Genomic DNA, 57,671 nt, shown 5'->3' with positions numbered 1-57,671 from the left:
CCGCCCTGGCCGCGATCGACCCAGACCTCGCCCGCGACCCCGGCCGCGCGCTGGTCCAGGCCCGCGCGGTCTGCGCCGCGATCGAGAATCAGACCGCCAATCAGGCCGCGGCCGAGGCCCGCAAGCGCTTCAGCACCGGCTCGGTGAAGGTCGACGAGGCCACCGCGAAGGACATCGTCCGGACGCTGCGCAAGGACCTCTGCCCGCGGCTCTGAGCCTGACCCGCGGCCGGGCCTGAGCCGGGCCGCGGATCACCAGCGCATCATCGGCAACGGCCGGCTCAGGTGACCGGCCGCGTACTTCGCGATTGCCGGCATCGCGACCGCCTTGTAGGCCTCGTTCATCGGGAACGTCGCGCGGACCTCGACCACGAACCGGCGCGGGATGCCGAAGCGGACCTTGGTGAAGGTGACGTCGATCCAGTCCGCCTTGCGGCAGGCCTCGACGAGGGTCGCGTACGGGCCGTGATAGGTCCGCATCTTGTGGTGGTTGTTGATCATCAGGTGGATCTCCTCGGTCCACTCCACCCGGTCGATCGAGGCCAGGTAGTCGGTGGCGAGGTCGCACGCGGCCGGCAGGTAGTCGAGGTCCTGGGTCAGGAAGAACGGGACGTCGTGCAGCACGGTCATGATCGCGAGCTTCTCCTCGCGGTACGGCTCGGGCCGGGTGACGAAGCGGGCCCAGTTGACCATCCGGTAGCAGTGCGCCCGGTAGCCCCAGTAGCCCATGCCGAGACCCTCCCGGTAGGGGTCGAGGATCTCGTCGAGCAACGGCAGGTCGTGAACGACGCCGGTGCGGGTCTCGCTGATCTTGCCGAACGTCGCCGGTTCCATCCCAGCCTCCGGATTTGGTCTCAATGAGAGTAGTGTGAGGGTGATGAGCCGCCCGGTCAACGCCATGACGTACGCCCTGCTCGGCCTGCTCTCCGTGCGGTCCTGGACGGGCTACGAACTCACCCAGCAGGTCCAGCACAGCCTGTCCCACGTGTGGCCCGCGTCGGCCGCGAACCTCTACCGCGAGCAGCAGCGCCTGGTCCGCCTCGGCTGGGCCGACGTCACCGCCGAACCGGCCGGGCCCCAGCGCACGCGCAACCGCTACACGATCACCGCCGACGGCCGGGCTGCCCTGCGCGCCTGGCTCGACCAGCCGCCCGGGGCGACCAACCTCGAGTCCGAGGCGCTGCTGCGGGTCTGGTTCGCCGACGCCGGCACCCCCGAGCAGCTGACGCGGACGCTGCGCACCGCCGCCGACGAGGCCCGCGCCGCGGTCGACCGGGTCGTCGAGGTCTTCGCGCACTACCTCGACGACACCGGCGCCTTCCCCGAGCGCGCCCACCTCAACGCGATGGTCGGGGAACTGCTCGCCGACCTGTTCGGCCTGCTCGACGAGCGCTGCACCGCCCTGGCCGCGGAGGTCGAGGACTGGAAGTCCACGACCCGAATCGGGGTCGACGACGCCACCCGCGCGCGGATGGAACGCGTCGTGCGGACCTACGGCCGCTAGAACAGCCCCGACTCCGACCCGCCGCGGTACACCCGCAGCCGCCCCGCCTTGCCCAGCCGGAACGTCCGGGCGGGGTCGCCGACCTCGCCGTCGCGGGCCAGCCGCAGGGGTCCGGACCGGGCCTCGACGTCGAGGGACTCGGCCGTCCACGCCTCGAACGCCGGGCACCGCTCGAGCCGGCCGGTGAGGACGGCGGTCACGAGCCGGGTGCGCGCCATCGGCTGGGTCGCGTCGACCAACCGGACGTCGAGCAGCCCGTCGTCGAGCCGGTCCCGCCACGACGGCGCCGACCCGGGCGGGGAGTAGACGCAGTTGCCGGCGAACAGCAGCCACACCCGCCGGTCCCGGCCGTCGATCCGGAGCTCGACGGGATCGGAGCGCCGCAGCACGCGGCCGAGCGCCACGACCATCGCCGGCCACTTCCCGAGCCGCTGCTCCATCCGCTCGCGGGCGCGCACCATCTCCGAGTAGCCACCGAGGCTTGCGGTGTTGAGGAAGACCTGACACTGCCCGTCGACCTCGACTCCCCCGACGTCGACCCAGCCGGCCTCCCCGGTGCGGAGCGCCTCCAGCGCGTCCTCCACCGAACTCAGGCCGAGGTCACGTGCGAAGTGGTTGAGCGTCCCGCCCGGGATCACCAGCAGGGGCAGGTCGGCCTCGAGCGCCACCGCGGCCGCAGCGTTGATCGTCCCGTCCCCGCCGGCGACGCCGAGGACCCGCGCCTTCCGCGCCTCCTCGGCGAGCACGGCCGGGACGTCCTCGTCCGGCCCGAGCTCGCGCACGGTCGCCGACGGCAGCGCCTTCCGGATCTCGGCCGCGATCTCCCCCTCGCCGTCGCCCGCCGAGGCGTTGACGACGAACGCGACGCCGGACCCGTCCGGCGCCGCCGGCACATCCGCGGCCGGGGCCCGCTCGACCGGGTCGGCCGGGGACCGCGGCGGCCAGACACGCGCCAGCCCGTAGGTTGCGAGCGCACCGACGGCCAGGCCGGCGAGGACGTCACCGGGGTAGTGCGCCCCGGTGTGGACGCGGGAGGCCGCCACGCCGGCGGCAAGGACCCCGACCCCGACCGCGACTCCGGGCTGCTCCAGCGCGACGCCGGTCGCGAAGGCGGCCGCCGAGGCCGAGTGCCCGGACGGGAACGACGAGGTCCGGGGCGGCCGCACCAGCCGCCGGGCGACGGTGACGACGTCCCCGGCCGGCCGCGGCCGCGCCGTCAGCCACTTGCCGGGGCCGTTGGTCGCGGCGCTCGCGAGCGCCAGCCCGCCGAGCCCGCGCAGCGCGGCCCGCCGCAGCTCGGGCCGCCCCGACGCCCACAGGACACCGGCGACGCCGAGCCAGAGCACCCCGTGGTCGGCCGCCCGGGACAGGGGCGGCAGGACCCGGTCGAGACGCGGCGTCTCGGTCCGGTGCCAGCGGGCGAAAAGGGCGTCGTCCAGACGCGGCCAGGGCACCTGCGAGGCCGAGGGCTAGCGCCGGTAGCCGGCCATGCCCTCCAGCCGGCGGACCCGCTCGGCCATCGGCGGGTGGGTGGAGAACAGGCTGGAGATGCCGCCGCCCCGGAACGGGTTGGCGATCATCAGCGAACTCGTCGTCTGCAGCGACGGCTGCGGCGGGAGCGGCGCGGCCTGGGTGCCGTGCTCCAGCTTGCGCAGGGCGCTCGCGAGGGCGAGCGGGTCACCGGTCAGCTCCGCGCCGGACGCGTCGGCCTGGTACTCGCGGGAGCGGCTGATCGCCATCTGGATGACGCCGGCCGCGAGCGGGCCGAGGAACATGATCAGCAGCGCGACGAGCGGGTTCGGACGGTCGTCGTCGCCGCCGGTCGGGAGGAAGAACGCGAGGTTGGCGATCATCACGATGCCGCCGGCGATCGTGGCCGCGACCGAGGAGATCAGGATGTCGCGGTTGTAGACGTGGGCGAGCTCGTGGCCGAGCACGCCGCGCAACTCCCGCTCGTCGAGCAGGCCGAGGATGCCCTCGGTGCAGCAGACCGCGGCGTTGCGCGGGTTGCGCCCGGTCGCGAACGCGTTCGGGGCCTGGGTCGGGGAGATGTACAGGGCGGGCATCGGCTGCTTCGCCTGCGTCGAGAGCTCGCGGACGATCCGGTACAGCGCGGGGAACTCGGCCTCGCTGACCGGACGCGCGTGCATCGAGCGGAGCGCGAGCTTCGCGCTGTTGAAGTACGCGTAGCCGTTCATCGCCAGGGCGAGCAGACCGCCCAGGACCAGACCGGTGGTGCCCGCCAGGAGCCCCCCGGCCCCGATGAACATGGCCGAGAGCAGCCCGAGGAGGGCGGCCGTCTTCAACCCGTTGTAGTGCCGGTGGCCGTGCATCGACGTTTCTCCCATCCCGTGGTGGAGCGCTGCCGCTCTACCCGAAAGCGTCTCTGCCAGGCACAACGCACAGAACCTGGCCGACGTTCCGCGAGCTGCACAGTTCTACCGCGGGAGCCCCGCCGGGGGGAGGACCGGCTCAGGCGCCGCCGGGCTGGAGCTGGTCGTTGACGGTCAGGGTGTAGGGCACGTAGCCGGAGTGGGCGCCGACCAGGTCGTCAACGCTGACCACGGCGATCACCGTCTTGAACGGAGCGAACTCCTTCAGGTCCGCGGCGCCCAGGGTCAGGTTGGTCGCGTTGTCGAAGGACCGGACCAGGACCCGCTTGCCCTTGGCGTCGATGCCGACCAGGCGGACCACCCAGTTCTCGACCGGCACGTCGCCGGGCCCCGTCGCCGGGCCGACGAAGGCCAGCGACTTGAGGTCCTTGCCGGCCAGCGCACCGTTCGGGCCGAGGAGCTCGACGTAGTCCGCGCCGTTCGGGGCGGCGCCAGGCGCCGCGTAGGCGGCCTTGTAGCGGTAGTTGAGCTGCGCCTTGAGCCGCGTCGAGGTGATCCGCGCCTTGTCGGCGCCGGTCAGTTTCACGCCCTTCGCGCTGACGATGTTGTCGAGCAGGTTCATCAGCTGGAAGTCGTGCAGGACGTCGTAGGCGTCCACGCCCTCGCCGAACTCGTTCAGCAGGTTCTGCAGGCTGACCAGACCGAACTCGGGGTCACGGTGCAGCGCCGAGATCATCTCCGGGCCGTACCGGTCGTGGAGGAAGATCATGAACGACCAGGCGTTGCCGTAGTCGGCCAGGATGTCGGAATTGCCGCCCTGGTCCTCCCACAACGTCAAGGAGTTCTCCGGACCACCGCAGTAGTTGGGGTTGGCGTTGCCCTTCCCCTTCTTCTCGCCGTAGCCCTGGAAGCAGAAGATGTGCGACTCGGCCCCGATCCGGTCGACCGTGATGCTCGGGTCCGCGTAGCCGGCGAACATCGGGGCCATGTCCGACAGGCCCTCGTTGATCCAGAGGTCCTCGCTGCGGAACGGCAGGCCGACCGGCGAGGGGTTCGGGTTCGTGTAGCTGTGCAGCAGGTGCTGGTACTCGTGGATGAAGACGCTCTCGTACGTCCGCGGGCGCGCCGGGCGCGACTTGCAGATGTCCTCGTCCGGCTCGTTCTTCGGGTTCGGCCCGGTGCGGTGCTGCCAGTCGAAGGCGTCGATCGTCATCACGTTGCGGTCGGTGATGAGGTTGAAGATCGGCGCGAAGAACCCGGCGATGTAGGTGCGGTTGTTGACGAAGTCGTAGAAGTTCGGGTCCCGCACGTTGTCGACGAGGGTGACGACCGAGTTCCCGTTGCCGGTGAAGTCCGGCCCGCCGAGGAGGCCGAGCTGGCCGACGCCCTTCGTGCCGTCCCGCGGCGGAGCGGTCGAGAAGTACTTCGACGAGATCGGTAGCTGCTTGTCCTGGAACTCGTCGGCCAGCGCCTGGGCCTGAGCCGGCGTCACGACCGTCGGGTCGGCCTGGACGGAACGGCAGTCCCCGGCCGGGAACTGGGTGCCGGTCGAGATGTCGTCGGTGCCGCTGGCGACCCAGATCTCGATGTTCTCGCGCTTGGCCTGGAGGGTGTACTCCTTCAGGTACAACCCGAACGGCGGAACCGAGCTGCTGGTCTTGCCGACCATGTCGAGCGCGGGCCACAACCGCTTGGTGCCGACCTCGGGGGTGTCCGCCGGGAGGACGCCCGGACGCGCCGCGAGGTTGCTGCTCGCGTTCCGCTGCGAGAGAAGCTTTGCCGCCTCGTCCGCGCTGACCGTCGCCTTGCCGACCAGGGCGGCGAGCTCCGGCGAGAGGCTGAAGACCGCGTCGTGCGGGAAGTGCGCAACGACGCCCGGGTCGAGGGCGTGCGAGGCCGCGGAGAACGGGTCCGCGAGCGCCTGGTCGATCAGCGGCACGTCGGCCTTCGCGGTCGCGCCCGACAGGCCGGCCGCGAGGCCCACCGCGAGGCCGAGCGCGCTCAGCGCGGCGATCGAACGAGTTCCCGGCCTGCGGGTACGAGACATCCGGACGACCCCTTCGATCTGACGCACAAGCTCGGCGCACGCCGGGTGGGGCGAAGCGCACGAGCGGGACTTTCGGCGCAGTGTAAGCATCCGACCTTGGTACGCCGTGGAGCGTTTTGCCGATTTCGGGACCGCAGCAGGTTTGCCGATCTGCTTCCGCTGGCACAGTGTCGAACAGGGGGCGGATACCCGGATTGACACCATCCGCCCCGCTGATCCCCGTTCGAACACTCCCGTCCCGGCATTCAGGGGAGCAATGACCGAGCAGATCGAGGCGGAGTACGCGCCGCCGGCCACGGTGTCGCCCGCCCCTGCTCCGGCGCCCGCCCTGGAGTCCCCCGTTCTGGAATCGGCCGCCCTCCGCGCCGAGCGGGAACGTCTCCGCCGCGCCCGGGTCGCCTACGAGGCGAAGCTGTCCCGCCTGCGCCTGTACTCGTACTGCCTGACGCTGACCTCGTGCGTCCTCGCCCTGATGTCGTTCATGTACCTCGCCCAGGGCGCCGCCGACGGCGACCCCACGTTCACCGGGCTCGGCGTCGGCTTCGTCGCCGCCACCGTGGCCACCCTCTGGTTCGCCGTCCGGATCACCCACGTCACCGAGTTCGCCGCGACCTAGCGGGGCGCGCCTCCACCCCGCCGGGGTGCCGACCTCCACCGAGTGCGCAGATCAGCCCCGGCCCAGTCGCGGGAACCCGTGCTCAACTGCGCACTCAGCGCACCTCAGCCCGATCCCTCGCCGCGGCCACATCCCGCGGGTGCTTGTCTCCCCCGAAAGCGCACTCCAGCACCCGCACGCCCGGGACCGGGTGCCGACCTCCACCGAGTGCGCAGATCAGCCCCGGCCCAGTCGCGGGAACCCGTGCTCAACTGCGCACTCAGCGCACGTCAGCCCGATCCCTCGCCGCGGCCACAGCCCCCGGGGTACTTCTCTCTCCCGAAAAGCGCACTCCAGCACCCCGACCGCCCGATCCCCGGTGCTGCCGACCCCCGAAAGCGCACTCCAGCACCGTGCACCCCGGGACCGGGTGCCCACCTCCACCGAGTGCGCAGATCAGCCCCGGCCCAGTCGCGGGAACCCGTGCTCACCTGCGCACTCAGCGCACGTCAGCCCGATCCCTCGCCGCGGCCACATCCCGCGGGTGCTTGTCTCCCCCGAAAGCGCACTCCAGCACCCCGACCGCCCGATCCCCGGTGCTGCCGACCCCCGAAAGCGCACCCCAGCACCCCGACCGCCCGATCCCCGGTGCTGCCGAGCCCCGAAAGCGCACCCCAGCACCCCGACGGCCGGGGCGGTTCAGCGTCCCCGCCAGACCGGGGGTCGGCGTTCCGCGGCAGCGGCGGCGCCCTCGGCGGCGTCCTCGGTGGCCTGGACGACCTTGCGCATGGTCTCCCCGAACCGGATCGCTTCGGTCCGCGGCAGGTCCGCGCCGCGGACGGCCATCTCCTTCGTCGCGCGGACGGCGAGCGGGGCGGCGCGGCAGAGGCGGTCGGCGAGGGCGCGGGCCTCGGTCATCAGGTCGTCGTGCGGGACGACCCGGCCGGCGAGGCCGATCTGAAGGGCACGCTCAGCGTCGATCCGCTCCCCCGTCAGCAGCAGCTCCATCGCGTCGTGCCAGCGCATCCGCTGCGGAAGCCGCAGGGCGCCGACGATGGTCGGGATGCCGACGGTCACCTCGGGATAGCCGAAGGTCGCACGGTCGGAGGCGAGGACGAAGTCGCACCAGGTCACCAGCGTCAGGCCGTAGCCGAGACAGTGCCCGTTCACCGCGGCGATGACGGGCTTGAAGATCTCCCAGCCACTCTCGAACGAGTTGACCGTCGGCTTCTCCCAGAACGTGCCGGGGAAGTCGCCCGCCGGGTTGCCGGTCTCCGAGCGCAGGTCCGCCCCGGCGCAGAACGCCCGGCCGGCGCCGGTGACGATCGCGACCCAGGCGTCCTCGTCGTCCCGGAACCGCGCGAAGGCGGCGTTGATCTGGGTACGCATCGCGCCGTCGATCGCGTTCAGTCGCTCGGGCCGGTCGTAGGTGATCGTCGCGACGTGGCCCTCGAGCGCGTAGCGCACGTACTGCCGGGGCCCCTCGGCTTCGCGGTGCGCAGCGTCCACGTGTGAATCCCTCACTCAAATCCGGCAAACCGCCCGTTTTTCTGACACATCGTTCTTACCGTGCCGTCATGCGCAGAATCCGGCAGAAGTTGCGGACCGGCGCCCTCGTGGCGCTGGCCTCCTCCTTGTTCGCCGGAGTGGCGATGCTGTCGCCGACGGCGACCGGGTCCACGACGGCGACCGGAGGGGAGCCGCCGCAGTTCATCGTGGTCTCGTTCGACGGCGGCGGCAGCATCCCCGCGTGGCAGCGCTGGCGCACGCTCGCGTCCAAGGTGGACGCGTCGATGACGTTCTTCCTCACCGGCACCTACCTCGTGCCGGAGCAGAAGGCGTACCTGTACCGGCCCCCGGGCAAGCGGCAGGGCTCGTCGGAGGTCGGCTTCGCCGCGGCGGAGAACGTCCGTCCGCGGATGGAGCAGATCCGGGCCGCCCGGGCCGAGGGCCACGAGATCGGCACCCACTACAACGGTCACTTCTGCGGCAGCACCGGCGTCCAGCGCTGGTCGACCGCGGACTGGCTGAGCGAGATCCGCCAGTTCAACTCCTTCGTCGACAACTGGCGGGTCAACAACAACGCGACCGACGTCCGGCCGCTCGGCTGGGACTCCGGTGTCGTTCAGGGCGGCCGCACGCCGTGCCTCGAGGGCAACCGCTCCGCGATGTACCCGGCGATGGTCGCCCACGGCTACCGCTACGACACCAGCAACTCGGGCTCGCTGCGCTGGCCGCGGAAGATGGCCAACGGCATGTGGGACATCCCCCAGCAGTCGCTGCGGATGGCCGGCACCGGCACCTCGGTGCTCTCGATGGACTACAACTTCTTCGAGCGGCAGAGCGGCGCCGCCAACGGCGCGACCTCGCGCCGGCCTGCCTGGTACTCCCAGGTGCTCAACACCTACCGCAACGCCTACAAGGCGACCTACAACGGCAACCGGGCTCCGTTGATCTTCGGCGCGCACTTCAACACCTGGAACGGCGGCATCTACGCCAACGCTCTGTACGACTTCGTCGCCGAGACCTGCACGAAGCCGAACACACGCTGCGTCTCCTTCGTCGAGCTGATCGACTGGATGGAGAGCCAGCCGGCGTCCGTGCTCGCCAAGCTCCAGGCCCGGCCGACGCAGTCGATGGGGTACTGACGCTCCCCCAGAAGAGCGCAGTGACAGACTCCGAGGGGTGTCCGACTTCGTCACCCCTGGGGTCCCCGCCGACGCGGCTGAGCTGATCGCGCTCGACCGGGCGCACGTCTGGCACCCGTACGCGTCGATGACCGACCCCGCCCCGGCGTACCCGGTCGTGGGCGCGCAGGGCGTGCGGCTGCAGTTCGCCGACGGGCGCGAGGTCGTCGACGGCATGTCGTCCTGGTGGGCCGCGATCCACGGCTACCGGCACCCGGTGCTCGACGCCGCGGCGCGGGACCAGCTCGACCGCATGTCCCACGTCATGTTCGGCGGGCTCACCCACCCCGGCGCGATCGGGCTCGCCCAGCGGCTGGTCGCGATCACCGGCGAGGGCCTGGAGCACGTCTTCTTCTCCGATTCGGGCTCGGTGAGCGTCGAGGTCGCGATCAAGATGGCGATGCAGTACTGGCAGGGCCGGGGCGAGTCCCGGACGCGGCTGTTCACGATCCGCGGCGGGTACCACGGCGACACGTTCGCGACGATGGCCGTCTGCGACCCCGTCGGCGGGATGCACTCCCTGTGGGCCGACGCCCTGCCGCAGCACGTCTTCGCGCCCCGGCCGCCCGGCGGCGAGGACCTCGACCCGGGCTGGCTCGCCGAGACCCGTCAGCTGCTGGAGCGGCACCGGGGCGAGGTCGCCGCGGTCGTCGTCGAGCCGATCGTCCAGAACGCCGGCGGCATGCGGTTCCACTCCCCGGCCTACGTCACGGCGCTGCGCAAGCTGACGACCGAGTTCGGGATCCTGCTGATCCTCGACGAGATCGGGACCGGGTTCGGCCGGACCGGGGCGATGTTCGCCCACCTCGCGGCCGATGTCGTCCCCGACATCCTCTGCGTCGGGAAGGCGATGACCGCCGGGTACCTGACGATGGCGGCGACGCTGTGCACGCCCGAGGTCGCCCGCGGCGTCTGCGGCGGCGGGGCGGGGCTGCTCATGCACGGCCCGACCTACATGGCGAACCCGCTCGCGGCCGCCGTGGCCTGCGCGAACCTCGACCTGCTCGCCACCGGCGCCTGGCGCGAGCAGGTCACCGGGATCGAGGCCGGGCTGCGCGCCGGGCTGGCCGCGGCGGAGGGTCTGCCGAAGGTCGCGGACGTCCGCGTCCTCGGCGCGATCGGCGTCATCGAGACCGTCGGACCGGTCGACGTCCGGGCCGTCACCGAGGCCGCGCTGGCCTCCGGCGTGTGGCTGCGGCCGTTCTCGAATCTCATCTACACGATGCCCCCCTACGTGACCGGGGCCGCGGACGTGACGCGCATCGCCGAGGCGATGGTGTCCGGTGCACGCGCCAACGCCCGGGTTTGAAGCCGGAGGTATCCTGCACAGCGCAGCCAGCCCTACCTACAGGCTGTAGATTTGATGACGATCAGGCGGGCAGGCACGACCGCCCGACCCTGCACAGGCCCCCACCATGGAGTCTCAGCGTGGACAAGCAAGTCCAGCAACTCGACCGCGTGATCATCCGTTTCGCCGGCGACTCCGGCGACGGCATGCAGCTCACCGGGGACCGGTTCACGGCGGAGACCGCGAACTTCGGTAACGACCTCGCCACCTGGCCCAACTTCCCGGCGGAGATCCGAGCACCAGCCGGGACACTGGCGGGCGTCTCCAGCTTCCAGCTGCATTTCGCCGATCACGACATCATGACGCCGGGCGACGCCCCGAACGTCCTCGTGGCGATGAACCCGGCGGCGCTGAAGGCGAACCTGGCCGACCTCCCCCGCGGCGCGACGGTCATCGTCGACACCGACGAGTTCACCAAGCGGAACCTGCAGAAGGTCGGCTACAAGACCAGCCCGCTCGAGGACAACAGCCTCGAGGCGTACCACGTCCACGCGCTCGCGCTGACCTCGCTGACCGTCGAGGCCCTCGCCGCCTTCGAGCTCACCCGCAAGGACGCCGAGCGCGCGAAGAACATGTTCGCGCTCGGCCTGCTCTCGTGGCTGTACGCCCGCCCCAAGGAGGGCACCGAGAAGTTCCTGCGCGACAAGTTCGCGCGCAAGCCGGAGATTCGCGACGCGAACATCGCCGCCTTCCGGGCGGGCTGGAACTACGGCGAGACGACCGAGGACTTCGCGGTCTCGTACGAGGTCAAGCCGGCCAAGATGCCCAGCGGCGAGTACCGGAACATCACCGGCAACCTCGCGCTGTCCTACGGCCTGATCGCCGGGTCGTTCCTCTCGAAGCTGCCGCTGTTCCTCGGCGCGTACCCGATCACCCCGGCCTCGGACATCCTTCACGAGCTGTCCAAGCACAAGGGCATGGGCGTGCGGACGTTCCAGGCCGAGGACGAGATCGCGGCCGTCGGCGCCGCGCTCGGCGCGTCCTTCGGCGGTGCGCTCGGCGTCACGACGACGTCGGGCCCCGGCGTGGTCCTCAAGGCCGAGACGATCGGTCTCGCGGTCAGCCTGGAGCTCCCCCTGGTCGTCGTCGACGTCCAGCGCGGTGGCCCGTCCACCGGTCTGCCGACCAAGACCGAGCAGTCCGACCTGCTGATGGCGATGTTCGGCCGCAACGGTGAGTGCCCCGTCGCGATCGTCGCGCCGCAGTCGCCGGGCGACTGCTTCGATGCCGCCGTCGAGGCCGTGCGCCTGGCGACGAAGTACCGGACGCCGGTCATGCTCCTCTCCGACGGATACATCGCCAACGGCTCCGAGCCGTGGCTGGTCCCCGACGTGACGAAGCTGCCGGACCTCACCGTCCACTTCGCGACGACGCCGAACCACGAGACCGAGTCCGGCGAGCGCGTCTTCTGGCCGTACAAGCGTGACCCGAAGACCCTCGCCCGGCCGTGGGCGATCCCGGGCACCCCGGGCCTCGAGCACCGCGTCGGTGGCATCGAGAAGGCCGACGGGCACGGGAACATCTCCTACGACCCGGTCAACCACGACCTGATGACCCGCACGCGGCAGGCCAAGATCGACGGGATGGCCTACGACATCCCGAAGCTCGCGGTCGACGACCCGACGGGCAAGGCGAAGGTCCTCATCCTCGGCTGGGGTTCGACCTACGGGCCGATCGGCGCCGCGGTGCGCCGCGTCCGGCAGTCCGGCGGCGAGGTCGCGGTCGCGCACCTGCGTCACCTGAACCCGTTCCCGGAGAACACGGGCGAGGTCCTGCGCAGCTACGAGCGCGTCATCGTCCCCGAGATGAACCTCGGCCAGCTGACGATGCTGCTCCGCGCGAAGTATCTCGTCGATGTCATGGGCTTCAACAAGGTCCAGGGCATGCCGTTCTCCGTCGGCGAGCTCGAGACGGCGATCACCGACGTCATCGCCACCGTTCACGCCCCCAAGCCCCGCACCCGTCGCAACGTTGGAGAGAACTGAGATGCCGCCCCGCGACGACACTCCGCCCCCCGGGCTCGCCTACAAGAGCCTGTCGCTGGTCCCGAAGACCGAGGTCAGCCAGAGCACCAAGGACTTCAAGTCCGACCAGGAGGTGCGCTGGTGCCCCGGTTGCGGCGACTACGCGATCCTCGCTGCGGTGCAGTCCTTCATGCCGGACCTCGGGCTCCGCAAGGAGAACATCGTCTGGGTGTCGGGCATCGGGTGCTCCTCCCGCTTCCCGTACTACATGGACACCTACGGGATGCACTCGATCCACGGCCGCGCGCCGGCGATCGCGACCGGTCTGGCTGCCTCGCGCCAGGACCTGTCGGTGTGGGTCGTCACCGGTGACGGTGACGCGCTCTCCATCGGTGGCAACCACCTGATCCACGCGCTGCGCCGCAACATCAACCTGAAGATCCTGCTGTTCAACAACCGGATCTACGGTCTGACGAAGGGTCAGTACTCGCCGACCTCCGAGGTCGGCAAGGTCACCAAGTCGACGCCGCTCGGCTCGCTGGACGCGCCGTTCAACCCGGTGTCGCTGGCCCTCGGCGCCGAGGCGACCTTCGTCGCCCGGACCATCGACTCGGACCGCAAGCACCTGCAGGAGGTGCTGCGCGCCGCGGCCGAGCACTCCGGCACCGCGCTGATCGAGATCTACCAGAACTGCAACATCTTCAACGACGGTGCGTGGGACATCCTCAAGGACCCGGAGGGCGCCAAGACGCACCTCATCCGGCTCCAGCACGGCCAGCCGATCCGCTTCGGCACCGAGGGCGAGCGCGGCGTCATGCGCATGTCGGACGGGACGATCCAGGTCGTCGACGTGACGCCGGAGAACGAGTCGCAGATCCTGGTCCACAACGCGAACGCCGAGGACCCGGGCGTCGCCTTCGCGCTCTCGCGGCTGCCCGACCTGACCCTCGACAAGACGCCGATCGGTGTCTTCCGGGACGTCGAGCGTCCGACCTACGACGCGCAGATGGCCGCCCAGCTCCGCCAGAACTCGGTCAAGGCCGGCGACCTGCAACGTCTGCTCCGCGGCACCGACACCTGGACCGTCGCATAGCTGCCACCGGCTTGATCGCCCGCCTCGGGGCCGTCGCGCTGGTCGCCAGCACGCTCGGCCCCGTGGCCCCGGCTGCGCACGCACGTGGGCCCGAGCCTGCCGGCGGGACGACCGCAGCGGCGGTGACCGCGTTCAAGCCGAGGCCGATCAGGTGGGGCCGCTGTTCGACCGGTTCGCTGCAGGCCGGCGGGGCGCAGTGCGGCTTCCTGACCGTTCCGCTGGACTACGCAAAGCCCACCGGGCGGACGATCCAGGTCGCCGTCTCCCGGGTGAAGGCGACCGCGCCGAAGCAGAAGCGCCAGGGCGTCCTCATCGCGAACCCGGGCGGGCCGGGCGGCTCGGGGCTCGGCCTCAGCTCCTACCTGGCGCAGGCGCTGCCGTCGGGTGTCGCGTCCACCTACGACCTCATCGGGTTCGACCCCCGCGGCGTCGGGCGCAGCAAGCCGGCGGTCTCGTGCCAGCCGAGCTACGCCCGCGGACCGCGGCCGGCGTACGAGCCGATGCTGGGGCAGCTGCCCCTCCAGAGCCCGAACGAGACGGCCTGGCTGGAGCGGTCGAAGCGCTACGCGGAGGCGTGCGCCGCCAAGCACGGCGGCGTCCTGCCGCACCTGTCGACCCTGAACACGGTCCGGGACATCGAGACCCTGCGCCGGGCGCTGAAGGTTCAGAAGATCAACTACTACGGCTTCTCGTACGGCACCTACCTCGGCCAGGTCTACGCGACGCTGTACCCGAAGAAGGTCCGGCGCATGGTGTGGGACGGCGTCGTCGACCCCGCCGAGGTCTGGTACCGCGGGCAGCTCAACCAGGACAGGGCGTTCGAGGGTGCGATCGCCGAGTTCTGGAAGTGGGTCGCCCGGCATCACAAGACCTACCGCCTCGGCGAGACCGCGAAGGCGGTCGAGGACCGCTTCTACTCCGAGCAGGCGAAGTTGGCGGCCAACCCGGACGGCGAGCTCGGGCCGGCGGAGTTCAACGACGTCTTCGTCGGCGCCGCGTACTACCAGGGCGGCTGGCCGGACGTGGCGTCCGCCTTCTCCTCCTACGTCGGAGGCAACGACGCGCTGATGAAGGTGCTCTACCGCGAGTCCGCGTCCGGCGGGGACAACAGCTACGCGATGTACCTCGCGGTCCAGTGCATCGACGCGCCGTGGCCGAAGGACTACGCCACCTGGCGCGAGGACGCGTTCGCCACCGCACGCTCCGCGCGATTCCTGACCTGGAACAACGTCTGGTTCAACACGCCCTGCCTGTACTGGCCGGCCGCCTCGGGCAGGCCGGTGACGGTCAACGGCAACCGCGCGCCCAAGGTCCTGTTGATCAACACCACCCTCGACGGCGCGACGCCGTACGCCGGGGCACTCGAGGCGCGGCGCCTGTTCCGCCGCGCGGTGCTCGTCGCGGAGGTCGGCAACAGCACCCACGCGAACACGCTGAACGGCAACCGGTGCGTCGACAGCAAGGTGATCCGGTACCTGCGCGACGGCAAGCTCCCGGCGCGCAAATCGGGCAACGGCGCCGATGTCACCTGCAGCCGTTCACCGCACCCCGAGCCCTGATGCAGAACAACGTTCCACATAGTGAGCTGACTGGTCGTCAGCTGAATCTTCGGGCGGCAAAGGTTTCCGATCACGACCGTTCCCGCCCGCTGCGCTGCGTGAGTGGACGTGTCAACGTTGTGCTGTCCGCTTTGGCGGTTGCGCCCATCTGAGGGGTAGTTCGTTCCGCCCGGGCCGCTTAGACGTCCCCTTCCCCCTGCCGGTTCCGGCTCTCGCAACTTTGCCCATTCCTGACGTGCATTCGTCACCACGGGTGTCGGGAGATCCGCAGCCCCAATCGGCTCTCTGGAGCCTTGCTGGACGGCAATCTCGGTGTCGAGCGGTCGAGCGAACGGCCGCCGTCACCACGAAGATCCCTGGGGGGAACTCGCTCATGCGCATCACCAAGAAGCTCGCCGGCACCGTCGCTGTCTCCGCCGTCGTCGCCCTCGGCGCGGGCACCGCCTTCGCGTACTGGACCACCGGCGGCTCCGGCGACGGCACCGCTGCGGTCGGCACCACGACGAACTTCACCATCGCGGGCGACATCACGGACGCCCTGGTGCTCGACGCGGTCGAGAGCTTCGACATCACGGTCACCAACCCCGCCACGTTCCCGCAGCGCCTGTCCGGCCTGTCGTGGGACTTCCAGCCGACCAACGCGGGCTGCAACAAGGCGTGGTTCGACGTCACGCCGGCGACGGTAACCGCCCAGGACATCGCCGGTGGCGCCTCGGTGACCTTCTCCGGCGCCTCCCTCAAGCTGCGCAACGAGGCCGCGACGAACCAGGACGCCTGCAAGAACAGCGCGATCGAGCTGACGTTCACCTCGAACTGATCACGCCGGTGGTGGCGGGTCCTGGGGTGGGACCCGCCACCACCGCCAGTTCCGGGAAGTCAGATGTTCTGCGGTGGGGGGACCACGTTGAAGGCCAGCAGTACGCGCGGCGCGCAAGCGTTGCGCACGGCGGCACTCGTCCTGGGGGCGGGGGCCGTCGTCCTCGGCGGAGCCGGGGCGGCGAACGCCGCGCCGGGCGACGCGTTCACGATCAGCGGCACGCTCGACAGCACGCTTTACCCGGGCGGGTCCGGTGCGCTGGACCTGAGCCTGACCAACATCGGGTCGACGGAACTGACGGTGGGTGAGATCACCGTGTCCGTCGTCGGCGTCACCACGCGGACCGCGGCGCCGTGCCTGACCTCCGACTTCGTCGTCGAGCAGCTCGACGCCACGCGGGAGTTCACGCTCCCCGCCGGGGCGACGCGCACGCTGACCCAGCTCGGGGTTGCGCCGGCCGATCTGCCGCGCGTCTGGATGACCAACACCGCCGTCAACCAGGACGGCTGCAAGAACTCGACGGTGAACCTCGCGTTCGCCGGCCGGGCCGCCGAGGTCGGTGGAGTCTCCGTCCCGCCGGACCCGACGCCCGCCCCGCCGGTGGAGACGCCGGTCGAGACGCCCACGGAGGAGCCGGACGACGACAACACCGTCGGCGGTGTCACCCTCCCGGGCACCGGTGGGAACCCCATGACGTTCTGGACCGCGCTCGCCGGCCTCGGCCTCGTCGTCCTCGGCGGTGGCTCGGTCGTGCTGACCCGCCGCACCACGGGGGCCGTGCGATGACGCGCATTCGCATCGGCGCGGGCCGCACCGCGGTCGTCGCCGCCGTCGCCGCCGTCACCGTCATCGCCCTGCTCTCGGGCGGCTCCGCCTTCGCGTACTGGAAGACCACCGGCTCCGGCAGCGGGACGGCGAAGGTCGGCGTCGGCCAGACCATCCGCTCGACCGCGGTCACGCCGGCGACGGGTCTGCTCTTCCCGAGCACGACGCCCAACGGCAGCCTGGCGCTGACGTTCACCACCCCGGTGAATGCGATCGTCACCGGCATCGCGAAGGACCCCGCCCGCCCGGTGGTCAGCAGCGTCGCCGGCTGCGCGGTCTTCCTCGAGATGCCGGCCATCACCGGACTCAACATCTCCGTGACGGCGCCGGGTCCGTCCCCGGTGACGACACTGCCGAACCGGGTCCGCCTGTTGATGGACACCCCGGCGAACTGCCAGGGCGCCACCTTCACGATCCCCGTCGTGCTGACCACGCAGGAGGCGCCGTGAACCGCCGCTCTCTCACCGTCGGAGGCACCGTCGCGGGCGTCGCCGCGACCGTTCTCCTCGGCACCGTCGCGCCGGCGTTCGCGTACTGGACCCTGACGTCCCACCCGGAGTCCACGGGTGGCGCCGGCGCGGGCACGCTCGCCGCGCCGGTCATCCAGGTCGACCGCACCGGCCAGGGCAACACGATCAAGGTGCACTTCCGGGTCGTGCCGACGCCGGGCCAGCTGCCGACGACGTTCAGCGTTTCCCGCCAGGGCAACAGCGGCGGGTACGCCCCGCTCGCCGGTTGCACGAACGTGCCCGTCGACCAGACCTGCACCTCCACCGACAGCGAGAACAACGGCAACCAGCACTACCGCGTCTTCGCGACGGCCGGGACGTTCTGGAAGTCCTCCGACGGCATCTGCGACTTCCAGAACTCGCAGAACGTCCTCGCCCCCACGTCGGTGAACTGCTCGATGTTCACCTCCACGCCGGCCCCGGTCGCGCCGCGGATGGCGGCACCCACCCCTTCTCCCACCCCGACCCCCACCCCGGAGCCGACCCCCACCCCGGAGCCGACCCCCACCCCGGAGCCGACCCCCACCCCGGAGCCGACGCCGACCCCGACGCCGGAGCCGACGCCCACCCCGACCCCGACCCCGACCCCGACGCCGGAGCCCTCCCCTGAGGCTCCGCCGGCGCCGGTCGTGGAGCCGGAACCCCCGGTGGCGGCCCCGGCGGAGGACTCCGTGCCCGCCACGGAGGCGGAGGTCACCCCGGAGGATCTGCCGACCGCAGACTGACTTCTCAGCTGACTGCGCGGCAGATCACACCCCGCCCGGGCGGGTGGACCGAGGAATCGGTTCGCCCGCCCGGGCGGTCGCACGTAGCCTCGGCACCGTGACCGTCGACCGCCGAGGCCTGATCTTCGGCGTGTGGGCCTACATCCTCTGGGGGCTGCTGCCCCTGTACTGGCCGCATCTGGAGCCGTCCGGGGCGCTCGAGGTCCTGGCCCACCGGGTGGTCTGGTCGGTCGTGTTCTCGGCCTTGCTGATCTGGATCCTGGCCCGCCGCGGGGGCGCGGCCTGGCGGAACCTGCGCGGGCTGATGCGGAACGGCCGCCGCCTGCGCCTGCTCGCGATCGCGGGGATCCTGATCGGCGGGAACTGGCTCGTCTACATCTGGGCCGTCAACTCCGACCACGTCGTCGAGACCGCGCTCGGGTACTACATCAACCCGCTGATGACGATCACGCTCGCGGTCCTCATCCTCGGCGAGCGGCTACGGCCGCCGCAGTGGGTGGCGATCGGCATCGCCGCGGCGGGCCTCGTCGTCCTGACCGTCGGCTACGGCCGGCTGCCGTGGATCGGGCTGATCCTGGCCTCGTCCTTCGCCGCGTACTCGCTGATCAAGAAGACGGTCTCGGTCGGGGCCGTCGAGGGACTCACCGTCGAGACCGTCGTGCTGCTCCCGCCGGCGCTGGTGTTCCTCGCGGTGATCACCTCCACCGGCGACGCCGAGTTCGGGCACGCCGGGTCCGGCCACGCCCTGCTGATGGCCTGCGCCGGCATCGCGACGCTCGCGCCGCTGCTGCTCTTCGCCGGCGCCGCGAGCCGTGTCCCGCTCACGACGCTCGGGATGCTCCAGTACCTCGCGCCGACGCTGCAGTTCGGGATCGGCGTCCTGATCAACGGCGAACCGCTGCCGCCCGAGCGCCTCGCCGGGTTCGTGCTGGTGTGGGTCGCGCTCGTCGTGCTCACCGTCGACGGCGTGCACAACCAGCGTCGGCGGATGCTCCGGCTGACCACCGAGCCCGCCGTCTGAGGCCGGCGCACTGGGGCGCAGCGGCTCCGTCTGCGAGACTCCGGACGCATGAGCCGCCGCGCCGCGTTCGTCGCCGTCCCGCTGCTCGCGCTGGTCGCCACCGGGTTGGCGGTGCCGGGCCCGGCCGACGCGGGACCCACGCCGGAGTCGGACGCCGCGGTGGCCGCGGCGCCGTCGATCTCCTGGAAGCGGTGCGGCCAGGCCCGGCTGCGGGCGGTCGGGGCGCAGTGCGGGATGCTCGCCGTCCCGCTGAACCACGCGGACCCGGGCGGCCGGCAGATCAAGATCGCCGTCTCTCGCATCCGTGCCACTGCGCCGTCGTCGAAGCGGCAGGGCCCGCTGCTGGTGAACCCGGGCGGGCCGGGCGGGCGCGGACTGCACTGGTCGGCCTCCCTCTACCGCGACCTGCCGCGCTCGGTGCGCAGCACCTACGACATCGTCGGCTTCGACCCGCGCGGGGTCGGCGCGAGCTCGCCGTCGCTGCGGTGCAAGGCGAACTACGCGAAGGGACCGCGTCCGGCGTACCGGCCGTCGAGCGGCCCGGCGAAGCCGCCGAGTGCGAACGAGCGCAAGTGGCTGAAGCGGTCGAAGGCCTACGCCGAGGCGTGCGCGGATCGCTACCCGAAGCTGCTGCCGTTCCTGCGGACCGAGGACGTCGCCCGTGACCTCGACCTGCTCCGGCGGGCTCTGGGCGCGCAGCGCATCAACTACTACGGCTTCTCCTACGGGACCTACCTCGGCCAGGTCTACGCGACGTTGTTCCCGACCCGCACTCGGCGCCTGGTCTTCGACGGCGTCGTCGACCCCCGCAACGTCTGGTACGCCGGCCAGCTCGCCCAGGACCGCGCGTTCGAGAAGGCGATGAACCGCTTCTGGGCGTGGGTGGCGAAGCACCACCGCACGTACCGGCTCGGGTCGACGACGAAGCAGGTCCGGACGCGGTACTACCGCGAGGAGCGCGCCCTGACGCGACGCCAGAAGGGGCCGATCGGGCCGGCCGAGTGGAACGACGTCTTCCTCACCGCCGGCTACTCGCAGTACACGTGGCGCGCGATCGCGGGCGCGTGGGCGTCCTGGGAACGCGGGAGCACCGCGGCGATCCGCTCCCGCTACAGCGCGGATCTCGCCGACTTCGACAACGGCTACGGCATGTACCTCGCGGTGCAGTGCACGGACGTCGCCTGGCCGGAGGGTTACGCCCGCTGGCGCAGGGACGCGTTCGCGACCGCGAAGAAGGCGAAGTTCGAGACGTGGGGCAACGTCTGGTTCAACGCGCCCTGCCTGTACTGGAAGGCCCCGCCCGGGGTGCCGGTTCCGATCGACGGCTCACGCACCCCGTCGCTGCTGATCGTCTCCACGACGCTCGACGGTGCGACGCCGTACTCGGGCGCGCTGTACGCGCGGCGGATGTTCCCCCGTTCCGCGCTCGTCGCGCAGGTCGGCAGCACGACCCACTCGGACAGCCTGGGCGGCAACGACTGCGTCGACCGGCGCGTGATCCGCTACCTGCGCGACGGGACGCTCCCCCGCCGGACGAGCGGGTCGGGCGCCGACGTCCGTTGCGCCCGGACCCCGCTCCCCCGCCCGTGACCAAGCTGCGGCGGGGAACGGTCAGCGCCCTCGCGGCGCTCACGCTCGTCGCCGCGCAGCCGGTGGTCGGCGGTACGGCCGCGGCCGCCCGCCCGGCTGAGCTCACCTGGGGCCGGTGCGCCGACGCCGCGCTGGCCGAGAGCGGCGCGGAGTGCACCACGGTGGCGGTGCCGGCCGACCACGCGAAGCCGCGGGGCGCCACGACCTCGATCGCGATCTCGCGCATCCGCGCGACCACCACCGGCTCGGACCACCTCGGGCCGCTGGTCTACAACCCGGGCGGCCCCGGGGTGTCGGGCCTGTCGGGCTCGGTCGTGCTCGCGGCGCTGCTCACCCCTGCCGTCGCCGGCCGCTTCGACCTCATCGGGTTCGACCCCCGCGGCGTCGGGGAGAGCGGGTCCGACCTGCGCTGCGACCCGAACTACTTCACCCGGCCCGCGCTCGACTACTCACCGCCCGACGCCGAACGGGTCACCGGCAGCGAGCGGGAGCGGCTGGAGAAGGCGCGGGCGTACGTGCGCGCCTGCGCGGAGCACGGCGGCGCGGCCCTGCGCCACCAGCGCACCGTCGACATCGCGCGCGATCTCGATCTCATCCGCGCGGCCCTCGGCGCATCGACGCTGAGTTACCACGGCAACTCGTGGGGCACCTACCTCGGCCAGGTGTACGCGACGCTGTTCCCGACGCGGGTGACGCGGATGCTGCTCGCCGGCGTCGTCCCGCCGAACGGCGCCGGGTACGCCGGGGACATCACGCGACCGGAGGTGTTGCGCAGCTACCAGCGCAACGTCGACGCGTTCTTCGCCTGGGTCGCCGAGCACCACCTCGTGTACGGCCTGGGCACGGACGCGGCGGCGGTGCGGACGCGCTGGTTCGCCGACCTCGACGCCCTGCGCGCGCAGCCACGGGCCGGCATCGGCCCGGCGGAGTGGACGCAGCTGTTCGGGGCGGCGGTCTACTCCGACGACTCCTGGGGCGTGCTCGCCCAGGCCTGGTCGGGCTGGGTGGCGGGCCGGACCGCGCTGGTCGAGGGTGCGTTCGGTAGCGAGGACCGGGAGGCCGACGACGACTTCACCGCGTCCTTCCTCAGCATCGCCTGCTCCGACGGCGCCTGGCCCCGCCGGTACGCGGACCTGCGGGCGGACACGGTGCGCAACGCCGTCGACGCCCCGTTCATCGCGTGGGCGCTGCACTGGGACCTCGCGGTGCTCTGCTCGCTGTGGCCGGTCCGGGGCGAGACGGTGCCGGTCGGGGCGGCCACGCCGTCGCTCCTGCTCGTCAACGCCACCTACGACGGGCCGACGCCGTTGGCCGACGCGGTCGCGGCGCGGCGGGCCTTCCCCCGCTCGGCGCTGATCGAGGTCACCGACGCCGTCAACCACGCGGGCGCCTCCCTCTGGGGCAACCCCTGCGCCCAGGCCGCGGCCGAGCGGTACCTGCTGACCGGGGAACTCCCGACCCGCGCCCCGGGAGCCGGGCCGGACCTGCGGTGCGCCCGGCTGCCCGAGCCCGGCCTGCCGGAGGTTGCGCTGGGGCTGATCGGGGAAGTCCTGGCCGAGGCGGGTGCACAAAACCGCCTCTGACCAGCACTTCGACGCGTTGTCCACAGTTTTCGGTCATGTCCCGGACCGCTCAAAGGTGCCGCATTTAGGATGCGGCAATCCCGGCCCCCGGTCCGGGCTAGCGAGGTGGTTGCCCGTGCGGGCTCTGGTGGCGGTCGCGACCGCCGGGATGGTCGCCGTCAGCGGCGCGGCCGCGCTCGGCGTGGCCACCTCCCCGGCCGCCCGCGCCGACACCGCTGGCATCGCCCGCCCGGCCGCCGCGATCGCCTGGGGCGCCTGCGAGTCGGCCGCCCTCACCGGCGTCGGCGCCGAGTGCGGATTCGTCCCGGTCCCCCTGGACTGGTCGAAGCCGAACGGACAGAAGATCGAGATCGCGGTCTCCCGACTGCGCGCCACCGAGCAGCGCCAGGGCGTTCTGCTGATCAACCCCGGCGGCCCCGGCGGCTCCGGCCTGGAGTTCCCGGCGATCTACCCCGAACGCGTGCCCGACGGCGTCGGCCGGCAGTACGACTGGATCGGCTTCGACCCCCGCGGCGTCGGGTCGAGCAAGCCGGCCGTCTCCTGCGACGCCTCGTTCTTTCAGGGACCGCGACCGGCGTACGAGCCGGCGGACCTGACGAAGGTCACGGGCAACGAAGCCGCCTGGGTCGCCCGCACGAAGCAGTACGCCCAGGCCTGCGCCGACCAGAACGGCGAGATTCTCTCCCACATGCGCTCGATGGACACCGTGCGCGACATGGACGCGATCCGGCAGGCGCTCGGCGAGCAGCAGATCAACTACTACGGCATCTCCTACGGCACCTTCCTCGGGCAGGCATACGCGTCGACGTTCCCGGACCGGGTCCGCCGGATGGTGCTCGACAGCAACGTCCCGCCGGACTACCCCGGCTACGGCGACGCGGGCCGCGGCCAGATCGAGGGCTTCGAGTACACCGCCGGCGAGTTCTTCAGGTGGGTCGCCGCGCACTCGGTGCAGTACAACCTCGGGACGACGGCGGAGGCGGTGGCCGAGGCGTACTACGCGCGCCTGGCCGAACTGCGCAAGGCGCCGGTCGGCACGATCGGGTCGGCGGAGTGGCAGGACGTCTTCCTCGTCACCGGCTACGCCGAGAGCCTGTGGCCGACGCTCGCCGACGGGTGGGCGCTGTGGGAGACCGGCGACCGCGCCCGCATGGAGTTCCTCTACGAGGTGCTCTCCAGTGTCGGTGACGACAACAGCTTCGCGGCGTTCAATTCCACGCTGTGCACCGACGGCCGCTGGCCGCGCAACTACACGAAGATGCGCAACGACGCGATCACTCTCGCGAAGGAGTTCCGCTTCGGCACCTGGGGCAGCTTCTGGTTCTCCGGGCCCTGCGCGTTCTGGCCGGTGAAGTCCGCGAAGCCCCCGGTGGTCGACGGGTCGAAGATCTCGGTCCCGATCCTGCTGCTCAACGCCACCCAGGACGCCCCGACGCCGTTCGCCAACGCACTGAGGGTGCGTCAGGAGTTCCCGACGTCGGTCCTGATCTCCGACGTCGGCGGCATGACACACGGCGTCGGCCTCAACGGCAACGCGTGCGTCACCAAGTACGTCACCGACTACCTGCGCGACGGGACGCTCCCGGCGCGCGCGTCGGGCAACGGCCCGGACGCCGAGTGCGCCCGCAAACCGCTGCCCGAGCCGTCGCTGTTGTTCCGGGGCCAGGCGGCGGGGGCGTTCCTCGACGGGTTCGCCCCGGAGCCGCTGAACAGTTTGCTCCTCCAGATCCCGGTGGCGCACCGCCGATGACGCCGGAACTGAGGACCACTTCCAGGGGGTCGCAATGAAGCGCACGGTCGTACCCGGCGTCGCCGGGGCCGCCGGGCTGGTCGGGGCGTCGCTGATCGCGCTCCTGCCGGTCGGGACCGCGGGCGCGAGCGAGGCGGCGCCGGTCGCGCGCGCCGCGGGCAAGCTGGACTGGGTCAGCTGCGAGCAACTGGGTATGGGCGGCCGCGCCACCGAGTGCGGCTATCTGACGGTGCCGATGGACTGGTCGAACCCGAGCGGCAAGAAGATTCAGCTCGCGGTGTCGCGGACCAAGTCGCGCGTCCCGGCCGCGAAGTACCAGGGCGTCATGCTGGTCAACCCCGGCGGCCCGGGCGGCTCCGGCCTCGCGTACTCCGGCCTGAAGGACATGCTGCCGAACAGTAGCGGCGAGGCCTACGACTGGATCGGCTTCGACCCGCGCGGGGTCGGGGACTCCCAGCCCGCGCTGTCCTGCATCAGCAACTACGCCGAGGGCAAGCGCCCGCCGTACGTTCCGGCGAAGGCCGGCAAGGCGACGACAGCGAGCGAGAAGGCGTGGCTGAAGCGCTCGAAGCGCTACGCCCAGGCGTGCGGGAAGAAGCACGGCGATCTGCTGAACCACATGCGCACCGTGGACACGGTGCGGGACATGGACGCCCTGCGCGAGGCGCTCGGCGCCGACCGGATCAACTACCTCGGGTTCTCCTACGGCACGTACCTCGGCCAGGTCTACGCGACGATGTACCCGGACCGGGTGCGTCGGATGATCTTCGACGGCAACGTGAACCCGAAGGGCATCTGGTACAGCTCGCAGCTCAACCAGGACCGCGCGTTCGAGAAGGTCGCCGACCGGTTCTTCGCCTGGGTCGCCCGCAACAACTCGACGTACCGGCTCGGCTCGAGCGGCGACGCGGTCCGCACCACGTACCTGAACGTCATCAAGGAATTGCGCGACGTCCGCCACGACGGCGTCGGCGCGAACGAGTTCACCGACGCGTTCGTCCGCGCGATGTACGCCGAGTCGCTGTGGGCCGACGCCGCGCACGCGCTCGCCTCCTGGGTCCGGCAACGCGACATCGCGCCGGCGAAGGCGGCGTTCCGGGCCTCGCTCGACCCGGACGACAACCTCTTCGCCGTCTACAACGCCGTGCAGTGCACGGACACCCCCTGGCCGACCAAGTACGCGACCTGGCGCAAGGACGCCTTTCAGGTCGCGAAGCAGGCGCCGATCCTGACGTGGAGCAACGTCTGGTTCAACACGCCCTGCCTGTACTGGCCGGCGAAGCCGGGGCAGGCCGTCAAGGTCGACGGCTCGAAGGCCCCGCCGATCCTGCTGCTGAACGCGACGCTCGACGGCGCGACCCCGTACGCGGGAGCGCTCGAGGTCCGCCGCCTGTTCCCGAAGGCGGTGCTGATCGCCGAGAAGGACGCGACCACGCACTCCGGTGCGGTGCTGGGCGGCAACCCGTGCATCGACAAGCGGATCGCCGACTACCTGCTGACCGGCAAACTGCCGGCCCGTTCGGCGGCCGACACCGCGGACGTCGTGTGCCCGCGCGGCGCCGGCCCCGAGCCCGGGCTGCTGCCGTTCGACGCCACCTCGTCCCTGCCCGCCCCGGATCCCCAGCCCCGCGACCAGTCCCTGTTCGACAAGATCATCGGTCTTCTTCCGTCCCGCGCCAGCTGATTCGCCGCCCGAAACCAGAGGTCCTCATGCGCACATTCCTCGCCAGCCTCGCCGCCGGAAGTCTCGTCGCCGGTGTCGTCGCCACCACGGCCGGCAATCCCGTCGCATCCGCGGCGGAGACCATCAGTTGGTCCGCCTGCACCGACTCGAACCTCGCGTCCGCGAACGCGGAGTGCGGGTTCCTCCCGGTCCCGCTCGACTGGTCGAAGCCGACCGGCGAGAAGATCCAGATCGCGGTCTCCCGCGTCAAGGCCACCGGGAAGTCGCAGGGCCCGATGCTGATCAACCCGGGTGGTCCCGGCGGCTCCGGCCTCGGCTTCTCCGCCTACCTCAAGCAGATGATGCCCGCGGAGGTCTCGGCCCAGTTCGACCTCATCGGCTTCGACCCCCGCGGCGTCGGGTCCAGCAAGCCGGCGCTCTCCTGCGTCAAGGACTACGCCGCCGGCCCGCGCCCCGCGTACACCCCGGTCGAATCGCGCCGCGCGGCGAACGAGCAGGCCTGGATCGCGCGGACGAAGGCGTACGCCGCCGCGTGCAAGGAGAAGAACGGCGCGCTGCTCGACCACGTCAAGACGATCGACACCATCAAGGACATGGAGGCGCTGCGGCAGGCGCTCGGCGCGGAGAAGATCAACTTCTTCGGCTTCTCCTACGGCACGTTCCTCGGCCAGACGTACTCGACGCGGTACCCGGACCGGGTCGCGAAGATGGTGCTTGCCGGCATGGTCGACCCGCACAACTACGGCGGTTACGCCGACGGCGGCAAGGCGCAGACCGAGGCGTTCCAGAAAGTGCTCGACATCTGGTTCGACTGGATCGCGCAGCGGAACTCGACCTACGGCCTCGGCTCCACGCGGGCCGAGGTTCTGAAGACGTATCAGGAGATGCGCGCGAAGCTGACCGCGGCGCCGGTCGGGACGATCGGCCCGTCCGAGCTCGCCGACGTGTTCTTCACCGGCGCGTACGCCGAGCAGCTCTGGGTGCCGATCACGGCTGCGGTCGCGGACGCGCACGAGGGTGACTTCGCGTTCCTCACGCAGGTGTACGAGATTCTCGGCAGCCCGGGCGACGACAACGGCTACGCGGCCTTCAACGCCACCCTGTGCACGGACGGCAAGTTCCCGCGCAGCTACGACCGCATCCGCAAGGACGCGTTCGAGCTGTCGAAGACCGCGCCGGAGAGCACGTGGAGCAGCTTCTGGTTCTCGGCGCCCTGCACCTGGTGGCCGGCGAAGGCGGGCAAGGTGCCGCCGGTCGACGGGTCGAAGGTCTCGATCCCGTTCCTGCTCGTGCAGCAGAGCCTCGACGGCGCGACCCCGTACGAGGGCGCACAGTCGGTGAAGCAGGAGTTCCCGAGCTCGGCGATGGTCCTCGAGGTCGGCGCGACCACCCACGCGGCCGTCTACAGCGGCAACAAGTGCGTCGACGACGTCGTCACCGCATACCTGCTGAACGGCACCCTGCCGAGCCGGTCCGCGGGCAACGACGCGGACGTCAGCTGCGACCGCACCCCGTTCCCCGAGCCTTCGGTCATCAACCGCTCGCTCCCGCAGGGTCAACTGGGCTCGTTCCTCGGCCTCCCGCCGGAGCTCGCCGCGATCCTCAACATGATCCCGCTGTAGCGTGGACGAGGTCTTGGTCGCGGAGCCCGGCGAGGCAGAATCGGAGAGGTGATCTCCCCCGGCGATTCGTACGGTTTCGACGCCCTCGACCTCGCGGTGCTGCACGAGCGGCACAGCACGAAGTGGCGGTCGTACCCGCCGGACGTGCTCCCCGCGTGGGTCGCGGAGATGGACTTCGGGACCGCCCCGCCGGTGGCCGCCGCGATCGAGGCGGCCGTCGAACGCGGCGATCTCGGCTACGCCGTCGACCTCGTCGCGCCGGACCTGACCGAGGCGTTCTGCGGCTTCGCGGCCCGGCACTGGTCGTGGGAGGTCGATGCGGCGCAGGTGCATCTGCTGCGCGACACGATGCGCGGGATCGAGCTGTGGATCGAGACCTTCACCGCGCCGGGTGACGGCGTCGTCGTCACGACGCCGGTGTACTACCCGTTCCTGCACGCGATCTCCGGGCTCGGCCGGCGGGTCGTGGCGGTGCCGGTGCTCGCCGGTGCGGCCGGCTGGGAGCTCGACCTCGACGGACTGGAGAGCGCGTTCCGCGCCGGGCACCGGCTGCTGCTGCTCTGCAACCCGCACAACCCGGTGGGGCGCGCGTACCCGGAGGCGACGCTGCGGGCGGTGGCCGAGCTCGCGGAGCGGTACGACGTCCGCGTCGTGTCGGACGAGATCCACGCGCCGCTGGTCTTCTCCCCCGCCGTGCACGTCCCGTTCGCGACGCTCGGGCCGGAGGTCGCGCGCCGGACGATGACCGTGCACTCGGCGTCGAAGGCCTTCAACCTCGCGGGCCTCGGCGCCGCGGTGGCGGTGATCGGGAACGAGGAGGACGCGAAGCGGTTCCGCGAGATCTCCTACCGACACCGCGGACCGGCGGGAATCCTCGGGATCGAGGCGTCGGTGGCGGCGTACCACGCCGGGGACGCCTGGCTGGCTGCCCTGGTGACGCACCTTCAGGCGGTGCGCGACCACCTGCGCGCGGAGCTGACGGAACGTCTGCCCGAAGTCGCCTGGGCACCCCACGAGGGGACCTACCTCGCGTGGCTCGACTGTCGCGCCCTGCGACTGACCTCGCCGCAGCAGACGTTCCTCGACCGCGGTCGCGTCGCGTTCAACGACGGGGCGGCCTTCGGCCCCGGTGGCGACGGGTTCGTGCGGCTGAACTTCGGTACCTCCCGCGCCATCGTCATCGAGATCGTGACGCGGATGCAGGCGGCCCTAGCAGTACCTGGAGATACCGCCTGACGGTCGGGAGGATCTCGGTGAGCTCGCCCTCCCCGCGGAGCCAGCCGATGTAGAGGCCGTTGAGGAGGGAGAAGATCAGGCCGGCGGTCTCGTCGGGGTCGAGGTCGGGGCGCAGGGCGTCGGCGTGCTGGGCCAGGCGGTCCCGGAGGAGGTCGGTCAGGAACACGTCGATGCTCCTGACGTAGCGGCGGGCCTCGTTGTCGCCGTCGGCCAGCAGCGCGCCGGCGAGCACCATCTGCTGCTCGGCCTTCGACGCCGAGCCCATGACCTCCACCATCGCCTCGACCACGGCGAACACCCCGGACACCGGCGAGCGGTGTGCGCTGCGTCCGCTCGGAATGCCTGTTCGGAGGCGGTCCTGGATCTCGTCACTGAGCAACGCGGCGACGAGGTCGGTCTTGGTCGGGAAGAAGTTGTAGAGCGTCCGGGTGGACAGGTCGGCGGCCGCGGCGATCTGCTCGATCGTCGTCGCCTCGATGCCTTGGGCGTCGAACAGTGCCCGGGCCTCGGCCAGGAGCCGCGCCCGCCGTTCGGCGTTGTTGCGCTGGCGTCGACCGAGCGGGGCTGCGTGCGGTGCACTCACGGCGCAAATCTTACACGTTCTGCAGATTTTTCTTGCAGTCCCTGCAAGTTTCTGCATACTTGCAGTGTCTGCAACTTTTCCTCGCCCGGAAGGACCGTTTCCCATGACCACCACGCTCACCGCTCCCGGCCTGACCACCACCGGCGCCGGCGCCCCGCTCCCCGTCGTCGCGGTGCCGCAGGGCGACCTGCTGTGGATCGACGAGTCCGCAACCCCGTGGTTGGTCGCGGCCATGGGCCCAGGCCTCGACATCAAGCCGCTGCGCATCGACCTCGAGCGCAACGAGTGGGTCCTGCTGCTGCGCGCCGCGCCCGGCGTCGGACTGCCGATCCACTACCACACCGGTCCCGCCGAGGTGTTCACGCTGAGCGGCCGCTGGTACTACCGCGAGTACCCCAACAGCCCGCAGGTCGCGGGGAGCTACCTCTACGAGCCCAGTGGCTCGGTGCACCAGTTCCACACCCCGGCGGACAACACCGAGGACACCGTCGCCCTGATCCGCGTCGCCGGCGCGAACGTCAACTTCAACGACGACGGGACCTTCCACTCCGTCCTCGACGCCGTCGCCCTCCGCTACCTCGCCGGCCTCCTCGCCGAGGCCCAGGGCGTCGAGTCCCGCTGGATCGAGGGCGCCGAGACCGGCTTCACCAGCCACCCCGCCGCCTTCACCAGCTGAACCCCCGCTTCACCAGCCACGCCGGGCCAGTGAAGATCGCCTCAGCCGGTGAAGGCACACCCCGACCAGGCCGCCGCGTGGCCGGCTCGACCGGTGCAGCGGCGGGGTCAGCGATGGACCGGTCCGACGCCCTCGATCCAGTCGCCGGTTCGAATCATGTGGTCGATGATCCGGCGGTTGAGCATCCGGGGATCGCCGTAGATGTCGGCAGCCGTGAGACGAAGCAGCGGAATCCCGACCTCGGCGAGGGCGTCCTGGCGCCGCTTCTCCTTCCAGAGATCCTCGGCGGAGGCGTATTTGATACGGCCATCGGTCTCGACGCCGGCGCGGAGGCCGAACAGGAAGTCGATTCGCCGCACGATGCCGAGGGCGTCGACCACCTCCACCTGCTGTCGGTATCCCGGCACGACCGCACGCAGGAACGCCAAGCGAGTGTCCGACTCCAGCGGCGACTCCGACAGGTCGGTGGAGAACTCGATGGTTCGCCGGGCCCGTCCGATGTGCGGCCATCCGCGGCACGCGTCGAGTACCGCCTGCACCTCCGCGTCGGTGATCTTGTGCTGGAACCGCAGCGACTCGACCGCGACGAGGCCCGGCTCGAACTGCAGGTGTCGGGCGAGGTCCACCGCAGTGCGAGCCGGGGTGCTGACGCGCAGCCCGTCGAGCAGCGTCACGTGCTCGTCCGGCAGTCCGGCCGGCAGGATCCGCAGGCCCGGGTAGTACCGCGGCTTCTTCGGGACATCGCAGGCCACCCAGATCCGGTCGTCCGTCGGCTCGGTGCGCCACTTCGTCCCCCACAGCCGACCGGCCGTGAGGTGAGCGATTGCCGCGTCCTTGATGTCGACGGCCCGGATCGCCGCCGCGCAGTCGAGGCGCAGCCGCACCGCGGGATCGCTCGGCGGCGACAACGGGTGGTAGAGACCGCGGCGCAGTCGGGTCCAGGTCCCCCGTCGGCAGAGCCGGTCCACCTCCGCGTCGTCCACTCCGCAGAGGGCGGCGTCCGCCGCCGAGATCACGTTCTGCTGGGTCGCCGCCAGATCGAGAATCAGCGCATGCCGGGTGTCCATGGCCCGAAGACTGATCCCACTTCAGCCGTCGCGGATCGGCGTGGCCCGGATCTGTGGACAACTTCAGGGGTGTGCGCCCTGTGGACGAGTCAGCTTCACCAGCCGAGGCCATCTTCACCGGCCCGGCCGGGCGGGTGAAGCGAGGGTTCAGCTGGTGAAGACGTCGGGGTGGCTGGTGAAGCGGGGCGGGGGGCGGCGGGGCGGGCAGGGGCGGGGGATCAGCCGGTGCGGGAGACGACGACGTCGCAGAGGTACTCGAGGAGCTCGCGGGCGGGGCCGGGGGGCAGGGGGGCGAGGGTGGCGCGGGCGTCGTCGGCCCAGCGCTGGAGGTCCTGGCGGGCGCGGTCCATCGCGGGGTTGGCGCGGAGGAGCGAGAGGGCCTCGGCGTGGAGGGCGTCGTCGGTGAGGTCGGAGCGGAGCAGCTCCTGGAGCCGGGCGTCGGCGGGGTCGTCGGACGCGAGGACGTGGAGCATCGGCAGGGTCGGGACGCCCTCGCGGAGGTCGGTGCCCGGGGTCTTGCCGGACTCCTCGGACTCCGAGGTGATGTCGAGCAGGTCGTCGGAGAGCTGGAACGCGACGCCGATGCGCTCGCCGTAGCGGGTGAGCTCGTCGACGATCGGCTCCGGGGCGCCCGCCAGCAGAGAGCCGAACCGGGCGCAGGTGGCGATCAGCGAGGCGGTCTTGTCCGCGACGACCGAGAGGTAGTGCTGCATCGGGTCGTCGTTCTCGCCCGGGCCGACGGTCTCGCGGATCTGGCCGGTGCACAGGCGCTCGAAGCACCGCGCCTGGATCCGGACGCACTCGGGGCCCAGGTCGGCCAGGAGGTCGGAGGCCCGGGCGAACAGGAAGTCCCCGGTCAGGATCGCGACCGTGTTCCCCCACCGGGAGTTCGCGCTCTCGGCCCCGCGGCGCATGGAAGCCTCGTCCATGACGTCGTCGTGGTACAGCGTCCCGAGGTGGGTCAGCTCGCAGACGACGGCCGACGGGACGATCCCCGCGGCGTGCGGGTCGCCGAACTGGGCGGCCAGCAGCACGACCAAGGGCCGGAACCGCTTGCCGCCCGCGTCGACGAGGTGCCGCGAGGTCTCGGTGACGAAGGGGTAGTCACCCTTCACCGCGTCCCGGAGGGCGGCCTCGACGGCGTCCATGCCGGCACGGAGGTCCTCGACCAGGTCAGGGGCGACCCGGTCGAGATCCAGCCCCAGGCTGTTGGACACGCCGGCCTTCTTCCGCGAGCTACGGCAACGAGGAACTAGCTGATCAGGAACGACGCGTTGTCCGCGAGGTCCAGGACCGGCTGCGGCGCCACGCCGAGGAACACCGTAACCGCCACGCCGATCCAGACCGCCAGCGCGGTCGTCGTGGAGGGCACGACGACCCGCGGACCGTCCGTCACCGGCGCGGAGAAGAACATCAGCACGATGACCCGGATGTAGAAGAACGCGGCGATCGCGGAGGAGAGCACGCCGACGACGACCAGCGGGGTCGCCCCCGCGGAGACCGACGCCGAGAACACCGCGAACTTGGCGGTGAACCCGCTGGTGAGCGGGATCCCGGCGAAGGCCAGCAACAGCAGGGCGAACAGACCACCCACCACCGGCGAGCGGCGACCGAGGCCGGCCCACTGCGAGAGGTGGGTCGCCTCGCCGGTCCCGTCCCGGACCAGCGACACGATCGCGAAGGCCGCGATCGTCGAGAACCCGTAGGCGAGCAGGTAGAACATCGTCGCCGACAGGCCCTCGGCGTTGGTCGCGACCAGGCCCACGAGGATGAAGCCCGCGTGAGCGATCGACGAGTACGCCAGCATGCGCTTGACGTCGGTCTGGACGAGCGCGACCAGCGAGCCGAAGAGCATCGTCGCGATCGCGACGCCCCAGAACATCGGGTGCCAGTCCCACTTCGCGCCACCGAGGCCGACGTAGAACACCCGCAGCAGGGCGCCGAACGCGGCGACCTTGGTCGCGGCGGCCATGAAGGCCGTGATCGGGGTCGGGGCGCCCTGGTAGACGTCCGGGGTCCACGCGTGGAACGGGACGGCGCCGACCTTGAACAGCAGACCGACGGCGAGCAGGGCCATGCCGATGAGCAGCAGCGCGTCGTTGGACTCGCTGCCGGACACCGCGGCGTTGATCTCCGACAGGCGGACGCTCCCGGCGTAGCCGTAGAGCATCGCGATGCCGTAGAGGAAGAACGCGGAGGAGAATGCACCGAGCAGGAAGTACTTGAGCGCGGCCTCCTGCGAGAGCAGGCGTCGGCGACGGGCCAGGCCGCAGAGCAGGTACAGCGGGAGCGAGAGGACTTCGAGCGCGACGAACATCAGCAGCAGATCGTTCGCCGCCGGGAAGATCAGCATGCCGCCGATCGAGAACATCATCAGCGGGTAGATCTCGGTCTGCGTCCACCCGCGACGCGTGACCTCCTTCTCCGCCGCCGAGCCCGGGACGGTCGCGGCCGACGCGGCGAACTCGCCGCCGAGGCGGCGCTCGGCCAGCAGCAGCACCGCGATCACGCCGAGCAGCAGGATCGTGCCCTGCAGGAACAGCGTCATCCCGTCGACGGCGATCGACCCTTCGGCGGCGGCGCGCTGCGGGACGGCGCGAGCGTTCTCCTGCGCCTCGTCGGTCAGCGTGCAGACCACGACGAAGGCGGCGATCAGACCGGTGAGGGAGAGCCCGATCTGCAGGAGTCGACGGTGCGCCCGCGGCACGAACGCCTCGATGACGACCGCGAGCACACCCGCCGCGAACACGATGAGGATCGGCGACAGCTGGTAGTACTCGATCTTCGGGGCGGGGATGAGCGGCTCCGCCGCCGCCAGGCTGATCACTTGGACTCCTCTGCGCTACCGGCCGCCGAGTGCGCGACCGAGGCCGGCGTGCCGGCCGGGTGTTCCGGTGCGGGGTCGACCCGTTCGACTTGGGCGAGCTTGCGGTCGACGGCCGGGTCGATGACATCGAGCAGCGGCTTCGGGAAGAACCCGAGCGCGAGGATGACGACGATCACCGGGGTGACGACGACCAACTCACGGGTCTTCAGATCCGGAGTCTCCTCGTTGCCCTCGGTGAGCTCACCGGCCATTGTCCGCTGGTAGGCGATCAGGACGTACAGCGCGGCGAGCAGGACGCCCAGGACCGCGAAGTAGCCCGCGATCGGGTACCGCGTGAACGTGCCGAGCAGGACCATGAACTCGCTGACGAACGGCGCGAGACCGGGCAGCGACAGGTTCGCGAGACCCGCGAAGAGGAACGTCCCGGCCAGGACCGGCGCCACCTTCTGCACCCCGCCGTAGGACGAGATCAGGCGCGAGCCCCGACGCGACATCAGGAAGCCGGCGACGAGCAGCAGGCCGGCGGTCGCGAAGCCGTGGTTGACCATGTACAGCGTCGCGCCGGTCTGGCCCTGACTGGTCATCACGAAGATGCCCAGGACGATGAAGCCGAAGTGCGACACGGACGCGTAGGCGATCAGGCGCTTCAGGTCGACCTGACCGATCGCAACGACCGCGCCGTACAGGATGCTGATCAGCGCGAGCACGACGATCGTCGGCGCGAACCAGCGCGCGGCCTCCGGGAACAGCGGCAGGCACAGGTGCAGCATCGCGAAGACGCCCACCTTGTCGAGGATGCCTGAGAGCAGCACGCCGTTGGACGGCGTCGCCTCGGCCATCGCGTCGGGCAGCCAGGTGTGGAACGGCCACAGCGGTGCCTTGATGGCGAACGCGACGAAGAAGCCGAGGAACATCCAGCGGGCGGTCTCGGTGCCGAAGTCGTAGCCGATGAGGTTCGGCAGGTAGTAGGCCTTCTCCCCACCCGGGCCGGCGAAGTTGATCCACACGACCGCGACCAGCATGAGCAGGCCGCCGAACAGGTTGTAGAGCAGGAACTTGACCGCCGCGTACTGCCGCTGCGGGCCGCCGAAGCGCCCGATCAGGATGTACATCGGGATCAGCATCGCCTCGAACAGGACGTAGAAGAGGAACACGTCCAGGGCGGCGAACTGACCGATGGCCATCGCCTCGAGCACGAGCATCATCGACACGTACAGCTGCGGGGTGCCGCCGCCCGGGCCGGTCTGCGCGTGCTCGCCCTCGTCCAGGTCGCGCCACGAGGCGAGCAGCAGGATCGGCATGAGGGCCGCGGTGAGCAGCACCATCGTGAAGCCGATGCCGTCGACGCCGAGCGCGTAGCTGACGCCGAACTCGGGGATCCAGTTGTGGTTCTCGACCATCTGGTAGCGCGACCCGTCCGGGTCGAACTGGAAGGCCGCGACGATGACGACGCCGAGCGTCACGAGCGACGCGATCAGCGCGACGCGCCGCGCGAGCTCGCCCTGCGAACGGGGCGTCAGACCGGCGATCGCCGCACCCACGAGGGGGACGACCATCGCCACGGTCATGAAGGGGAAGTCGTCCATCAGAGCCTCACCACCAGAACACCGAGGACGACGAGGCCCGCGCCTCCGAAGATCGTCAAGGCGTAGGAGCGCACGTAACCGGCCTGCACCCGCCGGACCCGCCCGGCCGTACCGCCGAGCAGGGCCGCGATGCCGTTGACGACGTTGTCGAGGCCGCGGTTGTCGAGCCAGACCAGGAACCGGGTGACCCACTGGCCGGGACGCATGAGGACGGTCTCGTTGATCGCGTCCTGGTACAGGTCCGACCGGGCGGCGTTGACGAGGACGCCACCGACGGGCTGGGTCTTGGGAACCTCACGTGCCGCGTACATCGAGTACGCGAGCGCGAACCCGAGGATGACCGCGGTCAGCGTCATGCCCGTGTAGGCGAGGACCGGCAGCGGCAGCTCGTGGTGCTCCTCGCCGACGACCGGCGCGAGCCAGGTGACGATGCCGTCGTTGATCAGCAGCAGACCACCGAGGACGGCACCGCCGGCGAGCACGATCAGCGGCACCGTCATCAGCTTCGGCGACTCGTGCGGGTGCACGTCGTCGTCCCAGCGCTTGTCGCCGAAGAACGTCATCAGCATGACGCGGGACATGTAGAACGCGGTGATCGCGGCGCCGAGCAGAGCGCAGATCCCGAGCCCGACGTTGTCCGCGAACGCGGCCTCGATGATCTTGTCCTTCGACCAGAACCCGGCGAACGGCGGGACGCCGATGATCGCCAGGAAGCCCAGGCCGAAGCACGCATAGGTGATCGGCATCGCCGATCTGAGCGCGCCGTACCTGCGCATGTCGGTGTCGTCGTTCATGCCGTGCATGACCGACCCGGCCGAGAGGAACAGTCCGGCCTTGAAGAAGCCGTGGGTCAGCAGGTGGAAGATCGCGAACGCGTAGCCCGCCGGGCCGAGGCCCGCGGCGAGGACCATGTACCCGATCTGACTCATCGTCGAGGCGGCGAGCGCCTTCTTGATGTCGTCCTTCGCGGTACCGATGATCGCGCCCATCAGCAGCGTGATCGCACCGACGAGGGCGACCACCAGCTGCGCGGTGTCGGACAGGTTGTAGACCGGCGCCGACCGCACGATCAGGTACACGCCCGCGGTGACCATGGTCGCGGCGTGGATCAGCGCGGAGACCGGCGTCGGGCCGGCCATGGCGTCGAGCAGCCAGGCCTGCAACGGGAACTGCGCCGACTTGCCGACCGCGCCGAGCAGCAGCATCAGGCCGATCGCGGTGACCCAACCGTCGCTCGCGCCCGGCACCGCCTCGAAGACCTCGTCGAAGGCCAGCGAACCGAACTGGTCGAACATGAGGAACATCGCGACCAGCAGGCCGATGTCACCGACGCGGTTCATGACGAAGGCCTTCTTGGCCGCCGTCGCGTAGTCCGGCACGTGCTGCCAGAACCCGATCAGCAGGTACGACGCGAGACCGACGCCTTCCCACCCGACGAACAGCATCAGGTAGGAGTCGGCGAGGACCAGCAGCAGCATCGCCGCGACGAACAGGTTCAGGTAGCCGAAGAACCGCCGGCGGCGCGCGTCGTGCGCCATGTACTCGACCGAGTACACGTGGATCAGGAAGCCGACGAAGGTGATCAGCAGGACGAAGCAGATCGACAGCTGGTCGACCTGCAGCCCGACGCCGAGCTGAAGGGCCCCGGTGTCGATCCAGTCGTACAGGTGCTGGTTGTAGCCGCGCTCGTTCGAGTCCTTGCCCAGCAGGGTCAGGAACTGGATGAAGCCGATGACGAACGAGCCGAACACGGTGGCGCACCCGAGCAGGTGGCCCCAGGAGTCGGTGCGCCTGCCCCCGCAGAGCAGGACCAGCGCACCGAACAGCGGCAGCGCGATCAGCACCCAGGTCAGGTTGAAGACGCCGGTCGCGTCGGCGACCTGCTGAAGTTCTTGGACGTGCTCGGCGCCCTCGGACGTGTAGATCATCTCGGGCCCCTAGTACTTCAGGAGGTTCGCGTCGTCGACGGAGGCGGAGCGGCGCGTCCGCTGCATCGTCACGATGATCGCGAGGCCGACCACGACCTCGGCCGCCGCAACGACCATCACGAACAGCGCGATCACCTGGCCCTCCAGCGTTCCGTGCTGGCGGGCGAAGGTGACGAAGGCGAGGTTCGCGGCGTTGAGCATGAGCTCGACGCACATGAACACGATGATCGCGTTACGCCGCGTCAGAACCCCGGCGGCGCCGATGGTGAACAGCAGCGCCGAGAGGTAGAGGTAGTTCGCCGGGTTCACTCCGTACCGCCTCTCCCCAGCGGCCGTGCCGTGCGGGACTCTTCCACGTCCTCACCCGCGAGAAGTTCCTCCGGCGTGACGACCTCGTCCGGGGTGCGCATGTCGCCGCGCTCGCGCAGCGTGGTCGACACCGACAGGTCCGACGGCGTGCCGTCCGGCAGCAGCGCCGGCATGTCGACCGCGTTGCTGCGGGCGTAGACACCGGGCGGCGGCAGCTGGGTGACGATGCCGCCTTCCTTGAAGCGCTGGATCGAGCGCTCCCTCTGTGTCAGCTTCTGGCCGATCTGCTCGCGGTGCGCCAGCACCATCGCGCCGAGCGCGGCGGTGATGAGCAGCGCGCCGACGACCTCGAAGGCGAAGACGTAGCGGGTGAAGATCAGCTCCGCGAGGCCCTCGACGTTCCCGCCGCGCGCGTTGTTCGCGGCCTCGAGGCCGACGAACCCGCCGACGTCGGCGTTGGCGAACCCGGCGATCAGGAGGATGCCGAAGCCGAGGCCTGCGAGCACCGCAGCGATGCGCTGGCCCTTCAACGTCTCGACGAGCGAGTCGGACGAGTCGACGCCGACCAGCATCAGGACGAAGAGGAACAGCATCATGACCGCACCGGTGTACACGACCACCTGGGCGACCGCGAGGAACGGAGCGGCCTGCACGGCGAAGAACATCGCCAGGTTGACCATGACCATCGCCATCCAGAGGGCCGAGTGCACGGCCTTCCTGGAGGCGACGATCGCCAACGCGGCGAACACGGTGATGGGAGCGAGGATCCAGAAGAGGACGGCCTCGCCCGTGGAGGTGCTGTTCACTGCGCCGACCCCTCCTCGCGCGGACGGAACAGGGAGGGATCCGCACCGGTGACCTTGCCGGCGTAGTAGTCCTGCTCCGTCGTGCCCGGGTACATCGGGTGCGGAGCGTCGACCATCCCCTCCAGCAACGGCGCGAGCAGTTCCTGCTTGGTGAAGATCAGGCTCTCGCGGCTGGAGTCGGCGAGCTCGAACTCCGTCGTCATGGTCAGCGCACGCGTCGGGCAGGCCTCGATGCACAGGCCGCAGAAGATGCAGCGCAGGTAGTTGATCTGGTAGACGCGGCCGTACCGCTCCCCCGGCGAGAAGCGCTCGCCGGCGAGGTCGTCGTTGTCGGCGCCCTCGACGTAGATCGCGTCCGCCGGGCAGGCCCATGCGCACAGCTCGCAGCCGACGCACTTCTCCAGCCCGTCCGGGTGGCGGTTCAGCTGGTGGCGCCCGTGGAAGCGCGGGGAGATGCGGGGTCCGCCCTCCTTACCCTTCACCTGCTCCGGGTAGAACTCCGTCGTCTTCTTCCGGAACATCGCTCCGAAGGTGACGGCGAACCCGGCGAGGGCATCGGTCAACTTAGCCATCGAGCTCGCCCCTTTCCGGCTCGAAGCCGGTACTCGACCGCAGGCCGGCGCCGCTGGTTGTCACCGGAACCTGACCCGGCATCGGCGGAACGGGGTAACCCCCGGCGAAGGGATCGAACTCGGCCACCGGCTCGGGTTCGTCCTCCTCGGGCTTGGCCCGCACCACTTCCCAGACCCACGTGAGCAGCAGCAGCGCCGCCAGCACTCCGGCCGCGACCAGCACGATGTTCTGGACGTCGTGGCCCTCGTTGCGCAGCGCCTGGATCGTCGCGATCAGCAGGATCCAGCCGATGGAGACCGGGATGAGCACCTTCCACCCCAGCGCCATGAACTGGTCGTAGCGCATCCGGGGCAGCGTGCCGCGCAGCCAGATGAACAGGAAGATGAAGCACAGCAGCTTGCCCATGAACCACAGCACCGGCCACCAGTTCTCGTTGGCACCCGGCCAGATCGGACCGCCGAGCGGCCACGGCGCCTGCCAGCCGCCGAGGAACAGCGTGACCGCGAGCGCGGAAACCGTGGTCAGCGCGATGTACTCACCCAGGAAGAACAGCGCGAACTTGATCGAGCTGTACTCGGTGTGGAAACCACCGACCAGCTCACCCTCGGCCTCGGGGAGGTCGAACGGCGGGCGGTTGGTCTCACCGACCATCGCGATGACGAAGACGATGAACGACGGCAGCAGCGCGATGCCGTACCAGAGGTCGGACTGCGCGGCGACGATCTCCGACGTCGACATCGAGCCCGCGTAGAGGAAGACGCCGACGAACGAGAGCGCCATCGCGAGCTCGTAGCTGATCATCTGCGCGGTCGAGCGCAGACCACCGAGCAGCGGGTAGGTCGAGCCCGAGGACCAGCCGGCGAGGACGATGCCGTAGATCGCGGCGCTGGACGCGGCGAGGATGAACAGGACGGCGATCGGGGTGTCCGTCACCTGCAGGACGGTCTTCTCACCGAAGATCGACACCTCGGGGCCGATCGGGATCACCGCGAAGGCGAGGAACGCACCCGTCGCCGAGATGACCGGCGCGATCACGAACACGGCCTTGTCGGCCGCCTTCGGGATGATGTCCTCCTTCAGCATCAGCTTGATGCCGTCGGCCAGCGACTGCAGCGAGCCGTTCGGGCCCACGCGGTTCGGGCCGACGCGTTGCTGCATCCAGGACACCGCGCGCCGCTCGAAGACGATGTTGAACAGCGTGATGACCATGAGGAACGCGAAGATGGCCACGCACTTGATGAGCATGATCCACCACACGTCGTGGCCGAACTGCGCAAGGTGCGAGCCGTCCGCGTCGGCGAGCAGGACGTCCTGCTGCGCGAACTGAAGCCCCGTCACAGGGAACCTCCCGCGTGAATGCGGACGACGGCGCCGGCGTCGACCCCGAGATCGCGGCGGACCGCGCTGCCCGGGGACTTCATCGGCAGCCAGACCACCCGGTCCGGCATGTCGGTGACCGTCAGCGGCAGCGTGACCGTGCCGCGGTCGGTGGTGACGACGACCAGGCCGCCGTCGGAGGCGCCGATCTCCTCCGCCGTGGCGGCGGAGAGCCGGACGACCGGCTTGCGGGCCGTGCGGGCCAGGTGCGGCTCGCCGTCCTGCATGCGACCGAGGTCGAGCAGCAGGTTCCAGCTCGCCAGCACGGCCTCGCCGAGCCGCGGCGCCGGAGCGTTCGGGGCGGGGACGTTCGACGCCGCGACCGGGCCGCTCCACCGGCCGAGGGCCGCGAGCTCGTCCCGCGCCGCCGCGCCGTCGCGCAGTCCGAGCGAGCGGTCCATCTCGTCCGCGATCGCTTCGAGCACCCGCAGGTCCGTCATCGGGGACGCACCCTGCAGCGCCTGCGCGAAGGACCGCATGCGGCCCTCCCAGTTCAGGAACGTCCCGGACTTCTCCGCGACCGGCGGGACCGGGAAGACCACGTGGGCGCGCTCGGTGACCTCGCTCGCGCGGACCTCGATGGAGACGAGGAAGTCGACGAGGCTGAACGCGATCAGCGCGTTGGACGGGTCGGGCAGGTCGTCGGCGTCGACGCCGGCCACGACCAGCGAGCTGATCTGGTGCGCGGAGATCGCGGCGAGGATCCCGGCGGTGTCGCGACCGGCCAGGCTCGGCAGGGACTCGACGCCCCACGCCGCCGCCACCTGGGCGCGAGCCTCGGGGTCGGCGACCGGACGGCCACCCGGCAGCAGCGTGGGCAGCGCACCGGCCTCGACCGCAGCGCGGTCACCGGCCCGGCGCGGGATCCAGGCGACGCGTGCCCCGGTTGAGGACGCAAGGCGGGCCACCGCGGACAGCGCGCCCGGTGCGACCGCGAGGCGCTCGCCGGCGAGGATCACGGCGCCCGGCTGCCGGAGCAGGTCGGCGACCTCCCCGCCGGAGCCGAGCGAGTCCAGCACCGCGGCCTCGCCGCCGGGCACGGTCGGCAGCAACCGGCCGCCGGCCTTCGCGAGACCGTTGGAGGCGAACGGGGCGATCGAGAAGATCGGCATCCGCCGCGCCAGGTGCGCCTTGCGCAGCCGCAGGAAGATGCTCGCGGCCTCCTCCTCGGCCTCCAGGCCGACGAGCAGGACGGCGGGCGCGGCCTCGATCGCACCGAACGTCACGGCGTTCGGGGTCCCGGCGAACAGACCCTTGCCGGCGACGTGCGTCGCGAGGAAGTCCGCCTCCTCGGCCGAGTGGCCGCGGGAGCGGAAGTCGATGTCGTTGGTGTCGAGGCAGACCCGCGCGAACTTGGCGTACGCGTAGTTGTCCTCGAGCGTGAGCCGACCACCGGTCAGAACAGCCGCCCGGCCGCGGTCGTTCTCCAGCCGCTCGGCGACGAGGGCGAGCGCCTCGCGCCAGGAGGCCGGCTTGAGTTCCCCGTCGGTGTCGCGGATCAGCGGGGTGGACAGACGGTCAGGACGGGTCGCGTAGGTGAACGCGAACCGACCCTTGTCGCAGTTCCACTCCTCGTTGACCTCGGGGTCCTCCGCCGCGAGGCGACGCAGGACCTTGCCGCGCCGGTGGTCGGTGCGCAGCGCACAACCGCCGGAGCAGTGCTCGCACACGCTCGGCGTCGAGACCAGGTCGAACGGACGCGACCGGAACCGATAGGCGGCCGAGGTGAGCGCGCCGACCGGGCAGATCTGGATCGTGTTGCCCGAGAAGTACGACTCGAACGGGGCGTTCTCGTAGATCGAGACCTGCTGCAGAGCGCCACGCTCGAACATGTCGATGAACGGGTCGCCCGCGATCTGCTTGGAGAAACGGGTGCACCGGGCGCACAGGACGCAGCGCTCGCGGTCGAGCAGCACCTGCGCGGAGATGTTCACCGGCTTCGGGAACGTCCGCTTCTGCTCCGTGAATCGGGAGTCGGCGCGGCCGTTCGACATCGCCTGGTTCTGCAGCGGGCACTCGCCGCCCTTGTCGCAGACCGGGCAGTCGAGCGGGTGGTTGATCAGCAGCAGCTCCATCACGCCCTGCTGCGCCTTGTCGGCGACCGGGGAGGTGAGCTGGGTCTGCACGACCATCCCGTCCGCGACGGTGGTGGTGCAGGACGCGAGCGGCTTGCGCTGGCCCTCGACCTCGACCAGGCACTGGCGGCAGGCACCGACCGGGTCGAGCAGCGGGTGGTCGCAGAACCGCGGGATCTGGATGCCGATCTGCTCGGCGGCCCGGATGATCAGCGAGCCCTTGGGAACGCTGACCTCGATGCCGTCGATCGTCAGCGTCACGAGGTCGACGGGCTTGGCGAGCTCGCCGCCCGGGTTGCCGGACGGCGGAACGGTGACGGTCATGCCGGAGCTCCCGCGAACAAAGTCGACGCAACCGGGTCGAACGGACAGCCACCCTGCAGGTGAGCCAGGTACTCGTCCCGGAAGTACTCGATGGAGGAGGTGATCGGGCTGGTAGCACCGTCGCCCAGCGCGCAGAACGAACGGCCGAGGATGTTGTCGGAGATGTCGAGCAGCTGGTCGATCTCCTCCGGGCTCCCCTGGCCGGCCTCCCACCGCTTGAGCAGGCGGACGAGCCAGTAGGTGCCCTCACGGCACGGCGTGCACTTGCCGCAGGACTCGTGCGCGTAGAACTCGGTCCAGCGCAGCACGGCACGCACCACGCAGGTCGTCTCGTCGAAGATCTGCAGCGCCTTGGTGCCGAGCATCGACCCGGCGCCGGCGACACCCTCGTAGTCCAGCGGGACGTCGAGGTGGGCGTCGGTGAGCAGCGGGGTCGACGAGCCGCCGGGCGTCCAGAACTTCAACTTGTGCCCGGCCCGCATGCCGCCGGCCAGGTCCAGCAGCTCCCGCAGCGTCACGCCGAGGGGTGCCTCGAGCTGGCCGGGGTTCGCGACATGGCCGGAGAGCGAGTAGAGCGTGTAGCCCTTGCTCTTCTCGGTCCCCATCGACTGGAACCAGGACGCCCCGCCGAGCACGATCGACGGCACCGACGCGATCGACTCGACGTTGTTGATGACGGTCGGGCAGCCGTACAGCCCCGCGACCGCGGGGAACGGCGGCCGCAGCCGCGGCTGGCCACGACGGCCCTCGAGCGAGTCGAGCAGCGCCGTCTCCTCGCCGCAGATGTAGGCGCCGGCGCCGGCGTGCACGACGATCTCGATGTCGTAGCCGGAGCCGAAGATGTTCTTGCCGGCGTAGCCCTTGGCGTAGGCCTCCTGCACGGCCTTCTGCACCCGGCGGATGACGTGCAGGACCTCACCGCGGATGTAGATGAACGCGTGGGTCGCGCGGATCGCGTAGGACGCGATGATCACGCCCTCCACGAGCACGTGCGGGTTGGCCATCATCAGCGGGATGTCCTTGCACGTGCCCGGCTCGGACTCGTCCGCGTTGACGACGAGGTAGTGCGGCTTGTTGTCCCCCTGGGGGATGAAGGACCACTTCATGCCGGTGGGGAACCCGGCGCCGCCGCGACCGCGGAGGCCGGAGTCCTTCACGAGCGTGATCAGGGCGTCGGGCTGCAGCTGCAGCGCCGTGCGCGCGGCCGCGTAGCCGCCCCGGCGCTCGTAGCCCGCCATCGTCCAGGAGTCGGCGTCGTCCCAGTGGGCCGACAGAACCGGCGTCAGCATGCTCAGATCCCCCCGTCCGGCATGGCGGGTGCGCGGTCGCCGCGTTCCTTGGCGTACTTCAGCCCCAGCAGCGAGGCGGGGCCGGCGGAGACGCCTTCGTCGGCGCGACCGTCGGGGAAGCCCGCGAGCACCCGCGAGGCCTCCTTCCACGTGCAGACGCGGTTGGCGCCGCGCGTGGGGGCGACCGGGTCGCCGCGACGCAGCTTGTCGACGAGCTCCTTCGCGGAGGTGATCGTCTGGTTGTCGAAGAACTCCCAGTTGACCGTCATCACCGGCGCGTAGTCGCAGGCCGCGTTGCACTCGATGTGCTCGAGCGTGACCTTGCCGTCGCCGGTGGTCTCGTCGTTGCCCACGCCGAGGTGCTCCTTGAGCGCGGAGAAGATGGCGTCGCCGCCCATGACCGCGCAGAGCGTGTTCGTGCAGACGCCGACGTGGTAGTCACCGATCGGGCGGCGCTTGTACATCGTGTAGAACGTCGCGACCGCGCCGACCTCGGCGACGGTGAGACCGAGCTCCTCGGCGCACATCGCGACGCCCTCGGGGCTGACGTAGCCCTCCTCCGCCTGGCACAGGTGCAGCATCGGCAGCAGGGCCGACCGAGGCTCCGGGTACCGGGCGATGATCGCGCGCATGTCCTCGCGCGTCTTCTCAGACAGACTCAACGGTCCACTCCACCCATGACGGGGTCGATCGACGCGACCGCAGCGATGACGTCGGCCACCAGGCTCCCGTTGCTCATCGCCGCGGTGGACTGCAGGTTCACGAAGCCCGGGTCGCGGAAGTGCACGCGCCAGGGCTTGGTGCCCCCGTCGGACACCATGTGGCAGGCGAGCTCACCGCGCGGGGACTCGATCGCGGTGTAGACCTGGCCGGCCGGCACGCGGAAGCCCTCGGTCACCAGCTTGAAGTGGTGGATGAGGGATTCCATCGACTCGCCCATGATCTTCTTGATGTGCTCGAGCGAGTTGCCCATGCCGTCGCCGCCGAGCGCGAGCTGCGCCGGCCACGCGATCTTCTTGTCGGCGACCATCACCGGGCCCGGCTGCTTCTCCAGCCGCTCCACGCACTGGGCGATGATCTTGATCGACTCGCCCATCTCGTTGAGCCGGATGATGTAGCGGTCGTAGGCGTCGCAGTTCTCGCCGGTGACGACGTCGAAGTCATAGGTCTCGTACCCGCAGTACGGCTGCGACTTGCGCAGGTCGTGCGGGAGGCCCGTGGCCCGGAGGATCGGACCGGTGACGCCGAGAGCCATACAGCCCGTCAGATCGAGGTACCCGACGCCGACGGTCCGGCCCTTCCAGATCGGCTGACCGTTGAGGAGCTTGACGTAGTCCTTGTGCCGCGAGGGCCAGACCTCGATCAGTTCCTTGATCTTCGCGATCGCCGTGTCCGGCACGTCCTGGATCACGCCGCCGGGGCGGACGTAGGCCATGTTCATCCGGAGGCCAGAGATCTCCTCGAAGATGTCGAGGACCATCTCGCGCTCACGGAAGCCGAACATCATGCCGGTGATCGCGCCGAGCTCCATGCCGCCGGTGCCGATGGCGACCAGGTGCGAGGAGATGCGGTTGAGCTCCATCATCAGCACGCGGATCACGTTGGCCCGCTCGGGCACGTCGTCCGTGATGCCGAGCAGCTTCTCGACCGCGAGGCAGTAGACCGTCTCGTTGAAGATCGGCGAGAGGTAGTCCATGCGCGTCACGAACGTGACGCCCTGGGTGAAGGTCCGGTACTCGGTGTTCTTCTCGATACCGGTGTGCAGGTACCCGATGCCGCAGCGCACGTCGGTGACGGTCTCGCCCTCGAGCTCGAGGATGAGCCGGAGCACGCCGTGCGTCGACGGGTGCTGCGGACCCATGTTGACGACGATGCGCTCCTCGGGAGCCTCGCCGAGCTCGGAGATGAGGCTGTCCCAGTCGCCACCGCTGACGTGGAAGACCTTGCCCTCGGTGGTGTCGGACGCCGAGGCGTAGGCGTCACTCGAGGCCGAAGTTGAAGTCTGGGTCTGATCACTCATCAGCTGTACGACCTCCGCTGGTCGGGCGGCGGGATGGTGGCGCCCTTGTACTCCACGGGAATGCCACCGAGCGGGTAGTCCTTGCGCTGCGGGTGACCGGGCCAGTCGTCCGGCATCATGATCCGCGTCAGCGCCGGGTGGCCGTCGAAGATGATCCCGAAGAAGTCGTAGGTCTCGCGCTCGTGCCAGTCACAGGTGGGGTAGACCGAGTACACCGACGGGATGTGCGGGTCGGCGTCGGGCACCGACACCTCGAGGCGCAGCCGCCGGTTGTGCGTGATCGAGAGCAGGTGGTAGACCGCGTGCAGCTCGCGCCCGGTCTGCTCGGGGTAGTGCACGCCCGAGACACCGGAGAACATCTCGTAGCGCAGCGCCGGGTCGTCGCGCAGCACCTGGCAGACCTGGAGGATCGCATCGCGCCGGATGTGGAGCGTCAGCTCGCCGCGGTGCACGACGACGGCCTCGACGGCCTCCTCCCAGCTCGAGCCGGAGACCAGCAGTGCACGGCGCAGCGCGTCGGCGGCGTCGTCGAACCAGCCGCCGTAGGGCGCCGAGACCGCGCCCGGCATCGTGATCGGGCGGACCAGACCGCCGTAGCCGGAGGTGTCGCCGGAGCCGCGCGAGCCGAACATGCCCTTGCGGACGCCGATGACCTGGCCCGGCCCCGACGGGGGGTTCTCGGGCTGGGTGTGGGCCGGGTGCTCGACGGCCTTGCCGAAGTCGTCCGTCACCGCAGGAGGCCCTTCATCTCCGACGTCGGGAGCGCCTGCAGGGCGGCGGCCTCGAGCTCCGCGTTCTCGCGGGCGGCGTGCGCGCCGAGCTTTGTCGAGCCGACTTGCTCGTGCAGCTTGAGGATCGCGTCGAGCAGCATCTCCGGCCGCGGCGGGCAGCCCGGCAGGTAGATGTCGACCGGCACGATGTGGTCGACGCCCTGGACGACCGCGTAGTTGTTGAACATGCCGCCGGAGCTGGCGCACACACCCATGGCGATGCACCACTTCGGGTTGGGCATCTGGTCCCAGACCTGGCGGACGACCGGCGCCATCTTCTGCGTCACGCGACCGGCGACGATCATCAGGTCGGCCTGGCGCGGCGAGGCGCGGAACGCCTCCATGCCGAACCGCGCGATGTCGTAACGACCCGTCCCGGTGGCCATCATCTCGATGGCGCAGCAGGCGAGGCCGAAGGTCGCCGGCCACAGCGAGCTCTTCCGCATGTACCCGGCCAGACCTTCGACCGTGCTCAGCAGAAACCCGCTGGGGAGCTTTTCTTCGATCCCCATGCGTCGACTCCTTCTCGGGCGGTGTGGTTCAACGGGACCCGCAGCAGGTCCCGGTGGCGGACGGCCGAACTCAGGTGTTCCAGTCCAGGCCGCCGCGCCTCCAGACGTAGACCAGTGGGATGAAGACCGTGACCATGAACAGCATCATTTCGACGAGGATCGCGATGCCGAACGAGTCGAACGAGACGGCCCACGGGTACAAGAAGATGATCTCGATGTCGAAGATGATGAAGAGCATCGCGATCGTGTAGTACTTCACCGAGAACCGGCCGCCGCCGATCGGCTGCGGGGTCGGGTCGATGCCGCACTCGTAGGCGTCGAGCTTGGCGCGGTTGTAACGCCGCGGGCCGGTGAGCGCGCCCATGACGACGGAGAACGCGGCGAAGCCGAAGCCGAGCGCGGCCAGTACCGCGATCGGGATGTAGACGTTGCCGTCCATCTCGCCGTCTCCTTCCTGGACTAGTACGTGCGGGCGGTCAGTACTGCGAACTCAGGCGCTGGGCGCGAGCTTGGACAGGGCGTTGATGACCCGGTCCGACGCGTCGCCACCCTTGGGGTCGGTCAGGTTGGCCAGCAGCTTCAACGTGAACCGCATCAGCGCCGGCCGGGGCAGGCCGTGCTTCGTCGCGAACGACATGAACTGGGGGTTGCCGATCATCTTCACGAAGACCCGGCCGAGCGTGTAGTAGCCGCCCCAGGCGTCCTGCAGGGCCGAAGGGTACGTCTCGAGGACGCGCTCGCGCTGAGCCCCGGTCCGGCCGAGGGCCTGCACGACGACCTCGGCGGCCATCGCACCGGACTCCATCGCGTAGGCGATGCCCTCGCCGTTGAACGGGTTCACCATGCCGCCGGCGTCACCCACGAGCAGCGCGCCGCGGGTGTAGTGCGGCTGCCGGTTGAAGCCCATCGGCAGCGCGGCACCGAGGATCTGACCGGTGCGGTTCTCTTCGGTGAAGCCCCACTCCGGCGGGCAGGACGCCATCCAGGCCTTGAGCATCGCGCGGTAGTCGGTCTTGCCGAACGCGCAGGAGTTGTTCAGGACCCCGAGGCCGATGTTGCAGGTGCCGTCGCCCACCGGGAAGATCCAGCCGTAGCCCGGCAGAAGTTTGCGCTCGCCGCGGGACGTGTCCCACAGCTCGAGCCAGGACTCCAGCCAGTCCTCGTTGTGACGCGGGCTCTTGTAGTAGGTGCGCACCGCGACGCCCATCGGGCGGTCCTCGCGCTTGTGCAGGCCGAGCTCGAGCGAGAAGCGCGACGAGTTGCCGTCGCAGACCAGCACGATCGGGGCCTTGTAGGTGACCTCACTGCGGTCGGCCTGCTTGGCGACGACACCGGCGACGCGGTTGTTCTTGTCGAAGACCGGGCCGGTGACGTTGGTCTGCTCCAGCAGCCGGGCGCCCGCCTTCTGGGCGTGCCGGGCGAGCGTCTCGTCGAAGTCCATTCGCGTACGGATCAAGCCGTAGTCGGGGTAGGAGCCCAGCTCGGGCCAGGGCAGCTCGAGCGTGTGGCCGCCGCCGACGATCCGCAGACCCTTGTGCTTGAGCCAGCCCTCGGTGTCGGTCGGCACACCCATCGCGAGCAGCTGCTTCACCGCGCGCGGGGTCAGACCGTCGCCGCAGACCTTCTCGCGGGGGAACTGCGTCTTCTCCAGCACGAGCGTCGACAGACCCGACTGCGCGAGGTGGAACGCCGCCGTGGCCCCGGCGGGACCGGCGCCGATGACGAGAACGTCGGCGTCTCGATCCGTGCTTGATTGCGCGCTCATGCGAGTCGTCTCCTGCCTGGCTGCCCCGGGGTGACCGCACATCGGTCACGCGCAGCGCCCGGGGTCGTACTACGCACGCTTGTGAACGTCTTCACGATTGCGTGCGGTGCAGAGTCTATTGCGTCCGCGGAGTGCGCCCGACAGCGCCCGGCAGGCGCCGGCGACTACCCCGGGAGCCCGGTGAGCAGAGCGGCGCGGTCGACCCCGAGACGCTCGAGGGCGCCGGCCAGGGTGCCGCGTTCGCCCTCGAGCGCGGCGCGGAGGACGAAGCCGCTGCACAGCGGGGACCGGTCGGCCTTCGCCAGGGCGACCGCACGCTGGAACACCGTCTGCAACGACCCCGCGGAGCGATAGGGGCCGCGCGGCGACCCCGGGGGCGGCAGGGCGGCGTCGATCGCGTTCTCGTCGACGTCGAGGCCCACGCCGGCGACTGCCTCCGCGTGCTCGGCCCGAATCGCGCCGCGCAGGTCCTCGGCGCTGACGCCGACGGCGCGCAGCGCCGCGGCTGCCCGACCGTCCGGCAGGTCCAGCGCCGCGAGCACGAGGTGCTCGGCGCCGGGTCGGTCGACACCCTCAGCCTGCGCGTCCCGCTCGGCGGCCGGGAGCAGGTGATTCATCAACGTCAGGTCAGCCTTGGCACGACGCAACTTGCCGAACATGCGGTCCCCTCCGGTCGGATCGGCACACGTCAGTGGACGCGCCGCGCGTACTTCTTGTGCACCGCCTGCTTGGTGACGCCGAGCGCCTCGGCGATCTGCACCCAGCTCCAGCCCTGGTCGATCGCCGACTGGACCGCCGCCGCCTCCAGCCGGTCAGCCAACCGGCGGAGCGCGACGACCGCCGGCAGCGCCTGAGCCGGATCGCCGGGGTCCGGCACCTTCTCGACCATCGTCGGTCAACCGTAGTTGACACAGCGCACTCTTGTCAACCAAGGTTGACGGACGGCAGGATCGCGGCATGACCACGCGGGTTCACAATTTCTCGATCTCCCTCGACGGCTTCGGTACCGGGGAGGGGCTGACGTTCGACGCACCCTTCGGTTCTGCGGGCCACCGCCTGCACGAATGGATGATCGCGACCCGGTTCGGGGCGGCGATCGTGGGCCGGGCCGAGGGCACTCAGGGCGTCGACAACGCCTTCGCCGAGCGCCACAGCCCCGGGATCGGGGCCGAGATCATGGGCCGCGGCAAGTTCGGCCCCCAGACCGGCCCGTGGACCGACCTGGGCGCGGAGGACGAGTGGCGGGGCTGGTGGGGAGAGAACCCGCCGTTCCACACCCCGGTGTTCGTGCTGACCCACCACCCGCGCCCGCCGCTGGAGATGGAGGGCGGGACGACCTTCCACTTCGTCGACGCCACGCCGGCCGAGGCGCTCAAGCTCGCCCAGGAGGCCGCCGGCGGCCTCGACGTCCGCATCGGCGGCGGGGTGAGCATGCTCCGCGACTTCCTCGCCGCCGACCTCGTCGACTGGATGCACCTCGTCCAGGTCCCGATCGTCCTCGGCCGCGGTCAGCGACTCTGGGACGGCCTCGAGGGCCTGGACGAACGCTTCGCCGTCGAGGCCACGCCCTCCCCCAGCGGCGTCACCCACCTGGTCTTCAGCCGCCGCTGATCTGTGGAAAAGAAGGGGTGACACCCCTTACTGCGCAGTAAGGGGTGTCACCCTTTCTTGACATCCGGGGGGTCAGAGGTCGAGGACGACGCGATCCCCCTTGGCGCGGGAGACGCAGATCGTCATCGCGCAGTTCGAGGCCTTCACCTCGGCGTTCAGGACGGCGTCGCGGTGCTCGACCTCGCCCTCGAGGACCGGGGTGACGCAGGAGCCGCAGACGCCCTGCGAGCAGGACCACGGGACGTCGACGTCGTGCTCGAGGAGGACGTCGAGGCACTGGCGCTCGGCCGGGACCGTGAACGTCCGGCCACTGCGGGCGAGGACGACCTCGAACGGCTTGGTGTCGGTCAGGTCGATCACGGCGGCGGTGAAGGACTCACGGTGGACGGCGTCGATCGGGTAGTCGAGCCGGGCCGCCTCCTCGCCGACCATGTCCATGAACCCGGCCGGGCCGCAGACGTAGATCGCGGAGACGCCGGCCCAGCGGCCGACCGAGCGCTCCAGGCTGAATTGCCGGCCGGGGACGTGCAGCTCGATCGCGTCCGCGAACGGCAGCGCCGACAGCTCGGCGCCGAACGGAACTGACGCCTCGTCGGATGCGCACACATGCAGCGTGAACTGCTTGCCCTCGGCGTGCAGGTGGTGGGCGAACGACAGCATCGGGGTGATGCCGATGCCGGCCGCGATCAGGTCGTACCGCTGCGCCTCGACGAGGGCGAAGTTGTTGCGCGGCGCAGAGACCGTGACGACCGAACCGACCGTCAGGGTCTCGTGCACCTCGAGCGAACCGCCGCGGCCGTCGGGCAGGGCCTTGACGGCGATCCGGTACCGCGGACCGACCGGTCCGCACAGCGAGTACTGACGCACGCGCCCGGACGGCAGGTGCACGTCGACGTGCGCGCCGGGGGTGAACGCCGGCAGGTCGCCGTCGACGCCCTCGAGCTCGAAGGTCCGCACGCTGGGGGCGACGTCCCGGGCCGCGACCACCCGGGCCGCGACCGTCGTGTCGTAGGCCCGCCGCGGGATCTCGAACGGCTCCGGGCCGCGGAACAGGCCTCGTTCCGGAATGCCCTGCTTGCGCAGGATCCCCTCCGACAGGTCCCAGACCCGGTGGTACTTGTGGAACGGCACATGGGGCAGCGCGTGGTGGATGCAGTGGTCGGTCTGCCCGAGCCAGTAGACCTTGCCCGCCTTCGTCCCGCGCAGCTCGACCGTGGACTGGAACGGCGCGACCTGCCAGGTCGACTCCTCCGGGTGCTGGATGTGCGCGAACACGTAGACCAGCACGAGAAAAGCCATCCAGTGCGGGATCAGCCAGCAGAGGAGGAATTCCTTCCAATACGGCGACGCCAGGAACCCGACGTGCATGCCGACGTAGATGACGAGCAGACGGACGAACTTCAGGTTCTCCTTCAGGCTGTGCGTCGGCCACAGCTTGCGCAGCCACCAGTACGTCCAGACCCACTCCGGGCCGGCGAAGACGACCGGCAGCAGCGGCTTCGGTGCGTGGACGAACCAGTGGTCGGGGTCGCGCTGCCGGTCCCCCACCCACCGGTGGTGCTCCATGTGCAGAACGCGGTACTCGGCGGTCGTGACGCCGGGAAGCAGCAGCGTCCCGGAGATCGTGCCGATCCAGTCGTTCACCCGCTGGTTCCCGGACGCCGCGTTGTGGACCGCGTCGTGCAGCGGGGTGAAGCACGCGTAGAACGCCAGTTGGTTCAGCAGGAGCATCGCGATCAGCGGCAGGTTGCCGGCGAGGTAGGCCCACGTGCTCCCGACGAACAGCGCCCAGGACCCGGCGGTCAGCGCGAGGTGCGGCCACTGCCACGTGGGGCGGTGGGCGATGGCCTCGTAGTCGGGGTCGCGCACGACCTGCGCGAGGACCTGACGGACGGAGGGGTTGGCGGTGATCGTCATGCGAACGCTCCCGGGACGAAGCTGCTGCGCTGAGCCTGGAGTCAGCCTGTCGGGGCCGACGAACCCGGACAAGGTGCCCGGCCGATAGCCCACCGGGCCCCGAATCGCCCCGAACGGACAAGAACCGTGCCCCGATGGGGATAACGCCAGTTCGATTATCCGTCCCGGATAAAGCTGTGCGCTACTCCCCGCTCAGCGTGCGGTCGATGATCAGCGCGGCCTCCAGGTCGTACGGGGTGTCGACCAGGCTCCGGCCGACCAGCTCCGAGGCGCGGGTTAGCCGGTAGCTGACCGTCTTGTGATGGACGTGCAGCGCCTCGGCGGTGCGGGCGAGGTTGCGCCCGTTGGCCAGGTACGCGCGGACCGTCGCCCGCAGCCGGGAGGTCGCCTCGTCACGCCGGGCGAGCGCGCCCAGCCGTTCGGCGGCGAACCGGCGCGCCCGCTCCGGGTCCGCGCACAGCACCGCGGCGACCTCGATGTCCCGGTGCCGGACGACCCCGCCGAACGGGGATCGGGCGGTGCGCGACGTCCGCTCGGCCTCGACCGCCTGCTCGTGGGAGCGGCGGAAGCCCTCCCGGCCCTGGCCCGGCTCCCCCACGCCGACCAGGACGTCCCGCACGTCGAGCCGCGTCAGGGCGTCGAGGACGTCCTCCCCCGGCGGCGCCGGCCAGCCCAGCCAAGCCCACCACGAGCCGTCGCCGATCGCCCGGGTCAGCAGCGCGCAGCCCGGCGCGGCCTCGGCGAGCTGGCGGACGGCGGCACGGGCGTCCGCGTCCGGCCGCAACGGGACGGCCGCGAGGGCGACGTGGTGGTCGCGCACCTCGTACCCGAGCCCGCGGCTCGCCTCGACCAGGTCGGCGGGCTCGTCGCTGCGGAGCAGGTCGAGGATGTCCCGCCCCGAGGGCCGACCCCCGCCGGGCAGCGAGCCGAACAGCTCCCGGCTGAGCTCGACGAGCCGCTCGCAGGCGCTGTCGATGAAGGCGAACATGTTGTTGGACGACGACGCGAGCACCCGGTTCTGCAGCGCCGGATCCGCCACCCGGGCCTCGACCTCCTCGGCCCACGCCTGCCACAGCCGGGCGTGCCCGACCCGGTACCCGCGCAGGACGGTGGTGACGTCCCCGCCCTCGGCCGCGGTCTGGCGGAGCAGGGCGACGGTGCCGACGAGCGGCTCGATCAGGTCGGCCTCGATGCCGAACGCCAGCATCGCGAGGATGCCGCCGACGTTCTGTTCGACCGCGACGCGGAGGACCTCGATCTCCTCCGGCGTGTGCTGCGGGGCGAGCGCCGGGACCTTCTCCAGGATCCGGCCGAGCACGACCTCGGAGATGCCGTTGGCGAGCGGGAGCACCTCCAGGGCGGTCTTGCGCAGGCACTCCGCGACCTGGTCGTCGTCGTAGCTCATCGCGCGCCCCGGCTCGGGAGTCGTCGGTCGGAAGTTCAGCCGGCCCGGCGGGCCCGGTGCAGGGTCACGATGCCGCCCGAGAGGTTCCGCCACCCGACGCGTTCCCAGCCCGCCTTGCCGATCACCCCGGCGAGCTCGCGCTGGTCGGGCCAGGCCCGGATCGACTCGGCGAGGTAGACGTAGGCGTCCGGGTTCGTCGCCACGCGACGGGCGATCGCCGGCAGCGCCTTCATCAGGTACTCGGTGTAGACGGTGCGGAACGGCGCCCAGGTCGGGTGCGAGAACTCGCAGACCACGAGACGGCCGCCCGGGCGGGTGACGCGCAGCATCTCCGCGAGGGCGACGGCGGGGTCCGCGACGTTGCGCAGGCCGAAGGAGATCGTCACCGCGTCGAAGACGCCGTCCGCGAACGGCAGCCGCATCGCGTCGCCGGCGGTGAAGTTCAGGTGCGGCAGCCGGGCCTTGCCGACGCGCAGCATCCCCAGGGAGAAGTCGCACGGGACCGCGAGCGCGCCGGCCTCGGTGAACGGGAGCGAGGAGGTCCCGGTGCCGGCCGCGAGGTCGAGGACCTTGTCGCCGGGGCGGGCGTCGACCGCCGTCGTCACGGCCTTCCGCCAGCGCCGGTCCTGGCCGAGGGAGAGGACGTCGTTGGTCAGGTCGTACCGGCGCGCGACGCCGTCGAACATCGCCTGCACCTCGGCCGGCTTCTTGTCCAGGGCGGCTCTGCTCATGCGCACGTCACGGGCTCATCCTGCCAACACGACGGGCGAGCAACCTCACTGACCTGGCACCACCCCCGCGGACGGCCCCCGCGTAGGCTGGAGCGCCGTCGACACCGTGTTCAGACACTCGCGCAGAGGGGGGCGTCCGTTGACCACTGCGACCTCCCTCGAGCCGCTGGTGGTCCGCACGGTCGAGCTGAACACGTCCGACCCGCGGGCGACCGCGGCGCTGGTGGATCTCGTCCCACCCGGCCGGCCGCTCGCCTGGGTGCACGACGGCGAGGGCCTGATCGGCTGGGGCGAGGCGACCCGTCTGGTGGTCTCCGGTCCCGACCGGTTCGCCTCGGCGGTGGAGTGGTGGCGCGCCCTGCACCTCGACGCGGTCGTCTCCGACCAGGTGCAGCTGCCGGGCACCGGGCCGGTCGCCTTCGGTAGCTTCACCTTCGCCGACGGTCCGACCTCGTCCGTGCTCGTCGTCCCGCAGGTCGTGCTCGGCCGCCGCGACGGCCGCAGCTGGCTGACCGTGATCGGCAGCGGCGAGCCGGAGCTGGACCGTCCGGTCCCCGCCGCGTCCGGTCCGCAGAACGTCGAGTTCACCGACGGCGCGCTGGACGCGGACGAGTGGCGCCGAGCGGTGGCGACCGCGGTCGAGCGCATCCGCGCCGGGCAGCTGTCGAAGGTCGTCCTGGCCCGCGACCTGATCGCGCGCGCCGACGCCCCCGTCGACGTCCGCCACCTGGTGCGCCGCCTGAACCAGCGCTTCCCCGCCTGCTACACGTTCTCCGTCGACGGGCTGGTCGGCGCGACCCCCGAGCTGCTGGTGCGGCGCGAGGGCGATCACGTCGTCTCCCGCGTCCTGGCCGGAACGGCGTGGGCGGCCGACGCCGCCGCCCGACTGCTGGCCTCGGACAAGGACCGCGAGGAGCACGAGTACGCGGTGCGGTCGGCCTTCGACGCGATCGCTCCCTACTGCACCGAGCTGCGCGTTCCCCAGCAGCCGAGCGTGATGGAGCTCGCGAACGTCTCGCACCTGGCCAGCGAGGTGACCGGGACCCTGCGCACCCGCGCCAGCCTCAACGGCACCCCGACCGACGCCCTCAGCCTCGCCGGGCTGCTGCACCCCACCGCGGCGGTGTGCGGGACCCCGACCGGCCGGGCCGGCCGCGCGATCGCCCAACTCGAGGGCATGGACCGCGGCCGCTACGCCGGCCCCGTCGGCTGGATGGACGCCCGCGGCGACGGCGAGTGGGGCATCGCGCTGCGGTGCGCCGAGGTCGACGGTGCGCGGCTGCGTCTGTTCGCCGGGTGCGGCATCGTCGCCGGCTCCGACCCCGAGTCGGAGTTCGCCGAGGCGCAGGCGAAGTTCGTCGCCGTGCGCGAGGTGCTGGAGGGGTGAAGCCCACCGCCGCGCCTCCCCCGCGTCGGCGACCGCGCGCGCACACCGGGGACCAGGCGGTCGAGAAGGCGATCTTCGCCGCGACCGAGAAGCTGCTGGCCACCACGCCGCTGCACGAGATCTCGGTCGCGCAGATCATCGCCGAGGCCGAGCTCTCGCGGGCGAGCTTCTACCACTACTTCTCGTCGAAGCACGACGTCGTCACGGCGCTGATGACGACGATCTTCGAGGACATGTTCGCCGAGACCCACACCGAACTCGAGGCGGAGTGGACCGACCCGGCCGCCGCGTTGCGCGCCAGTCTGCGCCCCGCGATGGAGCTGTGGTTCGAGCACCGCGCCGTGATCTCGGCGGTGCTGGAGAACCAGCACGCGGTGCCGGACCTCGCGAAGGTCTGGTCGGCGGTGTCCGAGCCGTTCCGGCAGACCCTCACCACCCAGATCGAGCAGCAGCGCACCGCCGGCCGCGCGGGCTCGGGCCTGGCCGCCCCGGTCATCGCGGCGATGCTGATCTCCGCGGCCGAGCGCATCTTCTACGTCGGTTCGACCGGGACCGATCCCAAGCTCCGCACCGCGGCGCAGCGCCTCGACGCGACCGTCGCGATCTGCATGGCCGCCATCTACGGCGATCCCCGCGGCCCGGTGGTGACGTCGTGACCAAGGAATCTCCCAACGCCCCGGTCGGGGCGAGCGCCGGCGCGTTCCGGCAGGAGATCCTCGACGTCCTCGCGCAGCTGCTCCAGGAGGCGACGCTCGACGAGCTGCGGATCGCCGAGATCCTGAAGGCGGCGAAGGTCTCGCGCGGGACGTTCTACTTCTACTACGCGAGCAAGGAGGACGCCTTCGCCGCGCTGCTGGACCAGGTCTACGCGCGGGGTGTGCCGGCGTTCGAGACCCTGTTCGCCAACGATGCGACGCGACGGCCGCCCGCGCTGCGCGAGGCAATCGCGACGTGGCTGAACTTCACGCCGGCGGACGCGGCCGTCTTCCGGACGGCGATCGAGGAGTGGCCCCGGCACGCCGCCATTCGCGAGGTTCATCTCGGGGCGCAACGTCGGCTCGCGGCCGCCGTGACCAAGCTGATCGAGGACACCCATCGGGACGCGGCCTCCTCGCTCGATGTGCCCGCGGCCACGCTGGGCAGCGCGCTCGTCTGGACCCTGGAACGCGCCTGGTACGAGGCCGGGGCCGATGCCGAGAACCCGCATCTGCTGCTCGATGTCAACGCTGCCCTGGGGGCGACCATCGAGAGCGCGATCTACGGGGCTGGCTAGGCTGCCCGGGTGACTTCGCCTGCTGCGGGTGGCCCGCTCCGTGTTGCTGTGGTCGGTGCCGGACCGGCCGGAATCTACGTCGCCGACTCCCTGACCAAGAAGGAGCCGGGGACCGAGGTCGACATCTACGACCGCCTGCCGGCACCGTTCGGTCTGCTCCGCTACGGCGTCGCACCGGACCACCTCAAGATGAAGAACCTGGCCGGGACGCTGCAGAAGGTCATCGAGAACCCGACGGTCCGGTTCTTCGGCAACGTCGAGCTCGGTCGCGACCTGACCACCACCGAACTGCTCGCGGACTACCACGCGGTGGTCTACACGGTGGGCGCCTCGACGGACCGCCCGATGGGCATCCCCGGCGAGAATCTG

The 57,671-nt window shown here is 70.8% G+C and carries 53 protein-coding genes (2 of these 53 cut by a window edge); 25 read left to right on the top strand and 28 right to left on the bottom strand.

Going from position 1 to position 57,671, the window contains the following annotated elements:
• On the top strand, positions 1-215 hold the 3' portion of the coding sequence (locus tag SPOPO_RS0113710) for a hypothetical protein (protein ID WP_019875393.1). 187 nt of this gene lie to the left of the window's left edge; only the last 215 of its 402 coding nucleotides appear in the window; its start codon lies beyond the left edge, outside the window; it ends in the stop codon at positions 213-215.
• Positions 216-251: 36 nt separating this feature from the next.
• On the opposite strand, the gene SPOPO_RS29560 is transcribed toward SPOPO_RS0113710, so the two are convergent.
• Positions 252-833, bottom strand: coding sequence for a hypothetical protein (locus SPOPO_RS29560; protein WP_019875392.1), 582 nt, complete (start codon positions 831-833; stop codon positions 252-254).
• A 43-nt stretch (positions 834-876) separates the two neighbouring features.
• On the opposite strand from SPOPO_RS29560, the gene SPOPO_RS0113695 reads away from it, so the two are divergent.
• Positions 877-1,503, top strand: coding sequence for a PadR family transcriptional regulator (locus tag SPOPO_RS0113695; RefSeq protein ID WP_019875391.1), 627 nt, complete (start codon positions 877-879; stop codon positions 1,501-1,503).
• Here the strand turns inward: SPOPO_RS0113695 and SPOPO_RS0113690 are convergent.
• The 3 genes from SPOPO_RS0113690 to SPOPO_RS29555 all read right to left on the bottom strand — a co-directional run bounded on the left by SPOPO_RS0113690 (position 1,500) and on the right by SPOPO_RS29555 (position 5,883).
• Positions 1,500-2,957, bottom strand: coding sequence for a bifunctional phosphatase PAP2/diacylglycerol kinase family protein (locus SPOPO_RS0113690; RefSeq protein ID WP_019875390.1), 1,458 nt, complete (start codon positions 2,955-2,957; stop codon positions 1,500-1,502). The two genes, SPOPO_RS0113695 and SPOPO_RS0113690, sit on opposite strands and share 4 nt — an antisense overlap.
• 15 nt (positions 2,958-2,972) lie before the next feature.
• On the bottom strand, positions 2,973-3,836 hold the full coding sequence (gene htpX / locus SPOPO_RS0113685) for a zinc metalloprotease HtpX (RefSeq protein WP_019875389.1): 864 nt from the start codon (positions 3,834-3,836) through the stop codon (positions 2,973-2,975).
• Positions 3,837-3,975: 139 nt separating this feature from the next.
• The gene (locus SPOPO_RS29555) at positions 3,976-5,883 is read right to left on the bottom strand and encodes a peptidase M6 immune inhibitor A (RefSeq protein ID WP_156869881.1); all 1,908 of its coding nucleotides are present in this window, start codon (positions 5,881-5,883) and stop codon (positions 3,976-3,978) included.
• Positions 5,884-6,139: 256 nt separating this feature from the next.
• Between SPOPO_RS29555 and SPOPO_RS0113675 the strand changes: the two genes are divergently transcribed.
• Complete coding sequence (locus SPOPO_RS0113675) at positions 6,140-6,499, top strand: hypothetical protein (protein ID WP_019875387.1); 360 nt, start codon at positions 6,140-6,142, stop codon at positions 6,497-6,499.
• A gap of 678 nt (positions 6,500-7,177) precedes the next feature.
• Here SPOPO_RS0113675 and SPOPO_RS0113670 read toward each other — a convergent pair.
• Complete coding sequence (locus tag SPOPO_RS0113670) at positions 7,178-7,987, bottom strand: enoyl-CoA hydratase/isomerase family protein (protein ID WP_019875386.1); 810 nt, start codon at positions 7,985-7,987, stop codon at positions 7,178-7,180.
• 68 nt (positions 7,988-8,055) lie between these two features.
• Here SPOPO_RS0113670 and SPOPO_RS29550 point away from each other — a divergent pair, with 68 nt between their 5' ends.
• The 16 genes from SPOPO_RS29550 to SPOPO_RS0113585 all read left to right on the top strand — a co-directional run bounded on the left by SPOPO_RS29550 (position 8,056) and on the right by SPOPO_RS0113585 (position 28,491).
• Positions 8,056-9,126, top strand: a complete 1,071-nt coding sequence (locus SPOPO_RS29550; protein ID WP_156869879.1) for a polysaccharide deacetylase family protein — start codon at positions 8,056-8,058, stop codon at positions 9,124-9,126.
• 37 nt (positions 9,127-9,163) lie between these two features.
• A complete protein-coding gene (locus tag SPOPO_RS0113655) occupies positions 9,164-10,474 on the top strand; it encodes an adenosylmethionine--8-amino-7-oxononanoate transaminase (protein WP_019875383.1) in 1,311 nt (436 codons plus the stop codon).
• 119 nt (positions 10,475-10,593) lie between these two features.
• The gene (locus SPOPO_RS0113650; protein ID WP_019875382.1) at positions 10,594-12,498 is read left to right on the top strand and encodes a 2-oxoacid:acceptor oxidoreductase subunit alpha; all 1,905 of its coding nucleotides are present in this window, start codon (positions 10,594-10,596) and stop codon (positions 12,496-12,498) included.
• A gap of 1 nt (position 12,499) precedes the next feature.
• Positions 12,500-13,570 (top strand): 2-oxoacid:ferredoxin oxidoreductase subunit beta, encoded by a 1,071-nt coding sequence (locus SPOPO_RS0113645; protein ID WP_019875381.1) that lies wholly within the window; start codon positions 12,500-12,502, stop codon positions 13,568-13,570.
• A gap of 11 nt (positions 13,571-13,581) precedes the next feature.
• Positions 13,582-15,129 (top strand): alpha/beta hydrolase, encoded by a 1,548-nt coding sequence (locus SPOPO_RS29545; protein ID WP_019875380.1) that lies wholly within the window; start codon positions 13,582-13,584, stop codon positions 15,127-15,129.
• A gap of 373 nt (positions 15,130-15,502) precedes the next feature.
• Positions 15,503-15,946: a hypothetical protein gene (locus SPOPO_RS0113635; protein WP_019875379.1), complete on the top strand. Its 444-nt coding sequence runs from the start codon at positions 15,503-15,505 to the stop codon at positions 15,944-15,946.
• Between the two features lie 120 nt (positions 15,947-16,066).
• Entirely contained in the window at positions 16,067-16,732 is a 666-nt protein-coding gene (locus SPOPO_RS29540) for a hypothetical protein (RefSeq protein ID WP_169577198.1), read from the top strand.
• Complete coding sequence (locus SPOPO_RS0113625; protein ID WP_019875377.1) at positions 16,729-17,220, top strand: hypothetical protein; 492 nt, start codon at positions 16,729-16,731, stop codon at positions 17,218-17,220. Before SPOPO_RS29540 ends, SPOPO_RS0113625 begins: the two co-directional genes overlap by 4 nt.
• A complete protein-coding gene (locus SPOPO_RS35185) occupies positions 17,217-18,005 on the top strand; it encodes a hypothetical protein (RefSeq protein WP_028984768.1) in 789 nt (262 codons plus the stop codon). Before SPOPO_RS0113625 ends, SPOPO_RS35185 begins: the two co-directional genes overlap by 4 nt.
• Positions 18,006-18,102: 97 nt before the next feature.
• Positions 18,103-19,026, top strand: coding sequence for an EamA family transporter RarD (gene rarD, locus SPOPO_RS0113615; RefSeq protein ID WP_019875376.1), 924 nt, complete (start codon positions 18,103-18,105; stop codon positions 19,024-19,026).
• 48 nt (positions 19,027-19,074) lie between these two features.
• Positions 19,075-20,616, top strand: coding sequence for an alpha/beta hydrolase (locus SPOPO_RS32015; protein ID WP_019875375.1), 1,542 nt, complete (start codon positions 19,075-19,077; stop codon positions 20,614-20,616).
• A complete protein-coding gene (locus SPOPO_RS29530) occupies positions 20,613-22,199 on the top strand; it encodes an alpha/beta fold hydrolase (protein ID WP_169577197.1) in 1,587 nt (528 codons plus the stop codon). Before SPOPO_RS32015 ends, SPOPO_RS29530 begins: the two co-directional genes overlap by 4 nt.
• Positions 22,200-22,314: 115 nt before the next feature.
• Entirely contained in the window at positions 22,315-23,949 is a 1,635-nt protein-coding gene (locus SPOPO_RS29525) for an alpha/beta hydrolase (protein WP_019875371.1), read from the top strand.
• Positions 23,950-23,983: 34 nt separating this feature from the next.
• Entirely contained in the window at positions 23,984-25,633 is a 1,650-nt protein-coding gene (locus SPOPO_RS29520; protein ID WP_019875370.1) for an alpha/beta hydrolase, read from the top strand.
• A 26-nt stretch (positions 25,634-25,659) separates the two neighbouring features.
• The gene (locus tag SPOPO_RS29515; protein WP_019875369.1) at positions 25,660-27,255 is read left to right on the top strand and encodes an alpha/beta hydrolase; all 1,596 of its coding nucleotides are present in this window, start codon (positions 25,660-25,662) and stop codon (positions 27,253-27,255) included.
• A 48-nt stretch (positions 27,256-27,303) separates the two neighbouring features.
• Complete coding sequence (locus SPOPO_RS0113585; RefSeq protein WP_019875368.1) at positions 27,304-28,491, top strand: MalY/PatB family protein; 1,188 nt, start codon at positions 27,304-27,306, stop codon at positions 28,489-28,491.
• On the opposite strand, the gene SPOPO_RS32850 is transcribed toward SPOPO_RS0113585, so the two are convergent.
• Positions 28,433-29,074, bottom strand: coding sequence for a TetR/AcrR family transcriptional regulator (locus SPOPO_RS32850; RefSeq protein WP_019875367.1), 642 nt, complete (start codon positions 29,072-29,074; stop codon positions 28,433-28,435). The genes SPOPO_RS0113585 and SPOPO_RS32850 overlap by 59 nt on opposite strands.
• Before the next feature lie 103 nt (positions 29,075-29,177).
• On the opposite strand from SPOPO_RS32850, the gene SPOPO_RS0113575 reads away from it, so the two are divergent.
• Positions 29,178-29,750, top strand: coding sequence for a 2,4'-dihydroxyacetophenone dioxygenase family protein (locus tag SPOPO_RS0113575; protein ID WP_019875366.1), 573 nt, complete (start codon positions 29,178-29,180; stop codon positions 29,748-29,750).
• A gap of 107 nt (positions 29,751-29,857) precedes the next feature.
• Here the strand turns inward: SPOPO_RS0113575 and SPOPO_RS0113570 are convergent, their stop codons facing one another.
• From SPOPO_RS0113570 to SPOPO_RS0113480, 19 genes are all read right to left on the bottom strand, one after another.
• Complete coding sequence (locus SPOPO_RS0113570; protein ID WP_019875365.1) at positions 29,858-30,817, bottom strand: type IV toxin-antitoxin system AbiEi family antitoxin domain-containing protein; 960 nt, start codon at positions 30,815-30,817, stop codon at positions 29,858-29,860.
• 218 nt (positions 30,818-31,035) lie between these two features.
• Entirely contained in the window at positions 31,036-32,034 is a 999-nt protein-coding gene (locus tag SPOPO_RS0113565) for a polyprenyl synthetase family protein (protein WP_019875364.1), read from the bottom strand.
• A gap of 35 nt (positions 32,035-32,069) precedes the next feature.
• Positions 32,070-33,644, bottom strand: coding sequence for an NADH-quinone oxidoreductase subunit NuoN (nuoN, locus tag SPOPO_RS0113560; RefSeq protein ID WP_019875363.1), 1,575 nt, complete (start codon positions 33,642-33,644; stop codon positions 32,070-32,072).
• Positions 33,641-35,230, bottom strand: coding sequence for an NADH-quinone oxidoreductase subunit M (locus SPOPO_RS0113555; RefSeq protein WP_019875362.1), 1,590 nt, complete (start codon positions 35,228-35,230; stop codon positions 33,641-33,643). Before SPOPO_RS0113555 ends, nuoN begins: the two co-directional genes overlap by 4 nt.
• Complete coding sequence (gene nuoL, locus SPOPO_RS0113550; protein WP_019875361.1) at positions 35,230-37,158, bottom strand: NADH-quinone oxidoreductase subunit L; 1,929 nt, start codon at positions 37,156-37,158, stop codon at positions 35,230-35,232. Before nuoL ends, SPOPO_RS0113555 begins: the two co-directional genes overlap by 1 nt.
• Positions 37,159-37,167: 9 nt before the next feature.
• Positions 37,168-37,467 (bottom strand): NADH-quinone oxidoreductase subunit NuoK, encoded by a 300-nt coding sequence (nuoK, locus tag SPOPO_RS0113545; protein WP_019875360.1) that lies wholly within the window; start codon positions 37,465-37,467, stop codon positions 37,168-37,170.
• Positions 37,464-38,273, bottom strand: a complete 810-nt coding sequence (locus tag SPOPO_RS29505; protein ID WP_019875359.1) for an NADH-quinone oxidoreductase subunit J — start codon at positions 38,271-38,273, stop codon at positions 37,464-37,466. Before SPOPO_RS29505 ends, nuoK begins: the two co-directional genes overlap by 4 nt.
• On the bottom strand, positions 38,270-38,845 hold the full coding sequence (gene nuoI / locus SPOPO_RS29500; protein WP_033385035.1) for an NADH-quinone oxidoreductase subunit NuoI: 576 nt from the start codon (positions 38,843-38,845) through the stop codon (positions 38,270-38,272). The genes SPOPO_RS29505 and nuoI overlap by 4 nt, the downstream gene beginning before the upstream one ends.
• A complete protein-coding gene (gene nuoH, locus SPOPO_RS0113530) occupies positions 38,838-40,091 on the bottom strand; it encodes an NADH-quinone oxidoreductase subunit NuoH (protein WP_051098573.1) in 1,254 nt (417 codons plus the stop codon). Before nuoH ends, nuoI begins: the two co-directional genes overlap by 8 nt.
• 89 nt (positions 40,092-40,180) lie before the next feature.
• On the bottom strand, positions 40,181-42,622 hold the full coding sequence (locus SPOPO_RS0113525) for an NADH-quinone oxidoreductase subunit G (protein WP_019875356.1): 2,442 nt from the start codon (positions 42,620-42,622) through the stop codon (positions 40,181-40,183).
• Entirely contained in the window at positions 42,619-43,917 is a 1,299-nt protein-coding gene (nuoF, locus tag SPOPO_RS0113520; protein WP_028984765.1) for an NADH-quinone oxidoreductase subunit NuoF, read from the bottom strand. The genes SPOPO_RS0113525 and nuoF overlap by 4 nt, the downstream gene beginning before the upstream one ends.
• Positions 43,914-44,573 carry an NADH-quinone oxidoreductase subunit NuoE gene (gene nuoE, locus SPOPO_RS0113515; RefSeq protein ID WP_033385034.1) on the bottom strand — a complete coding sequence of 220 codons (660 nt, stop codon included), beginning with the start codon at positions 44,571-44,573 and terminating at the stop codon, positions 43,914-43,916. The genes nuoF and nuoE overlap by 4 nt, the downstream gene beginning before the upstream one ends.
• On the bottom strand, positions 44,570-45,931 hold the full coding sequence (locus SPOPO_RS0113510) for an NADH-quinone oxidoreductase subunit D (RefSeq protein ID WP_019875352.1): 1,362 nt from the start codon (positions 45,929-45,931) through the stop codon (positions 44,570-44,572). Before SPOPO_RS0113510 ends, nuoE begins: the two co-directional genes overlap by 4 nt.
• Positions 45,931-46,662, bottom strand: a complete 732-nt coding sequence (locus SPOPO_RS0113505; RefSeq protein WP_019875351.1) for an NADH-quinone oxidoreductase subunit C — start codon at positions 46,660-46,662, stop codon at positions 45,931-45,933. Before SPOPO_RS0113505 ends, SPOPO_RS0113510 begins: the two co-directional genes overlap by 1 nt.
• A complete protein-coding gene (locus SPOPO_RS0113500; protein ID WP_019875350.1) occupies positions 46,659-47,213 on the bottom strand; it encodes a NuoB/complex I 20 kDa subunit family protein in 555 nt (184 codons plus the stop codon). The genes SPOPO_RS0113505 and SPOPO_RS0113500 overlap by 4 nt, the downstream gene beginning before the upstream one ends.
• Positions 47,214-47,283: 70 nt before the next feature.
• A complete protein-coding gene (locus SPOPO_RS0113495; protein WP_019875349.1) occupies positions 47,284-47,652 on the bottom strand; it encodes an NADH-quinone oxidoreductase subunit A in 369 nt (122 codons plus the stop codon).
• A 51-nt stretch (positions 47,653-47,703) separates the two neighbouring features.
• Entirely contained in the window at positions 47,704-48,978 is a 1,275-nt protein-coding gene (locus SPOPO_RS0113490; RefSeq protein ID WP_019875348.1) for a geranylgeranyl reductase family protein, read from the bottom strand.
• 164 nt (positions 48,979-49,142) lie between these two features.
• The gene (locus SPOPO_RS0113485; RefSeq protein WP_019875347.1) at positions 49,143-49,637 is read right to left on the bottom strand and encodes a Clp protease N-terminal domain-containing protein; all 495 of its coding nucleotides are present in this window, start codon (positions 49,635-49,637) and stop codon (positions 49,143-49,145) included.
• 29 nt (positions 49,638-49,666) lie between these two features.
• Positions 49,667-49,867 (bottom strand): hypothetical protein, encoded by a 201-nt coding sequence (locus tag SPOPO_RS0113480; RefSeq protein WP_019875346.1) that lies wholly within the window; start codon positions 49,865-49,867, stop codon positions 49,667-49,669.
• A 68-nt stretch (positions 49,868-49,935) separates the two neighbouring features.
• On the opposite strand from SPOPO_RS0113480, the gene SPOPO_RS0113475 reads away from it, so the two are divergent.
• Positions 49,936-50,589 carry a dihydrofolate reductase family protein gene (locus SPOPO_RS0113475; RefSeq protein WP_019875345.1) on the top strand — a complete coding sequence of 218 codons (654 nt, stop codon included), beginning with the start codon at positions 49,936-49,938 and terminating at the stop codon, positions 50,587-50,589.
• A 72-nt stretch (positions 50,590-50,661) separates the two neighbouring features.
• Here SPOPO_RS0113475 and SPOPO_RS32845 read toward each other — a convergent pair whose 3' ends face one another.
• The 3 genes from SPOPO_RS32845 to SPOPO_RS0113460 all read right to left on the bottom strand — a co-directional run bounded on the left by SPOPO_RS32845 (position 50,662) and on the right by SPOPO_RS0113460 (position 54,642).
• On the bottom strand, positions 50,662-52,506 hold the full coding sequence (locus SPOPO_RS32845; RefSeq protein WP_019875342.1) for a fatty acid desaturase: 1,845 nt from the start codon (positions 52,504-52,506) through the stop codon (positions 50,662-50,664).
• 181 nt (positions 52,507-52,687) lie between these two features.
• Positions 52,688-53,911, bottom strand: coding sequence for a PucR family transcriptional regulator (locus tag SPOPO_RS32840; protein WP_019875341.1), 1,224 nt, complete (start codon positions 53,909-53,911; stop codon positions 52,688-52,690).
• 35 nt (positions 53,912-53,946) lie between these two features.
• Positions 53,947-54,642 carry a demethylmenaquinone methyltransferase gene (locus SPOPO_RS0113460; RefSeq protein ID WP_028984760.1) on the bottom strand — a complete coding sequence of 232 codons (696 nt, stop codon included), beginning with the start codon at positions 54,640-54,642 and terminating at the stop codon, positions 53,947-53,949.
• A 139-nt stretch (positions 54,643-54,781) separates the two neighbouring features.
• Here SPOPO_RS0113460 and SPOPO_RS0113455 point away from each other — a divergent pair, with 139 nt between their 5' ends.
• The 4 genes in view from SPOPO_RS0113455 to SPOPO_RS0113440 are tightly spaced (at most 9 nt apart) and all read left to right on the top strand, a layout consistent with a single transcriptional unit that may run on beyond the window.
• Complete coding sequence (locus SPOPO_RS0113455) at positions 54,782-56,029, top strand: isochorismate synthase (protein WP_028984759.1); 1,248 nt, start codon at positions 54,782-54,784, stop codon at positions 56,027-56,029.
• On the top strand, positions 56,026-56,685 hold the full coding sequence (locus SPOPO_RS0113450) for a TetR/AcrR family transcriptional regulator (RefSeq protein ID WP_028984758.1): 660 nt from the start codon (positions 56,026-56,028) through the stop codon (positions 56,683-56,685). Before SPOPO_RS0113455 ends, SPOPO_RS0113450 begins: the two co-directional genes overlap by 4 nt.
• A complete protein-coding gene (locus SPOPO_RS34825; RefSeq protein ID WP_028984757.1) occupies positions 56,682-57,302 on the top strand; it encodes a TetR/AcrR family transcriptional regulator in 621 nt (206 codons plus the stop codon). The genes SPOPO_RS0113450 and SPOPO_RS34825 overlap by 4 nt, the downstream gene beginning before the upstream one ends.
• 9 nt (positions 57,303-57,311) lie before the next feature.
• Positions 57,312-57,671: the 5' end (the start) of an FAD-dependent oxidoreductase gene (locus tag SPOPO_RS0113440; RefSeq protein ID WP_028984756.1), read on the top strand. 957 nt of this gene lie beyond the right edge of the window; 360 of the gene's 1,317 nt are visible here — the first part of the coding sequence; the start codon lies at positions 57,312-57,314; its stop codon lies beyond the right edge, outside the window.

Origin of the sequence: Sporichthya polymorpha DSM 43042 (genome assembly GCF_000384115.1) — a bacterium.
Taxonomy (GTDB): domain Bacteria; phylum Actinomycetota; class Actinomycetes; order Sporichthyales; family Sporichthyaceae; genus Sporichthya; species Sporichthya polymorpha.
This window is presented reverse-complemented; position numbering and strand designations above follow the sequence as displayed.

Excerpts from the sequence above, each read along its gene's own strand:
- SPOPO_RS29550 (WP_156869879.1), top strand. The coding sequence starts at position 8,056 with ATGCGCAGAATCCGGCAGAAGTTGCGGACCGGCGCCCTCGTGGCGCTG.
- SPOPO_RS0113695 (WP_019875391.1), top strand. The coding sequence starts at position 877 with ATGAGCCGCCCGGTCAACGCCATGACGTACGCCCTGCTCGGCCTGCTC.
- SPOPO_RS32015 (WP_019875375.1), top strand. The coding sequence starts at position 19,075 with ATGAGCCGCCGCGCCGCGTTCGTCGCCGTCCCGCTGCTCGCGCTGGTC.
- SPOPO_RS32840 (WP_019875341.1), bottom strand. The coding sequence starts at position 53,911 with ATGAGCTACGACGACGACCAGGTCGCGGAGTGCCTGCGCAAGACCGCC.
- SPOPO_RS0113645 (WP_019875381.1), top strand. The coding sequence starts at position 12,500 with ATGCCGCCCCGCGACGACACTCCGCCCCCCGGGCTCGCCTACAAGAGC.
- SPOPO_RS0113490 (WP_019875348.1), bottom strand. The coding sequence starts at position 48,978 with ATGAGCGCGCAATCAAGCACGGATCGAGACGCCGACGTTCTCGTCATC.
- SPOPO_RS0113500 (WP_019875350.1), bottom strand. The coding sequence starts at position 47,213 with ATGGGGATCGAAGAAAAGCTCCCCAGCGGGTTTCTGCTGAGCACGGTC.
- SPOPO_RS29555 (WP_156869881.1), bottom strand. The coding sequence starts at position 5,883 with ATGTCTCGTACCCGCAGGCCGGGAACTCGTTCGATCGCCGCGCTGAGC.
- SPOPO_RS29515 (WP_019875369.1), top strand. The coding sequence starts at position 25,660 with ATGCGCACATTCCTCGCCAGCCTCGCCGCCGGAAGTCTCGTCGCCGGT.
- SPOPO_RS0113555 (WP_019875362.1), bottom strand. The coding sequence starts at position 35,230 with ATGGACGACTTCCCCTTCATGACCGTGGCGATGGTCGTCCCCCTCGTG.
- nuoI (WP_033385035.1), bottom strand. The coding sequence starts at position 38,845 with ATGGCTAAGTTGACCGATGCCCTCGCCGGGTTCGCCGTCACCTTCGGA.
- SPOPO_RS0113525 (WP_019875356.1), bottom strand. The coding sequence starts at position 42,622 with ATGACCGTCACCGTTCCGCCGTCCGGCAACCCGGGCGGCGAGCTCGCC.
- SPOPO_RS29520 (WP_019875370.1), top strand. The coding sequence starts at position 23,984 with ATGAAGCGCACGGTCGTACCCGGCGTCGCCGGGGCCGCCGGGCTGGTC.
- htpX (WP_019875389.1), bottom strand. The coding sequence starts at position 3,836 with ATGCACGGCCACCGGCACTACAACGGGTTGAAGACGGCCGCCCTCCTC.
- SPOPO_RS0113480 (WP_019875346.1), bottom strand. The coding sequence starts at position 49,867 with ATGGTCGAGAAGGTGCCGGACCCCGGCGATCCGGCTCAGGCGCTGCCG.
- SPOPO_RS0113475 (WP_019875345.1), top strand. The coding sequence starts at position 49,936 with ATGACCACGCGGGTTCACAATTTCTCGATCTCCCTCGACGGCTTCGGT.
- SPOPO_RS0113495 (WP_019875349.1), bottom strand. The coding sequence starts at position 47,652 with ATGGACGGCAACGTCTACATCCCGATCGCGGTACTGGCCGCGCTCGGC.
- SPOPO_RS0113635 (WP_019875379.1), top strand. The coding sequence starts at position 15,503 with ATGCGCATCACCAAGAAGCTCGCCGGCACCGTCGCTGTCTCCGCCGTC.
- SPOPO_RS0113485 (WP_019875347.1), bottom strand. The coding sequence starts at position 49,637 with ATGTTCGGCAAGTTGCGTCGTGCCAAGGCTGACCTGACGTTGATGAAT.
- SPOPO_RS0113460 (WP_028984760.1), bottom strand. The coding sequence starts at position 54,642 with ATGAGCAGAGCCGCCCTGGACAAGAAGCCGGCCGAGGTGCAGGCGATG.
- SPOPO_RS0113570 (WP_019875365.1), bottom strand. The coding sequence starts at position 30,817 with ATGGACACCCGGCATGCGCTGATTCTCGATCTGGCGGCGACCCAGCAG.
- SPOPO_RS0113675 (WP_019875387.1), top strand. The coding sequence starts at position 6,140 with ATGACCGAGCAGATCGAGGCGGAGTACGCGCCGCCGGCCACGGTGTCG.
- SPOPO_RS0113625 (WP_019875377.1), top strand. The coding sequence starts at position 16,729 with ATGACGCGCATTCGCATCGGCGCGGGCCGCACCGCGGTCGTCGCCGCC.
- SPOPO_RS32845 (WP_019875342.1), bottom strand. The coding sequence starts at position 52,506 with ATGACGATCACCGCCAACCCCTCCGTCCGTCAGGTCCTCGCGCAGGTC.
- SPOPO_RS29560 (WP_019875392.1), bottom strand. The coding sequence starts at position 833 with ATGGAACCGGCGACGTTCGGCAAGATCAGCGAGACCCGCACCGGCGTC.
- nuoH (WP_051098573.1), bottom strand. The coding sequence starts at position 40,091 with ATGCTCATCAAGTGCGTGGCCATCTTCGCGTTCCTCATGGTCATCACG.
- SPOPO_RS0113575 (WP_019875366.1), top strand. The coding sequence starts at position 29,178 with ATGACCACCACGCTCACCGCTCCCGGCCTGACCACCACCGGCGCCGGC.
- SPOPO_RS0113510 (WP_019875352.1), bottom strand. The coding sequence starts at position 45,931 with ATGAGTGATCAGACCCAGACTTCAACTTCGGCCTCGAGTGACGCCTAC.
- nuoL (WP_019875361.1), bottom strand. The coding sequence starts at position 37,158 with ATGATCTACACGTCCGAGGGCGCCGAGCACGTCCAAGAACTTCAGCAG.